Annotated in this window: 54 protein-coding genes and 9 pseudogenes (1 of these 63 running past the window's edge); 28 read left to right on the forward strand and 35 right to left on the reverse strand. The window is 46.1% G+C overall.

Annotated features, from left to right (window positions below):
* Nucleotides 1-316, forward strand: partial view of a deaminase gene (locus GA565_RS23970; protein ID WP_152201823.1) — the 3' portion only. It extends 128 nt beyond the left edge of the window; 316 of the gene's 444 nt are visible here — the last part of the coding sequence; the start codon falls outside the window, past its left edge; it ends in the stop codon at nt 314-316.
* Nucleotides 317-450: 134 nt separating this feature from the next.
* Here GA565_RS23970 and GA565_RS23975 read toward each other — a convergent pair whose 3' ends face one another.
* The 6 genes and pseudogenes from GA565_RS23975 to GA565_RS24000 all read right to left on the reverse strand — a co-directional run bounded on the left by GA565_RS23975 (nt 451) and on the right by GA565_RS24000 (nt 4,488).
* Nucleotides 451-897 carry a GNAT family N-acetyltransferase gene (locus GA565_RS23975; protein WP_152201825.1) on the reverse strand — a complete coding sequence of 149 codons (447 nt, stop codon included), beginning with the start codon at nt 895-897 and terminating at the stop codon, nt 451-453.
* A 185-nt stretch (nt 898-1,082) separates the two neighbouring features.
* Nucleotides 1,083-1,538 carry a GNAT family N-acetyltransferase gene (locus tag GA565_RS23980; RefSeq protein ID WP_152201827.1) on the reverse strand — a complete coding sequence of 152 codons (456 nt, stop codon included), beginning with the start codon at nt 1,536-1,538 and terminating at the stop codon, nt 1,083-1,085.
* 229 nt (nt 1,539-1,767) lie between these two features.
* Nucleotides 1,768-2,232, reverse strand: a pseudogene (locus GA565_RS23985) (LysR substrate-binding domain-containing protein); the annotation flags it as partial.
* Between the two features lie 140 nt (nt 2,233-2,372).
* Nucleotides 2,373-2,888: an SRPBCC domain-containing protein gene (locus tag GA565_RS23990; RefSeq protein WP_152201829.1), complete on the reverse strand. Its 516-nt coding sequence runs from the start codon at nt 2,886-2,888 to the stop codon at nt 2,373-2,375.
* A gap of 137 nt (nt 2,889-3,025) precedes the next feature.
* Nucleotides 3,026-3,931 carry a LysR family transcriptional regulator gene (locus tag GA565_RS23995; RefSeq protein ID WP_152201831.1) on the reverse strand — a complete coding sequence of 302 codons (906 nt, stop codon included), beginning with the start codon at nt 3,929-3,931 and terminating at the stop codon, nt 3,026-3,028.
* 407 nt (nt 3,932-4,338) lie between these two features.
* Nucleotides 4,339-4,488 carry a Hok/Gef family protein gene (locus GA565_RS24000; protein ID WP_152201833.1) on the reverse strand — a complete coding sequence of 50 codons (150 nt, stop codon included), beginning with the start codon at nt 4,486-4,488 and terminating at the stop codon, nt 4,339-4,341.
* Nucleotides 4,489-5,136: 648 nt separating this feature from the next.
* On the opposite strand from GA565_RS24000, the gene GA565_RS24005 reads away from it, so the two are divergent.
* A complete protein-coding gene (locus GA565_RS24005) occupies nt 5,137-5,487 on the forward strand; it encodes a LysE family translocator (protein ID WP_152201985.1) in 351 nt (116 codons plus the stop codon).
* Nucleotides 5,488-5,637: 150 nt separating this feature from the next.
* On the opposite strand, the gene cspA is transcribed toward GA565_RS24005, so the two are convergent.
* Together cspA and GA565_RS24015 are read right to left on the reverse strand one after the other, a co-directional pair.
* On the reverse strand, nt 5,638-5,850 hold the full coding sequence (gene cspA, locus GA565_RS24010; protein WP_152201834.1) for an RNA chaperone/antiterminator CspA: 213 nt from the start codon (nt 5,848-5,850) through the stop codon (nt 5,638-5,640).
* Between the two features lie 1,541 nt (nt 5,851-7,391).
* Nucleotides 7,392-7,940, reverse strand: a complete 549-nt coding sequence (locus GA565_RS24015) for a TetR/AcrR family transcriptional regulator (protein WP_152201836.1) — start codon at nt 7,938-7,940, stop codon at nt 7,392-7,394.
* Between the two features lie 131 nt (nt 7,941-8,071).
* On the opposite strand from GA565_RS24015, the gene GA565_RS24020 reads away from it, so the two are divergent.
* The 5 genes from GA565_RS24020 (at nt 8,072) to GA565_RS24040 (ending at nt 12,401) form a co-directional block, all read left to right on the forward strand.
* Nucleotides 8,072-9,163, forward strand: coding sequence for an alkene reductase (locus GA565_RS24020; RefSeq protein ID WP_152201838.1), 1,092 nt, complete (start codon nt 8,072-8,074; stop codon nt 9,161-9,163).
* Nucleotides 9,164-9,238: 75 nt separating this feature from the next.
* Nucleotides 9,239-10,021, forward strand: a complete 783-nt coding sequence (locus tag GA565_RS24025; protein WP_152201840.1) for an SDR family oxidoreductase — start codon at nt 9,239-9,241, stop codon at nt 10,019-10,021.
* A 132-nt stretch (nt 10,022-10,153) separates the two neighbouring features.
* Nucleotides 10,154-10,972 (forward strand): oxidoreductase, encoded by an 819-nt coding sequence (locus tag GA565_RS24030; protein ID WP_152201841.1) that lies wholly within the window; start codon nt 10,154-10,156, stop codon nt 10,970-10,972.
* A 3-nt stretch (nt 10,973-10,975) separates the two neighbouring features.
* Nucleotides 10,976-11,392 (forward strand): hypothetical protein, encoded by a 417-nt coding sequence (locus tag GA565_RS24035; RefSeq protein WP_152201843.1) that lies wholly within the window; start codon nt 10,976-10,978, stop codon nt 11,390-11,392.
* Nucleotides 11,382-12,401 carry an NADP-dependent oxidoreductase gene (locus GA565_RS24040; RefSeq protein WP_152201844.1) on the forward strand — a complete coding sequence of 340 codons (1,020 nt, stop codon included), beginning with the start codon at nt 11,382-11,384 and terminating at the stop codon, nt 12,399-12,401. The genes GA565_RS24035 and GA565_RS24040 overlap by 11 nt, the downstream gene beginning before the upstream one ends.
* 175 nt (nt 12,402-12,576) lie before the next feature.
* On the opposite strand, the pseudogene GA565_RS24045 reads toward GA565_RS24040, so the two are convergent.
* Nucleotides 12,577-13,631, reverse strand: a pseudogene (locus GA565_RS24045) (IS3 family transposase).
* Between the two features lie 346 nt (nt 13,632-13,977).
* On the opposite strand from GA565_RS24045, the gene GA565_RS24050 reads away from it, so the two are divergent.
* Nucleotides 13,978-14,628: a hypothetical protein gene (locus GA565_RS24050; RefSeq protein WP_152201846.1), complete on the forward strand. Its 651-nt coding sequence runs from the start codon at nt 13,978-13,980 to the stop codon at nt 14,626-14,628.
* 30 nt (nt 14,629-14,658) lie between these two features.
* On the opposite strand, the gene GA565_RS24055 is transcribed toward GA565_RS24050, so the two are convergent.
* The 9 genes and pseudogenes from GA565_RS24055 to GA565_RS24090 all read right to left on the reverse strand — a co-directional run bounded on the left by GA565_RS24055 (nt 14,659) and on the right by GA565_RS24090 (nt 19,635).
* Nucleotides 14,659-15,291 (reverse strand): RES family NAD+ phosphorylase, encoded by a 633-nt coding sequence (locus GA565_RS24055; protein WP_152201847.1) that lies wholly within the window; start codon nt 15,289-15,291, stop codon nt 14,659-14,661.
* Between the two features lie 400 nt (nt 15,292-15,691).
* Nucleotides 15,692-16,526 (reverse strand): annotated as a pseudogene (locus GA565_RS24060) (DNA/RNA non-specific endonuclease).
* Between the two features lie 212 nt (nt 16,527-16,738).
* Nucleotides 16,739-17,002 (reverse strand): immunity protein, encoded by a 264-nt coding sequence (locus GA565_RS24065; protein WP_152201849.1) that lies wholly within the window; start codon nt 17,000-17,002, stop codon nt 16,739-16,741.
* A pseudogene (locus GA565_RS24070) lies at nt 17,002-17,358 on the reverse strand (klebicin D activity protein); the annotation flags it as partial. The gene GA565_RS24065 and the pseudogene GA565_RS24070, both read right to left, overlap by 1 nt.
* Before the next feature lie 379 nt (nt 17,359-17,737).
* Nucleotides 17,738-17,995: an immunity protein gene (locus GA565_RS24075; protein WP_152201987.1), complete on the reverse strand. Its 258-nt coding sequence runs from the start codon at nt 17,993-17,995 to the stop codon at nt 17,738-17,740.
* Between the two features lie 4 nt (nt 17,996-17,999).
* Nucleotides 18,000-18,284, reverse strand: coding sequence for a pyocin (locus GA565_RS24860; protein WP_226951065.1), 285 nt, complete (start codon nt 18,282-18,284; stop codon nt 18,000-18,002).
* Nucleotides 18,285-18,287: 3 nt separating this feature from the next.
* Nucleotides 18,288-18,638: an S-type pyocin domain-containing protein gene (locus GA565_RS24865; protein ID WP_226951076.1), complete on the reverse strand. Its 351-nt coding sequence runs from the start codon at nt 18,636-18,638 to the stop codon at nt 18,288-18,290.
* A gap of 23 nt (nt 18,639-18,661) precedes the next feature.
* Entirely contained in the window at nt 18,662-19,300 is a 639-nt protein-coding gene (locus GA565_RS24085) for a hypothetical protein (protein WP_152201851.1), read from the reverse strand.
* A gap of 2 nt (nt 19,301-19,302) precedes the next feature.
* A complete protein-coding gene (locus tag GA565_RS24090) occupies nt 19,303-19,635 on the reverse strand; it encodes a PadR family transcriptional regulator (RefSeq protein ID WP_152201852.1) in 333 nt (110 codons plus the stop codon).
* Between the two features lie 442 nt (nt 19,636-20,077).
* Between GA565_RS24090 and GA565_RS24095 the strand changes: the two genes are divergently transcribed.
* The 3 genes and pseudogenes from GA565_RS24095 to GA565_RS24105 all read left to right on the forward strand — a co-directional run bounded on the left by GA565_RS24095 (nt 20,078) and on the right by GA565_RS24105 (nt 20,782).
* Complete coding sequence (locus tag GA565_RS24095) at nt 20,078-20,374, forward strand: putative quinol monooxygenase (protein WP_152201853.1); 297 nt, start codon at nt 20,078-20,080, stop codon at nt 20,372-20,374.
* Nucleotides 20,375-20,410: 36 nt separating this feature from the next.
* A pseudogene (locus GA565_RS25000) lies at nt 20,411-20,581 on the forward strand (YbhB/YbcL family Raf kinase inhibitor-like protein); the annotation flags it as partial.
* 15 nt (nt 20,582-20,596) lie between these two features.
* Nucleotides 20,597-20,782, forward strand: a complete 186-nt coding sequence (locus GA565_RS24105; RefSeq protein WP_152201855.1) for a tautomerase family protein — start codon at nt 20,597-20,599, stop codon at nt 20,780-20,782.
* 62 nt (nt 20,783-20,844) lie between these two features.
* Here GA565_RS24105 and GA565_RS24110 read toward each other — a convergent pair whose 3' ends face one another.
* From GA565_RS24110 to GA565_RS24135, 6 genes are all read right to left on the reverse strand, one after another.
* Nucleotides 20,845-22,146 carry a cytochrome c gene (locus GA565_RS24110; RefSeq protein WP_152201857.1) on the reverse strand — a complete coding sequence of 434 codons (1,302 nt, stop codon included), beginning with the start codon at nt 22,144-22,146 and terminating at the stop codon, nt 20,845-20,847.
* Between the two features lie 10 nt (nt 22,147-22,156).
* Entirely contained in the window at nt 22,157-23,926 is a 1,770-nt protein-coding gene (locus GA565_RS24115) for a GMC family oxidoreductase (protein ID WP_152201859.1), read from the reverse strand.
* A 30-nt stretch (nt 23,927-23,956) separates the two neighbouring features.
* Nucleotides 23,957-24,679, reverse strand: a complete 723-nt coding sequence (locus GA565_RS24120) for a gluconate 2-dehydrogenase subunit 3 family protein (RefSeq protein WP_152201860.1) — start codon at nt 24,677-24,679, stop codon at nt 23,957-23,959.
* A 382-nt stretch (nt 24,680-25,061) separates the two neighbouring features.
* Complete coding sequence (locus GA565_RS24125) at nt 25,062-26,321, reverse strand: glycerate kinase (protein WP_152201862.1); 1,260 nt, start codon at nt 26,319-26,321, stop codon at nt 25,062-25,064.
* Between the two features lie 2 nt (nt 26,322-26,323).
* On the reverse strand, nt 26,324-27,412 hold the full coding sequence (locus GA565_RS24130; RefSeq protein WP_152201864.1) for a tartrate dehydrogenase: 1,089 nt from the start codon (nt 27,410-27,412) through the stop codon (nt 26,324-26,326).
* 18 nt (nt 27,413-27,430) lie between these two features.
* Complete coding sequence (locus GA565_RS24135) at nt 27,431-28,738, reverse strand: MFS transporter (RefSeq protein WP_152201865.1); 1,308 nt, start codon at nt 28,736-28,738, stop codon at nt 27,431-27,433.
* Nucleotides 28,739-28,863: 125 nt separating this feature from the next.
* Between GA565_RS24135 and GA565_RS24140 the strand changes: the two genes are divergently transcribed.
* Nucleotides 28,864-29,772: a LysR family transcriptional regulator gene (locus GA565_RS24140; protein WP_152201867.1), complete on the forward strand. Its 909-nt coding sequence runs from the start codon at nt 28,864-28,866 to the stop codon at nt 29,770-29,772.
* Between the two features lie 74 nt (nt 29,773-29,846).
* On the opposite strand, the gene GA565_RS24145 is transcribed toward GA565_RS24140, so the two are convergent.
* Nucleotides 29,847-32,246, reverse strand: coding sequence for a pyrroloquinoline quinone-dependent dehydrogenase (locus GA565_RS24145; protein ID WP_152201869.1), 2,400 nt, complete (start codon nt 32,244-32,246; stop codon nt 29,847-29,849).
* Nucleotides 32,247-32,699: 453 nt separating this feature from the next.
* Between GA565_RS24145 and GA565_RS24150 the strand changes: the two are divergent.
* Nucleotides 32,700-32,906, forward strand: a pseudogene (locus GA565_RS24150) (IS110 family transposase); the annotation flags it as partial.
* A gap of 1,114 nt (nt 32,907-34,020) precedes the next feature.
* Here GA565_RS24150 and GA565_RS24155 read toward each other — a convergent pair.
* A complete protein-coding gene (locus tag GA565_RS24155) occupies nt 34,021-34,320 on the reverse strand; it encodes a hypothetical protein (RefSeq protein WP_152201871.1) in 300 nt (99 codons plus the stop codon).
* 2,166 nt (nt 34,321-36,486) lie between these two features.
* Between GA565_RS24155 and GA565_RS24700 the strand changes: the two genes are divergently transcribed.
* The 9 genes from GA565_RS24700 (at nt 36,487) to GA565_RS24195 (ending at nt 43,770) form a co-directional block, all read left to right on the forward strand.
* Nucleotides 36,487-36,639 (forward strand): hypothetical protein, encoded by a 153-nt coding sequence (locus GA565_RS24700; protein ID WP_158086949.1) that lies wholly within the window; start codon nt 36,487-36,489, stop codon nt 36,637-36,639.
* A 65-nt stretch (nt 36,640-36,704) separates the two neighbouring features.
* Entirely contained in the window at nt 36,705-37,946 is a 1,242-nt protein-coding gene (locus GA565_RS24160) for a YcaO-like family protein (RefSeq protein ID WP_152201873.1), read from the forward strand.
* Nucleotides 37,939-38,628 carry a TfuA-like protein gene (locus GA565_RS24165; protein WP_193312015.1) on the forward strand — a complete coding sequence of 230 codons (690 nt, stop codon included), beginning with the start codon at nt 37,939-37,941 and terminating at the stop codon, nt 38,626-38,628. Before GA565_RS24160 ends, GA565_RS24165 begins: the two co-directional genes overlap by 8 nt.
* The gene (locus GA565_RS24170) at nt 38,609-39,376 is read left to right on the forward strand and encodes an HEXXH motif-containing putative peptide modification protein (RefSeq protein ID WP_152201876.1); all 768 of its coding nucleotides are present in this window, start codon (nt 38,609-38,611) and stop codon (nt 39,374-39,376) included. Before GA565_RS24165 ends, GA565_RS24170 begins: the two co-directional genes overlap by 20 nt.
* Nucleotides 39,369-39,632 carry a MoaD/ThiS family protein gene (locus GA565_RS24175; protein WP_152201877.1) on the forward strand — a complete coding sequence of 88 codons (264 nt, stop codon included), beginning with the start codon at nt 39,369-39,371 and terminating at the stop codon, nt 39,630-39,632. The genes GA565_RS24170 and GA565_RS24175 overlap by 8 nt, the downstream gene beginning before the upstream one ends.
* Nucleotide 39,633: 1 nt before the next feature.
* Nucleotides 39,634-40,749, forward strand: a complete 1,116-nt coding sequence (locus GA565_RS24180; RefSeq protein WP_152201879.1) for a HesA/MoeB/ThiF family protein — start codon at nt 39,634-39,636, stop codon at nt 40,747-40,749.
* Nucleotides 40,739-42,028, forward strand: a complete 1,290-nt coding sequence (locus GA565_RS24185) for an MFS transporter (RefSeq protein WP_152201881.1) — start codon at nt 40,739-40,741, stop codon at nt 42,026-42,028. Before GA565_RS24180 ends, GA565_RS24185 begins: the two co-directional genes overlap by 11 nt.
* A 1-nt stretch (nt 42,029) precedes the next feature.
* Nucleotides 42,030-42,995 (forward strand): JmjC domain-containing protein, encoded by a 966-nt coding sequence (locus tag GA565_RS24190; protein WP_152201883.1) that lies wholly within the window; start codon nt 42,030-42,032, stop codon nt 42,993-42,995.
* Nucleotides 42,970-43,770 (forward strand): class I SAM-dependent methyltransferase, encoded by an 801-nt coding sequence (locus tag GA565_RS24195; RefSeq protein ID WP_152201885.1) that lies wholly within the window; start codon nt 42,970-42,972, stop codon nt 43,768-43,770. Before GA565_RS24190 ends, GA565_RS24195 begins: the two co-directional genes overlap by 26 nt.
* Nucleotides 43,771-43,792: 22 nt before the next feature.
* On the opposite strand, the pseudogene GA565_RS24200 reads toward GA565_RS24195, so the two are convergent.
* Both GA565_RS24200 and GA565_RS24205 read right to left on the reverse strand, forming a co-directional pair.
* Nucleotides 43,793-44,032 (reverse strand): annotated as a pseudogene (locus tag GA565_RS24200) (Tn3 family transposase); the annotation flags it as partial.
* A 78-nt stretch (nt 44,033-44,110) separates the two neighbouring features.
* Nucleotides 44,111-45,209: pseudogene (locus tag GA565_RS24205) on the reverse strand (IS3 family transposase).
* Nucleotides 45,210-45,278: 69 nt separating this feature from the next.
* Here GA565_RS24205 and GA565_RS24210 point away from each other — a divergent pair.
* From GA565_RS24210 to GA565_RS24220, 3 genes and pseudogenes are all read left to right on the forward strand, one after another.
* Nucleotides 45,279-45,476: pseudogene (locus GA565_RS24210) on the forward strand (XRE family transcriptional regulator); the annotation flags it as partial.
* Nucleotides 45,476-45,637 carry a hypothetical protein gene (locus GA565_RS24705; RefSeq protein WP_193312016.1) on the forward strand — a complete coding sequence of 54 codons (162 nt, stop codon included), beginning with the start codon at nt 45,476-45,478 and terminating at the stop codon, nt 45,635-45,637. The pseudogene GA565_RS24210 and the gene GA565_RS24705, both read left to right, overlap by 1 nt.
* A 1,009-nt stretch (nt 45,638-46,646) precedes the next feature.
* Entirely contained in the window at nt 46,647-47,273 is a 627-nt protein-coding gene (locus GA565_RS24220) for a helix-turn-helix domain-containing protein (protein WP_152201886.1), read from the forward strand.
* A 28-nt stretch (nt 47,274-47,301) separates the two neighbouring features.
* Here the strand turns inward: GA565_RS24220 and GA565_RS24225 are convergent, their stop codons facing one another.
* Together GA565_RS24225 and GA565_RS24230 are read right to left on the reverse strand one after the other, a co-directional pair.
* The gene (locus GA565_RS24225; RefSeq protein WP_226951066.1) at nt 47,302-48,009 is read right to left on the reverse strand and encodes an RES family NAD+ phosphorylase; all 708 of its coding nucleotides are present in this window, start codon (nt 48,007-48,009) and stop codon (nt 47,302-47,304) included.
* Between the two features lie 634 nt (nt 48,010-48,643).
* Nucleotides 48,644-49,690 (reverse strand): tyrosine-type recombinase/integrase, encoded by a 1,047-nt coding sequence (locus GA565_RS24230; RefSeq protein WP_152201888.1) that lies wholly within the window; start codon nt 49,688-49,690, stop codon nt 48,644-48,646.
* Nucleotides 49,691-51,012: 1,322 nt separating this feature from the next.
* Here GA565_RS24230 and GA565_RS24710 point away from each other — a divergent pair.
* Nucleotides 51,013-51,153, forward strand: coding sequence for a hypothetical protein (locus GA565_RS24710; protein ID WP_193312017.1), 141 nt, complete (start codon nt 51,013-51,015; stop codon nt 51,151-51,153).
* Here GA565_RS24710 and GA565_RS24235 read toward each other — a convergent pair.
* On the reverse strand, nt 51,140-52,090 hold the full coding sequence (locus GA565_RS24235; protein WP_152201889.1) for an alpha/beta hydrolase: 951 nt from the start codon (nt 52,088-52,090) through the stop codon (nt 51,140-51,142). The genes GA565_RS24710 and GA565_RS24235 overlap by 14 nt on opposite strands.
* Before the next feature lie 164 nt (nt 52,091-52,254).
* Here GA565_RS24235 and GA565_RS24240 point away from each other — a divergent pair, with 164 nt between their 5' ends.
* Complete coding sequence (locus tag GA565_RS24240; RefSeq protein WP_226951067.1) at nt 52,255-52,602, forward strand: MarR family winged helix-turn-helix transcriptional regulator; 348 nt, start codon at nt 52,255-52,257, stop codon at nt 52,600-52,602.
* 341 nt (nt 52,603-52,943) lie between these two features.
* Here GA565_RS24240 and GA565_RS24245 read toward each other — a convergent pair whose 3' ends face one another.
* Nucleotides 52,944-53,564: an NAD(P)-dependent oxidoreductase gene (locus tag GA565_RS24245; protein WP_152201893.1), complete on the reverse strand. Its 621-nt coding sequence runs from the start codon at nt 53,562-53,564 to the stop codon at nt 52,944-52,946.
* 23 nt (nt 53,565-53,587) lie between these two features.
* Complete coding sequence (locus GA565_RS24250) at nt 53,588-54,412, reverse strand: inositol monophosphatase family protein (protein WP_152201894.1); 825 nt, start codon at nt 54,410-54,412, stop codon at nt 53,588-53,590.
* A 75-nt stretch (nt 54,413-54,487) separates the two neighbouring features.
* Between GA565_RS24250 and GA565_RS24255 the strand changes: the two genes are divergently transcribed.
* Complete coding sequence (locus GA565_RS24255) at nt 54,488-55,111, forward strand: TetR/AcrR family transcriptional regulator (protein ID WP_152201896.1); 624 nt, start codon at nt 54,488-54,490, stop codon at nt 55,109-55,111.
* Between the two features lie 61 nt (nt 55,112-55,172).
* Here the strand turns inward: GA565_RS24255 and GA565_RS24260 are convergent, their stop codons facing one another.
* Nucleotides 55,173-55,913 (reverse strand): SDR family oxidoreductase, encoded by a 741-nt coding sequence (locus GA565_RS24260; protein ID WP_152201897.1) that lies wholly within the window; start codon nt 55,911-55,913, stop codon nt 55,173-55,175.
* Nucleotides 55,914-55,924: 11 nt separating this feature from the next.
* Nucleotides 55,925-57,064: an alkene reductase gene (locus GA565_RS24265; protein WP_152201899.1), complete on the reverse strand. Its 1,140-nt coding sequence runs from the start codon at nt 57,062-57,064 to the stop codon at nt 55,925-55,927.
* Nucleotides 57,065-57,223 lie beyond the last annotated feature (159 nt).

A 57,223-nucleotide genomic window follows, 5' to 3' on the forward strand; every position in this document is an offset into this window, starting at 1 on the left:
TACTCAATCTCCAGGCCACCATCATGCAGAGATAGAAGCCATCTCAAAACTTACGTTACCTATTGATGAATGTGAAATTTTTGTCACTCTTGAGCCCTGCTCCTTCCAAGGAAGAACCCCTTCCTGTGCTTTAACGCTTGCAGAGTTAAAGCCACGACATATCTACATTGCAATAGAAGACCCGCATCCCAGGAACAGAGGGGAAGGCATCAATATTTTAAAAAAATCAGGTATCAGTTTTACGCTGGGTATTGGAAAACAAGATGTAGAGGATTTTCTGTCGCAGTATTTGATTCATTCAACGAATGTAATCTAGCGACTTCGCAACCGATCAGTCTTGCGGAGAGGTTATCAGCACAAACTATCTACAGATGGGCAGCAGAGTGCCAGAGCGGACGTTATTTTTACCATTATGTGTCAATTAGTTGGTTGTAGGTCAATGGATTAAAATTATATGTCTTCAAGATACAGGCGGTGAGTCACTTTATCGACATCTGCTAGCGGAATAAAGCCAGCACGTTCATAGAAGGTGAATGCTGATGGAGGCGCGTTAGTATTGATAAAATCAAACCAGTGGCCAGAACCCTTTAGCAATGCCTTAAGCAGACTGATACCAACCTGCATTCTTCTCCATTCGACTCCGACATAGAGATGACGGAGTCGTCCGGCCCGAACTGAAGGCATGTAGGGGTCTTGGTTTAACCCACACACAGCAATGAGTGATCCGTCGGCATAAAAACCTAACAGGTTCTCACCTGGCTTATCAAATCGATTCTGCCCGTTCAGCCAGTTTTCTTCCAGTCTGCGTAGCATGTTAAATCCAGCAGCCATGCTCTCTACTTTTAACTCTAAAAAACCTTTATTATCAGGGGTCATGTTCGCGATGATAACATTCATGAGTCGTCCATTTGTATTCACCAGGGATAATTCAGCAACTCGCGAGACTTACTTGCTGCAACCAGACATTCGCTACTTGCTCAACGGCGACAGTGATGACTCCGGCAGGTAGCCTGGTGCCAAGAGTGGATATTTTAACGCTGTACGCATACTGCTGCTGAACCGAAGTTGCTCCCCCTTGAATGCTAGTGTGGTAATTTTTTCGAGAAACATACAGCTTCATCCCGGCCTTTGTAGGGGCCGTAATTCTCAATGCTTACATACCCATTCTTCCTATAAAAATTTACAGCCCTATGGTTAACGTGCCTGGTTTCAAGCCAAAGCTCGGTATATCCCATACTTTTCGCTGATGTTTCTAAAAAAGTGAGTAAAGCGTTACCGATACCAGGAGAGCTTCGGTCTGCAAACATTCTTTTAAGTTCGGCTATATCTTGCGTTAACGGCCGGATAGCACCGCAACCTATCGCTTCACCCTCTTTATTTCTTGCCAGTACCCACAGCGATCTGTCCTGATCCATTGAGTCTACTGTGAAATTATTTTTGCCACTATCACCGGTAATAGCGGCAAGTTCTGATGACAATTTCTCAACTAAAAATTGAGATTCTGTAGAAAATGGGTCTGATTTCTCAACTGTTATCATCGCGATAACCCTAGACAAATATTCTTCGAGATAGAATATACTGATGTTAAAGCATCACCCTGTCATTAATAATATGAATTCCGCAAATACAGCATGCCTGTATTCGATGATGTGCCACGACTTCTGCTTTTCACTCATCGCTGTTCTTTGCACTGCTATGGCAGTTCAGTGCCTAAAGCGGGCCTATTTTCATCATATTGTTTAATGTGAGGGGTGCGTGTTTAAAGAATTAAAACTTCTCAAGCATAAACGCCAGAAACGCACGTACAGCAGGGTTTGAACGACGGCTTTCATGCCAGACTGCCGAAATATTGTGCCGCTCTAACGTAAAGTCTGACAGAACGGGAATTAAGGCTTTTTTCCTCACTAAAGAAGCAGTCATAAAACTCGTGGCCATTCCTATCCCAGCACCGGCAGCCACTGCCGCTATGACTGCTTCGCTTGCATCGACGATAATATTCGATGAAGGCACGATTTCAATTTCCCGCACGCCAACCCGGATGGCAATATCAATACTTTCATCAACAATACTTATCACGCGATCGTTCAACCGTAAGTCAACCGCTACTTTGGGATGAAGTGCGCAGAACTCTGGGAGAACGGGGGCAATCATATGGAGGCCAATCGGAAACGATGTCGCTATTCGTAGCGTACCCGCAGGCTCCGCACGTGAACGTGCCGCATTAGGCTGTATTCGGGGAAAAATCGTGCTTGCGAACTGTTGATTACCACATCCGCAACCTGCCGTTTTTTGGGCAAATACACGGCAGTAAAAGGGATAGTAAATGTTGATGTAGTGGTTATTTTCAATAGACCACTACATACCTTAATTTTTTATCGAACGGTGCGGGTCGCGGCTTCAATCAGGCCATCCAGCCATTCCTGATGGCCGTTTAGCATTGGATTTGGGCGAGTTTTTGCCAGTTCCTTTGCAGGATTTCCGTTCTGAGTTTCCTGTGTCAGGATACGAATACGATGATCAGTCAGATCTTCTAATAGCCACGCATGATGTACATCGAGACGTTCAGGGGTATTCTCTTCACCTGCCCATCCATGCCAGGCTAGACGTGCTGGTTGGCCCTCCGTCGGTGAAACACACTCTACGACCTGTGATTCAACAGGAAATCCAAATGTGCTGAAGTAGAAGCGCACACGATTTTCCAAGACTGGTCCTTTATCATCATAAAAGCGCACATCTGCTGAGTTTTTATAATAGTCAGGCCACAGGAATGGCTGACTTAGAAAGGGCCAAACATCCCTGACACTTAGTCCTGAGATAATCATTTCATTTGAAACAAAGTTATCGGTAAAACCCGGAATATAATTTTCAGGCCAATTAATTACGTTCATATGTATCCCATTTTGATGATTGATTGCGCTGAACGTGTCGTTACGACCATACCATTCAACGTGATGTAAAAATTATCAACGCAAAAGAGATATAAGGCTAATCGTCATTAATTATTATGCTAATAAGTTATCTTATATCAGCCGGAGTGCTGGCTGACTTCAACACACAACGCGCGTATCCATTGATGAGCAGAGTCTCGATGAGTACGTTCATGCCACGCCATGCTTTTTGTAAAGCCGGGGACTTTCAGTGGCAGAGGGATAATGACGAGATCACTGTCAGCCGGGACCATACGATGGGGTACCACCGCAATCATATTGGTTAAGCGCAAAATATCGGGTATCACCAGAAAACTATTGACTGACATACCGACTCGTCGGGTCAGTCGTAATTCCGCAAGCACTTCATCTGTTACCCCCGTAAATTTCCCCTCCGTCGATACCAAGATGTGTTCCTGTTCGCAGAACTGCTCTAGCGTAATCTCCTGACCTGCAGCCAGTGGATGATGGCCAGAGGCTACGCAGACATAATGCTCTTCATAAAGCGCTCTTCCATGCAGATCATCGGGTGTTGTCTGCGGTGTTAGTAGGGCCATATCGACTTCTCCCCGAGACAACTGCTGATATATTCGCGCATTGTCTACAGGTCGCACGGCGACTTTGATAAGAGGCGCACGTTGTTTCAGCGCGGCCATCAACGGTATGATTACGGCCTTAAGCGCATAATCCGTTGCTACAATGGTATAAGTGAGTTCCGCTGTTATAGGTATAAAATTCAATGGCTTAAGTAATATAGCGATGTCTGTGAGGATCTGCTTTACCGGTGAAGCGAGTTCGCTGGCCCGTAACGTGGGTACCATGCCATGACGTGTTCGTACAAAAAGGGGGTCGTCAAAAAAATCTCGCAAGCGGGTAAGCATTCCGCTGACAGCCGGTTGAGTCAGAGAAAGGCGCTGAGCCGCCCGAGTTACGCTGCCTTCATCCAGTAACGCATCCAGAGCCTTTAAAAGATTAAGATCGAGGGACCTGATATCATTTTTCATAATGCCTTAGCCTATCAAGTATAACAATTCTGATAGAAGCTAGAGCCTCGTGAGAGAGCTGTCTAGAACGTTTGCATTTTTCTAGACAAATATTTGCTTTAACGTTGCTGCTGTCTAATTGAAGTTAAGAAAATAACGCCTTTACCTGGAGGGAGTTAGAATTTAATTGGATGAATGAGAGTTACGTGCTGGGAATATAGCCTTTTATTTATATATCTATGTGAAATAAACGATTTGTTTAAATCGTCTACACCGTCTCGACCACGCTGAACAAACCTTACCTTACGGGGGCTTTATGCATAAAAAAGCCAGCCCGAAGGCTGGCCGGTAAATCTGAACGGGTGCTTTTGGACCTATGCTAAACAACCTCCAACAGACGGGAGCGAACTCCCGTCTGTTGGGTTGTATTACCTCACGGATTCGTAGGCCAGTGAAGCCACAACCTCCATCTTGCCGTTTCTAACCTGGATTTCACAAAGTGATCCCCGATACATCCATGCGAGCGTTAAAACTGTCACGCACAGTATAAAAACGGTTAATACTGGTTTGTGTAGCATCTGTCCTCCTTGTCCTTGCTTTTCAGCATGTGAGGCGCTACCTTTATGTTGCTACGCATAAACGAGGGCCTCGGGTTGAATTAACTTCAATTCGGGGCTTCTTGCTTTCTGCTCTTTGCATAAATCTTAATCCATGCTCAGAACAGAAAGATCCTGAGCACCCGCGCGAAGTGTAACAGCCTTTTCGACGGCTTATGAGAATATTAATCATATAAATCAATTATTTAAATTAATAAAACATAGCCGGCACTTTTACTGAATTGCCAGGAAGAAGAAGCGAGCCTTTACGCTGACCTTTGCAAATATTCCCTTCCGGAATAAATGTCATTAACATATTAAATAAAGATTATTAGCTTGAAGACTGCTTTTTTAATAAATCAATACCGTTAAATTTTTATTCATCTGCATAGGAAAATATTTTAAATCATTGCCATTTCATATCAAACAGGTAGTGGCCAATCCTATACCACCGCTTTAACTCCGACTATGAAGCGCATTTCAGTAATTAAGTGATGTTATTTCACAGCATTTCCGCCACGGAATTTATAAAAAGGTTAATTATATTGAGCGTTTCGGCTGTCTCGTATCAACCGGGTAAATGCCTGGTAAGGGATAACCTGATTATATGCCGTTAACTATGTTTGCCGCATTCTTGGCCGTTTCCTGACTATTACGGGTGCTGGTTACCTTTTTTGGCTAGGTGTAGGAATACTTCGTAATCCCTCTGTTCCTGTAATAGATCGCGACGGTGAAGAGTTTGGGTCAAGGGTAAAGTGGGCGTTAAAGGGGTTTTGTATTAACGGTCTAAATCTGAAAGTATTTCTTTTGTTTCTCGCTCTGCTTCCTCAGTTTACCAATGTGAAGTCCGCGTGGCCTTTGCCGTTGCAAATGACCGCGCTGGGGCTTAGCTATGTGTTCAGTTGCGGTGTGATAGTTGGATACTGTTCAAGCGCAGCGCTTCAAACGTGTCCGCAGGCGGCTAAGATGGGAGTAGGTTAGAACCAATGCTGTTAAATTTTAAATCTCAGAGCATCTACCCAAAACCTTAAACGAAAAAACCCGCTCAAGGCGGGCTTTTTTATCACTAAGCTTAACTGCTCAGGCTCTGGCCATCATCGCTATCGTAAGTTTTAGTGAGGTTATCGGCAATTAAAGCGCGACAACATTGGCAGCTGAGGGGCCTTTAGCGCCGTTCTCAATCGAGAATTCCACTTTCTGGCCTTCGTCTAAGGTTTTGAAATCGCTGCTTTGGATGGCGGAAAAATGTACGAATACATCTTTGCTACCGTCTTGTGGAGAGATAAAACCGAAACCTTTACCAGCATCAAACCATTTTACTAAACCAGTCATTTTATTAGACATAGATACTTCCTTTCATTTTTTGAGCCACTTATCGTGACGAACGAGGCCTGTTTTGCAGAGTTTTACTTACTTGGCACTTAGGAGGAGGCTCATGAAGAAGGGTATCTATGGATAACGCTTGAACTGAGAACTGCTTTACTAAAACTGCTTTCATAAGGTCTGTGTTCCAAACCGATGGCATCATAGTAGACTTAGAATGATTTAATAAGCAAGTATTAATTATATAATAATTTTAATTAGCTAACTCACTGAGCCATTTGGCCCTTTCTGGAAGGAACATGGATGGTCTTAAGAATGGTCTGATAATGATTTGTGTGAGGCTAAAACGATAAAAGCCCCGACCATTTGCAGTCAGGGCTTTTATCTTTCTTCCAACTTCAAATTTAACATTAATGAACTTAATTGACTTACTACTATTAGTACTGCATTAGATGTACACGTTTATCTCAGATAATATTAGGCTATAACTAATAAAAAACCTCCTATCTATTTGCTGATTTAATACTCTGTTACTTTATGTTGACATCTGAACTATTGATGTCACAAACAGGTACATCTCCCCTCGCGATATATACTATTGATGCGTTGCCTTACATTCATTGCGATTTGATAAATCCAATCTAAAAAACATCGCAAAAAAACTTTAAGAACATGGCATTACTTCATCGCGTTCAATTTCACATTTTGCGATTTAATATATTTATTACATGGCTTTGAAGCATTGTCGCTTATGGAAAAACTGCCTTAAAGCGATTAACCAAAAAACAAACTTCGCCGCCTTCATCGCAAGTTTACTAATAACTAATGAACTTAACACTCTTTATAAACAGCAAGTGATTTTCTACTGCTGTTAAAAGCTAATTTAATGATTTTTTCTAAAGTGTCAACACTGTTTTTAATAACATGTTTTTATTTACAGTCTGTATAAATCTCCGGATTATAAGCTAACTTTACTATCTTTTTCATCGATGACTGATTATCAAGATAAATCCCATCGTAAGTTCTCTAATAGTTAAAAATTTATTAATACTATTACGAGAGTTTTCCCTGGCTACCCAGTACAGTCTCTGCAATTCAGACTAATCCTTTCATTCATCGTTGATATGCATATACATTTTACTTTGGGTAAAAAATTCCGAGTCAATTTAGTCATTGGAGGGGGGGGAGTAGGGGGGCGCATGCGTCATTAACGATGTATTCACAGACGAGTTCGATGACTGCCCATTTATTTAGACGAAAAAAACTCTGGGTTAGCAGAGATTTTTTCCATCAAAGGAGCAATATATCTTTTGCGTATCCATTAAGGACATTTTCTGTAAATGCTTATGAATTGTTATAACTCTGCATTTAAGTTGATCATAGCTAGCAAAAAGACTTAAACACCTCTAACTATAAATCATAACTTGTTTTGAAGATTATACGGCCCATAGCAATCTCTACCTTGGCTATTTGCCGTTAGTTCAGCTGCCCAATACACACTATTGATAACTCATCGGAAAATCTGAGAAAAATTTTATTAACTCCCTGGATGATTTGAAAAATCAATTTTCATTGACGTCCTGACTGAGAATGCGGGAACGGCAAACATCCAGAATTTCATCAGCCAGAGCGGAATTATCCGGGCAAGCACGGGACAGCACCAGGGCGCCAACAAGATGAGCAATGGTATCTATAAGGTCAGCGCGCGTTCCATCTTCATTTCCCAAAAGTGCCAGCTGACGTTCAATGCCAGCCGCAAATGTCGCCTTCATTGACTCAGACTGACGGGCTGTATCCGCGCCCAATGCCGACATCACGCAACCGTTCCCCATACCGTCGCGATGCTGGCGGGAGAGGTAGTATTCAATAAATTTTTCTCGGTTCACACCTGCCGTGCTTTCTGCAGAACGCGTAAAACCGCAACTCACAGCCTCCGCCATCAGATCAACCTTAGAACCAAAGTGCTTGTAGAACCCGCCGTGAGTTAATCCTGCTGCAGACATCAGTTCCGCGACGCCCACGCCGTCATAGCCACGTTCACGAAACAATACTGAAGCAGTTTCGACAATGCGCTTTCTGTTTTCACGGACCTGCTCTTTTGACACTTTCATCGTTTTTCAAATCCTCTTTTAAAAAAATCACGTCATTAGTATACATTGATGATGATCATAATCAAACGCATTGACTTTTTAGATTACTATCGACATCATTAGATTCTTACCTTCACTATCAGGAAAACTAAATGACCCACCAACCCTTATTTCAACCCTATGATCTTGGGACAATAACGCTTGCCAACCATATCGTGATGGCACCGCTGACGCGTAATCGTGCCGGAGCAGGTCTGGTTCCAGGCGAACTGGCTGCAACCTACTACGCCCAGCGAGCTACCGCTGGATTGCTGATTACCGAAGCCACGCAGATCTCCGCGCAGGCGCAGGGCTATCAGGATACGCCAGGGATCTACACGCAGGCGCAGATCGATGGTTGGCGCAAAGTGACAGATGCCGTGCATGCCAAAGGTGGGCGCATATTTGTACAGCTCTGGCACGTAGGACGTATCTCGCATGTCGATTTACAGCCCGGTGGCGCTGCTCCGGTCGCACCGTCTGCCATCCGTGCCGAGACTAAAACATTTGTGAACAACGGATTTGCTGATGTCTCTGAGCCACGCGCGCTCGAGCTGCAGGAAATAAAGGGGATTATCGACGATTTCAGAAAGGCCTCTGCCAATGCGATTGCCGCCGGGTTTGACGGCGTAGAGATCCACGGAGCGAATGGTTATCTGCTGGAACAGTTCCTTAAAGACGGTGCCAATCAGCGTACCGATGAGTACGGCGGCTCAGTCGAGAACCGCGCGCGCCTGCTGTTAGAAGTCACGGCGGCCGTTAAAGAGGAGATTGGTGCTGACCGCACCGGCGTGCGTATTTCACCCGTTTCGCCTGCTAATGCGATTTCGTGCAGTGATCCGCAGCCGCAATTTAACTACGTCGCTGATGAACTTAATGCATTGGGTATCGTGTACCTCCACGTGGTTGAAGGCGCTACGGGCGGCCCGCGTGATGCATCACCGTTCGATTACGGCTCCCTGCGCAGGCGTTTTAAAAACACCTACATCGGCAACAACGGCTATGACTTGGCGCTGGCGTCCGCTCAACTTGCAGAAGGAAAAGCCGATCTGTTCGCGTTCGGTCGCCCGTTCATTTCCAACCCAGATCTAGTCGAAAGGCTGAAAACAGGTGTGCCTCTGGCCTCACTAAGTCCTGAAACACTTTATGGCGGTGGCGCAGCGGGATATACCGATTACCCGTCACTTACTGAGACAAACAAGTAGAACCGCAGGTGTCGCGGTTATACATACGTCGCACTTTGCGAATTTTGTTTACACATTTATAAAGAAGATCAACTTATGACTAAAGCTTCAGTTCTCATTACAGGCGCCTCCACGGGTATTGGTGCTGTGTACGCCGAGCGGTTCGCCCGCCGTGGACACAACCTTGTTCTGGTTGCACGCGACAAAGCAAGGTTAGAGATACTTGCCGATCGTTTGCGACAGGAAAATGGCATTTCTGTCGAAGTTCTACCTGCCGACCTTACGCAATCGGTGGATTTAGAGGCGGTTGAAGCTCGTCTGCGTGAAGACTCGCAGATTGGCATTCTTATCAATAACGCGGGTATCGCGCAGTCTGGAAGTTTTACAGAGCAGTCTCCTGAATCGATAGAAAGCCTTATCGCGCTTAACGTCACCGCCCTGACTAGACTCGCCAATGCCGTGGCACCACGACTCGTGCAAGCGGGTGAGGGATCGATCGTCAACATCAGTTCCATCGTAGGCCTGGCCCCAGAATTTGCGATGACGGTTTACGGCGCAACCAAAGCCTTTGTGCTTTTCCTGTCTCAGGGAATGAATGTAGAGCTGTCATCTAAGGGCATTTATATCCAGGCGGTGCTCCCTGCCGGCACTTACACTGAAATTTGGGATCGTGCGGGTATCGATATCAGTAACTCGGCAAAATTCATGGAAGTGGGTGAGTTAGTGGATGCCGCACTGGTAGGTTTTGATCGCCGTGAACGGGTCACTATTCCTCCTTTACATAATGCTGCACGCTGGGACACCCTCGACGCCTCGCGTCAGGTTCTGCTTTCAGACATCAAACAAGATGAAGCTGCAGAGCGATATAAAGCACTTTAGTCAATGAGTGCCACTCTACAGAACGGTATTTTGGCTGTTCTGTAGAGCGTTAAATCTGACATCAATCCCTGACAATCCGTCATCTCATCAGCGATGAGACACCCCAAATAAATCATGAAGGCTGTATTCAGCATGACAAAAAAACGTGTAGCACTGATTACAGGCGCTTCTTCAGGTATCGGCGAAGCGTCTGCCCGTAAACTTTTAGCGGCGGGGTATAGGGTATATGGCACGAGCCGGCGTGGCTCCCTGGCGGGAAAGCATCCGTTTCCGCTATTGACGCTTGATGTGACGGACGACGCTTCTGTCAAGGCTGCCATTGATGAACTGATACGGCTTGAAGGGCGGATCGATGTTCTGGTGAATAACGCGGGGTTCGGGGTTGCGCCGGCGGCTGCGCAAGAAAGTTCGATTGAACAGGCCAAGCGAATTTTTGACACAAACTTTCTGGGTATAGTCAGGTTAACGCGGGCTGTTGTTCCTCATATGCGTCGTCAGGGAAGGGGGCGGATCATTAACATGGGTTCGATACTCGGGATCGTTCCGTTGCCGTATGTGGCTCTTTATGCAGCCAGTAAGCATGCGGTCGAAGGGTATACGGGAGCGCTGGATCAAGAGCTGCGCACGCAGGGCATCAGAGTTTGTGTCATCGAACCTGCGTACATAAAAACGCAGTTTGAAAACAATAATATAGAGCCGGACGCAAAGCTTGAAGAGTATGATCTTATTCGAGCTAAGCTGACGAAAGTGGTTAGCAAGGCAATGGCTGAGGCGGAAAGTCCAGAGGTGGTCGCTGAAGTGGTGGTTAAGGCCGCACAGACTTCACGCCCAAAGTTGCGTTACACGGCGGGAAGATTGGCAGGGAAATTGAATTTTATTCTCAGATTCGCGCCTGCCTCATTGCTGGATAAGGTGGTGCGCAAAAGTCTTCAGCTTGATGAGAAGGATTAAAAAATGACATTTTCTCAATTGGCTACTCTGGCCTCTGTGCTGTTATTCGTCCTGGCTGCTGTATGGATGTTTCTCCCGGAACAGCTCCTAACGCTGTGGGGAATTGCACCGACGCGTGGCTCAGAGGTGGTCAGTCGTCGTTCTGCCGCATTTTTTATGGGGCTGGGCATAATGTGTTTGTTGGCCAGGAATGCTGAACCCTCTCAGGCTCGATTTGCTCTAGCTACCGGTATCACTACCATTTCTTTGATTTTAGCGGCACTTGGGATCTTTGAGTGGGAGAAAGGGAATGTAAACGAGCAGATCCTGTTTGCGGTATTTATCGAAGTGTTGTTGGGGGTAGCCTTTTTAATGAGCAACAGACCCCCAAGAAAAATTTTATCGACAAACGCAGCGGAGCAAATAAACAATGAGTCATAAGACAATGAAAGCCTTCACGTTTAAACGCTACGGTAAATCTCCTGAACTGGGCTTCGATGACGTAGATTACCCCTCAGTCAATGCTGATGAAATTCTGGTTAAAGTCTACGCGGCGGGTCTGAACCCTATCGATAATATGATCCTAACCGGAATTTTTAAGCCGGTTATGCATTTCAAGCTCCCTGCAACATTGGGTAGCGACTTGTCTGGTGTTGTCATTGCAGTTGGAAGTGGTGTGACTCGTTTTACCCCGGGCGACGAAATCTTCGCTAGCATTTTTGACACGGGAACCGGATCTCTTGCCGAATTTGCCGTGGTACCTGAAAAAGCGGCAGCAATCAAACCTGCCAACCTGGATTTCGTGCAGGCTGCTTCTCTGCCGATGGTCAGCCTCACATCCTGGCAAGCATTGAAAGAACGGGCCAAAATCCAGATGGGCCAAAAAGTATTCATTCCGGCGGGTTCGGGCGGTATTGGTACCCTTGCGATTCAACTGGCGAAACACTTTGGTGCAACAGTGGGCACGACGACGAGCACAGCCAATGTCGGATGGATGCATCAACTTGGCGCAGATGAAGTGGTTGATTATAAAAAGCAACCATTCGAAAACGTGCTGAGTGGCTACGATATTGTTCTTGGGACTATCAGAGGCGATGCAATTGAAAAATCCACCCAAATTCTTAAGCCTGGCGGAAAGATTGTTTCTCTCGTCGGGCCGTTAGATGTCGCGTTTGCACGCGCACGAGGGTTGAACTTTTTTCTGCGCTTTGTCTTCGGGCTGATGAGTCGCAAGATTATGCGTCTTTCCAAAAAACGAGGCCTGACCTATTCATTTCTCTTTGTCCGTCCTGATGGCGATCAACTCAACCACATCGGCAAACTCATAGAAGCGGAACAAATCAAGCCAACGATTGACAAAGTGTTCCCCTTTTCAGAAGCAAAGAATGCGCTTGCCTACCTTGCAGAGGGGCATGCGAAAGGCAAAGTGGTCGTGAATATGCAGGAGTGATAACAAATGAGATTTGTATCGGTGGAAAAGTTTATTTGCCGGACTCAATCTCCACGAGTTTGACGATATATCTGATGACCTGCCCCCCCAGGATTAGATACAACGCTCAGTTAGCAATGGCGGATCCTGACCAGTTCCCCGTATGTGATCCAGCCATAATCAGGAATAACCGGCTTCATTCTGGCTGCATATTCTGGCAACCGGCAGATTTTTCGGCGAATTCGGAGGGGGTCATCCAGCCCAGTGCAGAATGGGGGCGACTCTGGTTATAGTGTATGCGCCAGGCCTCGATTTTGCTCCGGGCATCCTCCCGAGACATGAACCAGCTCTCGTTCAGGCATTCCTGCCGCAACCTGCCGTTGAAGGACTCCACCGTCCCGTTGTCCGTAGGTATCCCCGGGCGTGAGATGTCGAACCTTATCCCTCTTTTATGCACCCACCTGTCCAGCATTTTTCCTGCAAATTCATAACCATTTTCAGTTTTCAGCAACGGCGGTAAAGGACGACTGAGCGCTATACTGTTCAGCATTTCCGCCACTCTTTTTTACGCAAATTCTCCCCTCGCAGATCCCCATGCATTCGCGGGTGTAAAGATCGATAACCGTGAGTAGACGCAATGCATCAGAAACAACATCCATGCCCAGACGTGGTTCGGATATAAGCCCTGAAGCTGTGGCTGCCGCCGAGCAGATTTATTGCGGCGTGACCTTTTGAGGCGCAGCAACAGCCCCTGCTCACAGTAGAGGCGATAAATCCGTTTATGATTGTCGCGCCAGCCCTCACGCCGGAGCATCACGTGTACCCGGTGATATCCGTAGTGAATTCGCGTTTCGGTGATCTCACCTACACACAAGCGCATTGCACTGTCATCGGCAACAACAGAACAATACCTGAACGAGCTGCGGCTGAGCCGTAGCTCAAAACAGATTTGTCTTTCGCTGGCACCATATCGGGCCTGTAAATCCCTGACCCATTCCCGCAGGCGTGCCAGCGTCAGCTCTTTTTTGCCAGCACGTACTGCAACATGGCCTTGTCGAGGCTAAGGTCTGCAACCAGCCTCTTCAGTCGCAGATTTTCTTCTTCCAGTTGCCGCATATGGTTGAGTTTAGAAGGAGAAATTCCGCCGTATTTCTTACGCCACGTGTGAAATGTGGTATCAGCTATATCTAGCTTGCGGCAGACATCCGGCACGGACGTGCCCAGCTCGGCCTGCTTGAGGAAAAAAATAATCTGCTGTTAGGTGAATCTTGAGTTTTTCATCGGCACAACATCCGTTCAGGGGAGTGTTTATCATACCGGTACTCTGAATAGAGCAGGATTTTGGGGTAGGGTCAAAGGCGTTAAAGCCAACCTTAGTGGCAGCTAACAACTATTTCACTACTTCAAATCACTCATGATGGCATTTAGCCTACGACTTAAAACCTTTGTACTTCAATGTTGCTCGATATCTGTCATTGGGTGTTACCTCTTTCAATGGAGCAACTAGTACACAACTTGCACAAATTTAAGATTTCCTATAAAATAATTTCATTAAATCTTAAAGAAATGCTTTTTAATCAACCGGAGCGCTATCAACATGAAAACCGCAACTATGAAAATGAAAAGCCCGGCGGAAACAGGTCTCCTGGAAAAACGGCTTAAGAACATTCAAGCAAACATAGTTTCTTCACTGAAGCTCCTTTCGGTTGAAGAGCAACAGTCATTGTTGACCTTAACTGATGCCGATTTTTGGTCTGAGGCTCAACTTAAAGCGCGCACTCAGCAAATTATTGCCACACCAACACCGGAAAAAACTGAGCAGCAAGAGTTTGCAGAAAACCGGCTGGTATTCATGGAACATCTTCAAAAATACGGTGGAGTGCACAAATCATCTGTTGTTGAAAAGATAATTCATGCAAGTGTGCCTACAGTGATCAAGTACGGTGAAAATAATAAACTTATTGTGTTGAAGTGGGGCGCAGAAAACCTTTATCCCGTTTTTCAGTTTTCAACGGACGAAAGAAATAGTGAAAAAGGAATGTTGAAAGGTGTCCCTCAGTTACTGGCAGCTATGAAGCATAAAGTTAGTGCGGTGCGTAAATGTAACTTTTTCACACGGAAAGTTGAATTGCCGACTACTGGAGAGTTGGTGTCGGTTCTGACAATTCTACGCAGAGGAGCGACCCCAGAAGAAATGGACTATCTCATGATCCTTGCTGAGAATTTGGGAACTCAAAACGCTGTTTAAAAAAATGGGCCAGATGGCCCATTTGAGGTCTCAAACAACATGAATATTCAGCTGAGACTTGAGGATTTCTTTGGCCGTTTTACCATTGTGCGAGTATTCATTCAGCGGAGTTACGGACATGCTTTTGACCATACCGCCTCCATCTGTTTGATCCGACCAAAGAACCACACAAGGCTTCCCAGTGTGGCGTGACAGGTACTCCAACCCATCAGCATGTTTTGAAAGCTCATTCGCCAATTCCTGCGTAAACGAATAAACAGCCTTCGGCCCCATAAGGTCCCCTACTGTAATCCCAAGATGTGGGGCAAGTGAGGTTTCCTCGAACACACGAATTGGCCGCGCTGTTGTGATCTCCGCCATACAGTTCGTTGTAAAATCTGACTGCTCGATGAACTCGTCCTGTTGGAAAAATTCTTTGCATGCTGTGTGTGGGGAGTCAGCAATATACATAACTCCTTTTGCATGGTCAGATAACGAAAAACGGTTTACGGATGTCTGGCTAAAAAAGACTCCGTTCCCGCCAAAACTTTCTTCTTGTACCTTGTAATATCCATAATCTGTTGCGATTTCTTTTGTTACTTGCAACTCATCACGTTCTTCCGCGGACACAAGATCACTTATTCTTTCATTGAGGTTTCCCTCGAATAGGATGGAAATAGACATTTATGCCCCTTTTATTTCTATTTTTTTTATTTAGCATAAGATTCTCTCTTTCTGCCAGTTGAATGTTGTGGCTATGTGCTTGCCCATAACCACGGATTTGCACCATATGGTTCTCTAACGGTGCGGGAGCAATAATAACGAAAAGGTAGAAATATCAAAAAGAAATTATTTGATATTTATTTTTAAACAACTGTATCAAACGCCATTGTGATCTTGGTGGCTTCAGAACCGTGGCCTTCGAAATGATCACGCCGTGAGGACAGATATTATTTAGAGAATTGAGGGTGCTTTGTCGTGGTCAAGAAATACTGTCCACGGCTTCAGAGTTTTCCAGAATAATTATTCTGATTCACTTGGCTGGATAAATACCTCACATCGAATGTCTGCCTGAATGTATTTTTTACTGACACCCCATAGAGTCTTTAGCCAATGTTCCTTTCATTGCCTTGACCTCAGCGGCAATATCCAAGGGCAGGGAAGACCAAATATTCAGATGGTGATTGGTTTTTGCCTCAATCTGTTCGACAGTGACCTGATAATCACAAAAATTGGATGCCCTGGGAGCACTTTGGTCCATTAGAAACGCGGCGTATTTTCCCTTGTCCGGCCCAGAGCCAATGTCCAGTAACCGCTTGGGATCTGTATTGCAGGTGCAGCAGGTAAAACCGCTATAGCTGTCTCAAATAATGGGCCGGTCACTGAGTGAACGTCCGTGCCCTCGTCCTGATTGGCCAAAGCGCGTTCTTTATCTTCTAGCCGCGCCCATGGGCCTTGATTGAGTGCTGACTTTTGGGCGTGATATTAGATAAGTAGTTTAATGACTACCAATCAGCTGTACCGCCCAGGCTGGCCAAAGGTGCCTGATGGCCTCTGTCTACGGCGAGTTCACTGTTGGCGCCTGTATATGCGGCGGGAGATAGAGTATCTGATTCAGGCAAAGCAGGATCGCGTTTCCAGTTACGGAGGCGACTAGTTGCCTGACCGGTTTTTGTTATCGTATAGGCAACCCAGTTGGCAAACTTCGTATCAGGATTGTTGTTCAATGTATAAGCTTCGCGGGTAACAGTCTGAATACTGCCGCCTACAGGGCAGCCTATAGAACAATTGACGCTTATTGCCCCAGATACGACCTGCGGAGAAGTTTCATTTTGTACTTTTTTGATTTGTGTCGTACAGGAAAAAAGGAATAAAGGAGGTAAAAGCGACAACGACCGAAAGTGGCTGGATATAAGCATGTTAACTCCATTTAATATCTAAAATCCTTTAAATAGATATGTAATTACCCCCAAACAGTTGAGCATTGATCCGCTTATACGCTTTGTTGAATAGATCGGAATGCTGGTCGGAATTAGGAGCGGTTTCCCTTTCTAACCGCCAAAGAAAACGTCCAATAAACCCTCTTTTTCTGGACGTTGCTTAAAATGGACTTATCAGAAAGCGCTGGCGATTATGCGATACCGTATTTTTTCTCAGTTACAAATTTAGGTTCTTTCCAGTTCGGGCCTTTTTCAGGAAGGGGTTTTTCGTTTTCTAGCAACTTACCTTCACGCACAAGTCGCAGATACGTTTTCAATAAATGACCATCTGCGACAATCTCGAATTTATAATTAACATACATCCGATCAATGCTGGGGTAAGGAGTTCGCGGAGCAAAATGCAGAAGAACATCTTCCACACTCTCATTTTTATAGATACCTTCAAGATCTAACATCACTTGCCCTCCTCGGCTTGGCGATAAGCTTCTTCAGCTTCAGGTGTATACAACGGCTGAGTTTTCTCATTAATCTTATAGTCTTCTAGAGTGGCGGTATGTGCGTTATTCCAAACCTCAGACCGTTTTTTAGGGCGTTCGCCTTCTTTAACCCCTAGATTTCTATAACGCTCCAGCTCTCTGATTTCATATGTATAAAATCGTTTATCAATATCCGTTAATTGTAGTTCTCCTTTCAGGATTTTCTCCAGACGGTCGATCATAACCTTGTTATCAGGTGATTTGCCAAACCGTCCGGTATGTAGTTTCACCTTGCCCACTCCTGCACGATCAATAGTGGCACTTTTCCTGTCTAGGGTTAAACAGTATGAATACTGCCGCCTACAGGACAATTGACGCTTATTGGCCCAGATACGACCTGCGGAGAAGTTTCATTTTGTACTTTTTTGATTTGTGTCGTACAGGAAAAAAGGAATAAAGGAGGTAAAAGCGACAACGACCGAAAGTGGCTGGATATAAGCATGTTAACTCCATTTAATATCTCGAATCCTTCAAATAGATATGTAATTACCCCCAAATAGTTGAGCATTGATCCGCTTATACGCTTTGTTGATTAGATCGGAATGCTGGTCGGAATTAGGAGCGGTTCCCCTTTCTAACTGCCAAAGAAAACGTCCAACAAACCCTAGTTTGCTGGACGTTGCTTAAAATGGACTTATCAGAAAGCGCTGGCGATTATGCGATACCGTATTTTTTCTCAGTTACAAATTTAGGTTCTTTCCAGTTCGGGCCTTTTACTACTTTCCCATTTTGATCAGCTAGTACACCTTTTCTAAATAACTCATCGTATTTAGATGAAAGTTCTCCACTGGTAATTACATCATATCGGTTGTATGTAAATAACTTATCTAACTTTGGATAGTCAGACGTTGGCCCTAAAAATGTTAAAATATCTTCTACACTTTCATTTTTGATTATATCTTTTAAAGACATTGAATTATCCGTCCAAGGCATCTTTAATTTCCTGTTCATAATCGGCTTGTAGGGCCTCATCAGTATAAAGGCTCAGTTCTCTTTCGTTTATTATATGATCTTGTAGAGTTGCAGTATGGGTATTATGCCATAGTTCTTTTCGCCTCGAGACGCTTTGAGGAACTTCGCCATCTTTTATACCAAAATTCCGATAACGCTCTAGCTCTCTAATCTCATGGGTATAAAAGCGCTTGTCCGTATTGGTTACTGGTATCTCTCCCGCTAAGATTTTCTCCAGGCGGTCTATCATCACTTAATTACCATCTGAAGGGCTGAAACGTCCAGTATGCAACTTCACCTTATCTAAGCCAGCTCGGTCAATCTTTGCCGTTGTGCAGTCCACATTTAAAATGGGCCCTCCAGCTTTTTCCGTATCATATGCGCGGCCACTATATTGTCCTTTAGCATTTGTCTCTCCGTAAGGATTACTCACCATGACATAGACAGGCTCAACGCCGGTGCCTGAGGCATCCGGCTGCCAGTAGATAAAGTCCTGTAACCCTGCACCTATATATATCGGCAGGGTTGTCGTAACGATACTCTCCGCCTGCCTGAACGTGTTCCCCGTGTGTACGGGCGTGACAGGTGCCGGAGATCTGCAGATAGTCTGCTACGGGTTGAAAAATTTTAGCCCTGTCGGGCAACATTTTTCCACAGCAAACACATCATTTTGCTGCGTTTTCGGACGTGGATAAGCCTGGCAAGTAGCAATATCACACCAGTGATTTCGAAACCGTCGTATAATCCGAGCGAACTTTGAGAAAAATAGAAATCCCAAAGTAGATAAATGACCAGCGATAGAGAGGTGATATGGCAAGCAATCATCGGTGTGCATAGCCAATGATAGAGCTGAGTTCCGGTCATGTTTTTCATCTGGATCCACAGCAGACCTGCCCAGGCGACCATGCCGCTGGCACAGGCAAGAAATACTGCAGGTCCGCCTTTGTCGCTGGAGAGGCAGTTAAACACCGCCAACCCGATAGCCAGCATGATGCTGAGATCGAGAAACAGCGTGTTGCGCAATTTACGTGTCATCAGCACAGCTGCGAAATCGGCGGCGAGAAATTGTGGCGAGCCAAATCCCTGTGTTAATTCAGCGGCAGCCTTCTCAGCATCCTGTTCACTGGTGCAGGCCAGAGCTTCATAAAAATGTCCGCCTATCTCCTCGCAAATCTCCTCGGCATATTTGCGTTCGAAACGCAGCTCGAAAGAAAGCTCGTCGAGGTAATGACGTGCGGATTGGGGAAGATCGCTCATGTCAGACATGATTAAGGTCTCTGCAATATGGTCGACACAGCACCTGAATAGTTAGTCCAGGCGTTGCGTTGCTTGGCTAACTCACAAGTACCCGCATCGGTCAGCTGATAAACCTTGCGCTTACGTCCTTCTGGAGGGGTTTCCCACTCTGACAAAATCACCCCCTTATGCTCCATACGATGCAATAGGGGATATACGGTCCCTTCCTGAAAGGACAGCACGCCGCCGCTGAGCTGGCGTATTAGCTCAATCAATGAATAACCGTGGCGTGGACCGCGTTCCAGGGCGGCAAGGATCACCATTTCGACATGGCTTTTGAGATTGTCGTCTGCGCTGACCTTCATTGAAACTCTCTGTTACCTGTAGAGCATATAATCGTGACTATATCATCTTGACAATGTTTAGTCTTATACCTAGTTTATCTAGGTATTGGGTGTGCCCCTTAAACAAAAAACAGGAGAAAAATCATGTCCCAACTATCTCGAGTAGGGTTCATGCAAACGTCCAGCTTATATTACCGATGGTAGTCTTGCGGATTGCCAGTGTGCAGGGCAGGCTTATGCTGAAGCTTATCAGGCAGCGTCTCATTAGCGGCAGTAAATAATTGGAGATGATGGTCGCCTATCCAGAAGTGCAAAGCTGGGTTATTTGCCGTAGTGGACTCTCAGCCGGCGGCTGCATGCGTTTAATACAGATACCCCTGCTGGGTGGCAACTCGGGCTTACAAAATTTTCAACGAATGTCATTAATATGGTTGAACCCATCAGATATTAATAAGAGATCACCATGAGCCATAAGAATAAACTCGTTACTGCTAAGTTTATTGCCAGCGCGGGTCAGGCTGAGGCGTTATTTAACGTCATTAATGCCTGTAAGCATCCAAGCCGAAATGAAGAGGGTAATGTCTATTACGATATTTATCGCAACAGCGAAGACAGCAATATATTCCTTATTCACGAAGAGTGGAAAGGGGAAGCCGCCATCGAGTTCCATTTTGAACAGCCTCATTTCAAACAGCTCGTAAACAATACTAAACCGTTTTTGCAATCTGATCCGGAAATTCAGCTAGTCAATCTGCCATGAACGATTAATTAGGAATGTAGATTAGGCTATTCAGGACCTTGTCCCCCTAAAAACGCTGATATTCATCATTATAATTTCACCTTAATTGCAACAGATGTCGAGATGAACTCGCTTCCCAAGGGGCTAGATAAAAATATGCTTGCCGAACCTTTGAAAGGTCACGTATTAGGAGCTACTGGGATTGTTGCTCAATATAAAATAAATTAATTAGAGGAAAAAAATATGCCTGAAGTCGTAGTCAATCTTGCCGCAGGTCGTACCAAAGAACAGAAAGAAAAACTGATGAAGGGGATTTATGAGGTGGTAAAAGATACCCTAGGCGTTAAAGACGAATATATTGTGGTGTCACTCAATGAAACGCTAAGGGAGCATAAAACCCGTGGCGGAATAAGCTACGAAAAAATTTAATAACGGCATTCAAAAAAATGCCACCCTGATGACAGAGTGGCATTCAGTTTACTGCTTCAAATTTATTCGACGGCGGTAAGGTTTTTTCGTACCTTAGTGACATCCTTTTCACTCACTGACGGCGCGTTATTGCCCCAGCCGCTGCGGATAAAGGTTGCCAGCTCTGCCATCTGCTTGTCGCTCAGGCGTTGTTCAAATCCAGGCATAACTTGTACCGACGGTGCATTTTCGGTCGAGGGAGTCTGTGCGCCCTTGAGCATAATACTGATAAGACCGGTCGGGTTATCACTCAGCACAATATCTGCTCCGTTCAGACGCGGGAAAATATCCTGCGCGCCGTTGCCGTCCGTCAGGTGGCAGGCTTCGCAGTTGTTTAGGTAAAGCAGCTGGCCCGCAGTGAGATTTTTACCCTGATTTAGTGTTATTACTGTTTTCTGGGTTTCGCTGTTGCTGCCGGGTTTAAGGTTTGACGGTTCATTTGCGTTAGCCGGTAGCGACTTCAGATAGGTGGCAATCGCCTGTAAGTCACTGCCATCCATATGTTGCATGCTGTGCTCGACGACACCCGTCATCTCGCCGCCGACCGACGCGAAGTGATTGCGCCCGGTAGAGAGATAATCGGTGACGTCTTTAATCGACCAGCCCTCAAGATTGCGGATAGACGGCACCGGCCAGCCGTTGAGGTCACCACCTGAAAGGAACAGCTTATCGTTATCGTTGAGCGCCTTCTCTTGCATGCCGATGCCGCGCGGGGTGTGACAACTGCCACAGTGGCCCAGCGTTTCAACCAGATATTTTCCGCGATTAAGCTCGGTGGCATTGGTATCCGCGGCGGCTGCAAAAGGTTTAAACGGTTTATCCGAGGTGAAGGCAAAGTTCCAGAACTTCATGCCCCATCGTTGATTAAATGGGAAAGACATCGACGTTTCCGGCGCTTTAACAGCCACCGGCGCGACGCCTTTCATAAAGTAAATATACAGCGCGTGGATATCTTCGTCAGAAATGCCGCGATAGTCGGGGTAGGGCATTGCTGGATAAAGATTGCTGCCGTCGCCCCTTACGCCTTTTCGTAACGCGTCGGCAAACTGTTTCTCGCTGTATTCTCCAATACCAGCTTTTGGATCAGGTGTAATATTAGTGGAGTAGATCACGCCCATGGGACTCTTTATCGCCATCCCACCGGAAAACGGTTTGCCACCTGCAACAGTATGGCAGGCGGTACAGTCTCCGGCACGTGCCAAATAGTCCCCTTGTTTAATCAGCTCGGAGGTATTTTCGCCCTCTGCATGTGCCTGAGCGATGCCAAACATGCCCAGCATTGACATTATTGCGAAAGGCAAGAGCTTTATAATGCCTGATTTCATCGTCCTCTCCTCACGCCTGAACCAGTGGGCCGGGGTTATTGATATATTGCTCACGAATGGCTTTGGCAGACCAATAGGCTAGACCGGAAACAAGCGCTGTAGGGTTGGCATACTGATTTTGTGGAAAAGCGCTGGCTCCCATGACGAATACGTTGTGCACGTCCCAGGTTTGAAGATACCGATTTACCACTGAAGTTTTTGGATTGCTGCCCATAATCGCGCCACCGGCATTGTGGGTGTTCGAATAATTCGGTGAGCTGGCAAAATGACTGTCCATCTTGAGCATGCTGTCGGAGTAATAGTCTGGCTTTAGATGCTTAGCTATCCCCTCCATCTTGCCCTTCACATACTGCAGCATCCGCAGATCGTTCTGGACATAGTCATAAGTTACGCGCAGCAATGGCATGCCGTACTTGTCTTTATAGGTTGGATCCAAGTCCAGATAGTTAGTCTGTGTACCCATATTGGAGGCTTCGAGCTTTATCGCCATAGAATGGCCATAGCTCTCTTTCAGCCCTTTTTTCCAGCCGCGACCCCAGCTCGGTGAAGTATTTTTTACCGGAGCAGCCATCGGCGTTCCTGTCGGCTGAGAACTGTAGATTTTTGCTCCACCAATGAAGCCCAGCTCCGCCGTTTTGATATTGCCGGTACCAAAATCTGTAATAACAATGCCGGTTGGTCCAGCTGTAGCGAAAGGGTTAAATTCAAGGTTGTCAAAAAACAACGTGAAACCACCACCGTATTGATGGGTATAGTTACGCCCTACAACACCTTTTTCGGTTATTGGATCGTAAGGTTCGCCAATCCCAGAGTTTAACAACAGGCGGACATTGTTCAGCCCGAAGCTGGCCAGAATAACGATTTCTGCAGGCTGAAAAACTTCATTGCCGTGCTCGTCGACGTAAGTGACGCCAGTTGCGGTCTTGCCGTCTGCATGTTTTTCCACGCGGATCACATTGGCATGGGTCTTGTAGTCAAAGTTTTCAAACTGTTTTAAGCGGTCGAGGATAGCGGTTTGCGGCGAAGCCTTCGAGTAATTCAGACAGGAATAGAATTGGCAGAAGCCGCAGTAGTTGCAGGGCGCAATTTGCTGGCCATAAGGGTTTGTGTAGGCCTGTGAAACCGCCGCTGATGGGATCGAGTAAGGGTGATAGCCCATCTCCATCGCCGCTTTGCGGAACATGCTGCTGTTTAGGCTATCAATAAGCGGCGGGTTAGGGAAGGCGTTGGAGCGCGGGCCTTCAAAGGGATCGCCACCCGGAATAATTTGGCCGCGGACATTTCCTGCTTGACCCGAAGAGCCGCAAACTTGGTCGAAAAAGTCCAGATGCGGTTCAAGCTCATCCCATGAAATAGGGAAGTCATACAATCTCAGTTCTTTGTCGAGCTGCGACTTTTCGAAATTTTCACGCGCGTAGGTCGCCAACTGTAGATCGGTTGGCGTAGGACGAGTGATCATCGCCGTCCAGTGCAGGCCCGCACCTCCGACACCATCGCCGAGGCGGAAGGAGCCAAGTTCACGCATCGGCAGCGCGACTTCATTGAGATTATGGCGAGTGGTGAAGGCCGCTACCGCCGGACTTTGCATAATCTTGTGGCGTTTGGTGTATGCCAGTTCATCCGCCGGAATAGGGTAAGCAAATTCGGCGCTTGTACGATCTGCACCGCGCTCAAGTGCACGAACTTTTAATCCAGCTTTAGCCAGCTCAATGCTTTGGATAGCACCGGTCCAACCCAGACCAACGACGACCACGTCTACGGGTTCATTAGTGATTTTCATGAATTATCTACTCAAAAAGATAACAAAAGATCAGGCCACGTCACCATTGAGGGAAACGGGGCCGATGGGGTATTTGACGTTGTGGATTTTGACCCACGTCGGAAAGCTCGCACGCGCGCCCGGGAAATTAATCATTACCCATGACGCCATGCCTTTATTGCCACCGTATTTGGGATCGGACAAATAACCTTCTTTCGTGTTTTCGAGCAGGCGGATGAAAAAATATTGTGCAGTTAAATCGGGTTCCCCGAATTCTGAAAAATCCACTTTGTTACTTTCAAGCGAGACTAATACTGCGTCTTGCTGCATAGGTGTCAACGAGGGAAAATCTTTATTATATTTCAGGCGGGTATGTTGATTGGTTAGTGCGATGCCTTTTTGATAAAGTACTTGCAACGGAAACGGCAATTGATAGCCAAACAGTTTGCCTGCATGGCTGCTAAAAGGTCCGTTCATGTACCAGTCTTCTCCCTTGCCATAGGGGGTCAGCATCTGATTATCAATGAAGACTGGGACGTGTGTTTCTAATGCGCCAGGGCCTTCTTCATCCTGCGGGATAAGACGATCACAGGCCGCTACGACAAACTGCCATTGTTCTTTTGAGAAAAACTTGGGTTGATAGGCGTTCAACTCATCAATCGGGGAGTTGACAGCGGCAAAAACGCTACTGATGCCACATTTCATCCCAAGTGATGCAATGCCAATGAGAGAGCCAATGATGAATGGGCGTCTCCCGATACCGCTTTGTTTCATTATTATTTACCAATCAGCCGTGCTTTATAATTATCAAGTTGCAGGTATTTATTTGACCTGTTGCTTTGATGGTTCTTTGCACATCTATCGTGCATCCATCCTTGGCTCAACGTGGTTTATTTCCCTGAAAATGATGAGAACCGAGCGGTTCTATATCGAATGCGTTGAGTGTATGAAAATGTTTTATTAACTCGTCTTTCTTGTTGCGGTTTTGTAAGCGCACGTAGTATGACGGGTTGAAATTAGTGTTCAATGTCGTTTGATTATATAAAATATGTATATAATCAGGGGTGCAGTATTGTAGGTGTCTTTTTTCTTGAAAAAAAAAGCACCGACCCATAAAAGTTGAAAACTTCTATGGGTTGGTGCCAAAGTACTTCCCTTAACTGATAAGTATTGCTCGAATATCATTCACATTGGTTAACGTTGGGCCGGTCGTCACCAGATCCCCTGTAGCATGGAAAAAGCTATAACTGTCGTGCTTCGCCAGATAGTCAGGGGCATGTAGGCCGACTTCGCTGCCACGGCTTATCGTATCGGGATAGATAATCGCTCCAGCTGCGTCTTCCGTGCCGTCTATCCCGTCAGTATCCCCTGCGATAGCCCAGATGCCCTCTTGCGCTTCCAACGCACAGGCGAGGCTTAGTAAAAATTCTGTGTTACGCCCCCCTTTGCCTGCGAAGCCCGTCACGGTAACTGTTGTTTCCCCTCCGGAGAGTAATACCGCCGGTTTTTTCACAGGATGACCATACAATTTTACCGACCGTGCAATACCTGCCATCACTATACCCAGCTCACGACTTTCCCCCTCAAGCGCATCGCCTAGAATCAACGGCATAATGCCGTGTCTGCGTGCGGCCTCTGCCGCGGCTTTAAGCGCCATCGCCGGTGTTGCAATAAGCCGCGAATCGGATTGGGCCGCCGGTGAAAGATACGCTTCCTGCTTTGCCAACAAGGCATTTCTAATCTCTGGAGAGACCGGTATGTTATAGCGCATGAGGACGGCTAGTGCCTGCTCGGGGGTGCTGGTATCCGCGACAGTCGGGCCAGAAGCGACATCAGAAGGATTATCGCCAGGCACATCGCTTATAATTAATGACACTACGCGTGCAGGCGCCGCCATCGATGCCAGTTTCCCCCCTTTAATGGCTGATAAATGACGCCGGACCAAATTCATCTCACGAATATTTGCTCCGCTGAGTAGCAGTGATTGGGTGATTTTCTGTTTATCGGCCAAATTCAGTCCGCTGATGGGCAACGCCATCAATGCCGAGCCGCCTCCTGATATCAATGCCAGCACTAAATCGTCAGACGTTAAGTGTCGAACGGCTTCGGCAATCATCATCGCCGCGACCTCACTCATAGAATCGGAAACAGGATGCGCTGCCTCAAGAATGCGTATGCGACCAGCCGGGACTGCATGACCGTAGCGTGTCACAACCACACCAGATAAATCGACGTCTGGCCAGGCAGCATCTACCGCCGCCGCCATCGCTGCCGACGCCTTGCCTGCGCCAATGACCACACAACGACCGCGTGGTTTTTCTGGCATGGAGAGGGGGACGACAGGCCCCGGGAGGGCACTGTCGATGGCGGCGTGAAAGATATCCTGCAGTACAACTGCAGCATCTTTATTGTCCATAATTAAACAGTCTCAGTAACCGGAGTCGTGCTTTCGATAAACGCAACGACGGCGCGTGTTACGTCCGCAGTGTTGGCTTTGCCGCCCACGTCTGGCGTAAGGAAACCCTTCGAACACGCGTGTTCTATACCTTGCATAATACGGTCTGCTGCTTCTTTTTCACCAAGGTGTTCAAGCATTTGTGCTGCGGTCCAGAAGGTAGCAATTGGGTTGGCGATGCCTTTGCCGGTAATGTCGAACGCCGAACCATGAATAGGCTCAAACATTGACGGGAAACGGCGTTCAGGGTCGATGTTAGCGGTTGGAGCCACACCCAGACTACCCGCCAGTGCACCGGCCAAATCGGAAAGGATATCGGCATGCAAGTTCGTGGCGACGATGGTATCCAGCGTTTTTGGATGAAGAGTCATGCGGTGGGTCATCGCATCAACCAGCATTTTGTCCCATTTAACATCTGGAAACTCGAGTGCCACTTCTGCGGCTATTTCATCCCACATCACCATGCCATGCCGCTGGGCGTTAGACTTGGTCACTACGGTCAGGAATTTACGCGGACGAGACTGCGCCAATTTGAATGCGTAACGCATGATGCGTGTCACGCCAACGCGAGTGAAAATTGCCACTTCAGTTCCCACCTCTTCTGGCAGGCCTCTGTGTGCACGGCCGCCGTTGCCCGAATATTCACCTTCAGAGTTCTCACGCACAATTACCCAATCTAAATCACCAGGACCGCAGTTGCGCAGCGGCGGCGTGATGCCGGGCAGAATTTTGGTTGGACGCACGTTGGCGTACTGATCAAATCCCTGACAAATCGGCAGGCGTAAACCCCACAGCGTGATATGGTCAGGTACATCAGGTGCACCTACTGCGCCGAAGAAAACGGCATCAAATTTTTTCAGCTGATCGAGACCGTTTTCAGGCATCATCACACCATTGGCTTTGTAATAGTCTGAACCCCAGTCAAAAGTTTTAATATCAAACTTGAGCTGTTTGTTTTGACGTTCCAAGGCGCGAAGCACCTCAATGCCCGCAGAGATAACTTCTGGACCGATACCATCGGCTGGAATGGCTGCTATTGAATATTGACGCATGTTCTATCTCCAAAATTTTTAGTGTGATTTAGGGTGAGGAAGGGTTATATCGCTTTGTGTTTTAGTCCGTGCAGCGAGTATTAAGACGACGATTGCAGAAATGAGCAGCAGGCCACCTACGAAATAAAGCCCATAGGTAAACGACCCGGTATATTCCTTGATAATCCCGATCATCATCGGGCCAACAAAACCACCGAGATTACCAATGGAGTTGATGGCGGCGATACCTGCGGCGGCCGCAGGACCGCTTAGAAACAGTGTTGGCATGCTCCAAAGAGGTGGTTTTGATGCGCTAATTCCTATGTTAACTAAGGTCAGCGCGAGGATTACCGTTAGCATCGTGCTGGCATTTCCCGCGAAGAACAGCCCAACGGCGGCCAGAATGCAGGCACTGATGACGTGCCAGTTCCTTTCACCGGCGCGGTCAGAGTGACGGGCCCACAGCACCATTGCAATGACACCAAACACTGCCGGTACGGCGTTAAGAAAGCCGATTTCCAGAGAGGAAACGCCTAAGGTATGGATGATTTGTGGTGACCAGATACCCAACGTATATAAACCCGCAGAGGTACCGAAATAAACCAGCGCGAGGGCAAGTACACGCTTATCGGCCAAGCCACGCCATGCACTTTGATGTTTGACGCCAGACCTATTAACTTGCTCTGCATGCATGGTGTTTTGCAGCCATTCACGCTCTTCATCGTCAAGCCACCGAGCCTTTTCTGGCCGATCGGTTAGGTAGAAAAGAACGACGACACCTAATATTAGCGCCGGAATTGCTTCAATAAAGAACATCCATTGCCAACCTGCATAGCCCATCATGCCGTGCATTTCCAGCAGTGCCCCGGACAATGGCGATCCGAGAACCGTTGAAAGGGGGGCGGCAGCCATAAATATGGCAGTAACCTGAGCACGACGGGTTGCAGGAAACCAATAGCTCAGATAAAGGATGATGCCCGGGAAGAATCCTGCTTCTGCGACACCAAGCAAAAATCTCAGCACATAGAAACTAGTGGTCCCCTGAACGAATGCCATACAGCCGGAGACAAGCCCCCAAGTGATCATGACGCGGGCAATCCATATCCTGGCACCGACTTTGTGCAGAATAAGATTGGAGGGAACTTCAAAAAGAAAATAACCTATAAAAAATATTCCTGCGCCTAAGCCGAATACAGTAGGTGAAAATCCGAGGTCTTTATTCATGGTCAGTGCGGCGAAGCCGATATTGACCCTATCTATAAAAGCAATGAAATACAGGAGCATGATAAAGGGCACGATACGTAATGTGACTTTACGCATCACCCTTTTTTCTAAGTGATTATTCATATGAGGTTATCCTCTATAGAGTGTAGGGTATGTTATTATTTTGTAATCACAGTCTCAGTATGCCGAGTTAAGCGGCGTTATCATCAGGGCTGATTTATATAAATTAGTGATACAATCGAGGGTGTATGGAGTTAAATCAGCTGAGGTGTTTTATTGCTGTTGCGCAGGAGTTACATTTTGGCCGAGCTGCCCAAAAAATGGACATGATGCCTGCTTCTTTTGGCCGTTTTATAAGGCTTCTTGAGGAGGAGTTGGGATTGAGATTGCTGAATCGTTCCACGCGTAATGTCTCTCTGACCAAAGAAGGCGTGATGTTTCTCGAAGAAGCAGTGAAAATAGTTTCATTGGCCGATCAGTTATCGAAAAAATTTAAAATGATTGGCCAAAAAATAAAGCATCCGTTGAGAATTGGTGCAATGGACAGCGCCGCTTCAGGATTGTTGCCGAAACTTTTAAATATATATCGGCAATCACATCCCGATGCAGATATTCATTTGCAGGAAGATAAAAGTATTAATCTTATTCCGCGTCTGAAGTCAGGATGGCTGGATGCGATATTTGTCCGGCCGCCCGAGAAATATGATTCAGCTATCGAATTTAAATTGATTACCCACGAAAATTGCGCGCTTGCTGTCCCTTTAAACCACCGCTTGGCAGAAAAAGAGAGTGTGTCGGTTTATGATTTTAACGATGAAGCAATGATTTTACCCGAACGAAGATTGCGTCCCCACAGCCATGACCTCACGATGACTATTTTCCGAGCCGAGGGTTTTCAGCCAAAAATATCCCAATATGCTGATGAGAAGCACACGATTGTTAATCTGGTCTCTGCTGGACTGGGGATTGCTATCGTTCCTGCTTATTTGAAAGGTCAGAGCTTTCCAGGTGTGAAATACATTAATTTAGAAGTAGCTGAGAAAGTGGGGGGGCTCCCACTTAGCGTGGCTTGGATGAAGGGAAACACTGATGGTAATCTTGAGGATTTACTCGCACTACTCGATAAGAATCATCAACTACTGGTGAAAGATTTATAATTGAGGAGCAATTAAGAACGCGTAGATTACTTTGCGTATTTGAATCGCCCCTCAGATTGTTTAGCTACAACGAATTAAGATTTCTCGGGCAGGGCATAGGCAATGACATAGTCGCCTTCCGGGGTCATCATACCGTGATGACCGCCCGCCATGATAATCACAAACTGGCGTCCGTTCACCTCGTATGTCATCGGTGTCGCCTGTCCGCCTGCTGGCAGTGAGTCCTTCCACAATGTATTACCGGTTTTCACATCAATTGCACGCAGATAATCATCGGTTGTTGCGCCAATGAAAGCCAGTCCACTGGTGGTGGTCAACACACCACCATTGTTCGGCAGACCAATTTCAATCGGTAGCATGGAATGCAGGCCCCATGGTCCATTTTTCTCCGCCGTACCTAGAGGACGATCCCACAGTGTTTTGCCCGTGCCGAGATCGATAGCCTTAATCATTCCGAAGGGCGGCTGTTTGCAGATAACGCCGATGTTGGAGACCCAACCGGTATTGACGTCCTGCCCATATGGCAAGCCTGCTTGCGGGCGGTTACGGCCTGGAGGAGGATTTTTATAGCGCGAATCACCCATCCAGAATACGCCGAGAGCGTCATCTACAGCGCGTGGTACCAGCTTAGAGTAGCTAGGTAAGTCGTTATAGTTCTCTATAATTACACCGTTATGTACGTCAACTGAGATGCTGCCCCAGTCAGAACCACCGTTATTACCAGGATATTCAATCCAGGGTTTATTGGCGCTCGGCGGGGTAAAAATGCCCTGATAGTTGGCGGCGCGGTATTGAATACGGCACACCAATTGGTCTATAGGCGATATCCCCCACATCATTTTTTCGGTCAAATTCGGTTTCTGCGTGTGGCTATACAGTGAACGCCGCTGAGTTGGCGCGCGCTCTGCGGGCTCAACGCCGCCCTGTGGTACCGATTGGTCGTCAACCTTATGCAGTGGCTCGCCGGTACGACGGTCAAGCACCCACAGGTCGCCCTGCTTGGTGGTGACAATCAGCGCGGGTACTGGACCTTTAGCAGTAGGGAAGTCGACCAGGCTCGGCTGGGCCGGCGTGTCGTAATCCCACACATCATTTTTAACAAACTGATAAACCCAGCGCGGCTTTCCTGTAGTAACGTCCAGAGCGGTAATGCCCGAACTGTATTTACGCTCTTCAGGCATACGCGTGGAGCTGTAATAGTCACCAGCCGAGTTGGCCATCGGCAAATAGATAAGCCCCAACTTCTCGTCACCCACTGCTGTCGACCACATGTTTGGTGTGCCAAGAGAATAGGTTTTGCCTTCGGCAGGAATGGTCTTGATCTCCGGCTGTTCCATGTCCCAGGCAAAGCGCATCTGGCCAGTCACAGCGTCGTAACCACGTACGACCCCTGAAGGTGCAGAACGAAGCTGTCCGTCCATGACCTGCTGACCGGATACTACAATACCGCGAACGATAGTCGGCGCTGCGGTGATCGAGACGATGCCCGCAGGCCAATTACCCAACCCTTGCATTAAATCGACAAAGCCGTGATTGCCGAAGTCCTCGCAAAGTTGACCGGTATGAGCATCAACCGCCACAATTTTGGCGTCTAAAGTACCGACAATAATACGTGCGGCGCACATTTTACCTGCCTGCGCCTGTGGATTGGCATAATACGACACCCCGCGGCAGGCTGAGTTAGGCGGAGAAAATTCTGCAGGGGTCTTTGGGTCGAACATCCAAATCTGTTTTCCGCTGGCCGCATTAACGGCGAAAATTTTATGTCTAATGGTACACCCGTAAACTGTATCGCCAACCTTGATAGGCGTCAGCTCATTGCCAAAATTAGGACTGTGATCCTCGCCGGTACGGTAGGTCCAGACGCGATGTAGTTGACTCACATTTGCTGGCGTAATCTGCGACAGTGCTGAGAAACGCTGTGCGCCGTGGCCACCGCCGTAGGTCGGCCAATCTTGCGAAGCAGGTTTAGTTACCTCGTCAAAATAGCTGCCAGGTTGTGTGGTTGCCGTTTCGACGGAGTAAGGCTTTTGCGCCAACGGCACGGCAACACCCAAGCCGGCGACGGTAAACACGAAAAGCGCCACGCCGTAACGCCGATAGGCTTTTTTATCTTCCGAACTGCGGGCAGGCATGAGTAATACAGCAAACAGCAAGAACAGTAATGGCAGATCCAGACGCGGTACTAACGCCCAACCATTGAGCCCTGATTCCCACAGTGCCCATACGAGAGTGGCGATAAAACTCAAAATATACAGATAGATGCCTGAACTCCGCCGCAATAACGTCAGCAGTCCGGATAGCAACCAAACTCCCCCGATAATCAGATAATAGGGACTGCCATGCAGCCTAACCAGTTTGAATCCAAGTGACGCGAGTACTGCACCTGCGATGATCAGTAGAACCCCAAACCCCAGCATGCCCAATTTATGAATAGGTGAATGCCTTACACTTCCTTCGTTAGATGAATTCATTGATAAACTCAATTTTATGAAATGTTATCGAGATTGTCCGGCTGGCCAGCACAGGCATTTTTACGGTTTGTTAACCGTTACGTCATTGTGTATTAGCTTTCTAAACTATACCTATTCAATCTAGGTATGGTGGTGAAATGTGTCAAGCACCTGTTAGCTTATCGATGAGGGGAAAGCACCCAGCAATGACTGTAAATAAGAAATCTAAACGCTAATACAACCGGATTATTCCTTCGTTTGTTGGCGTTCTTAATCTGTCAGTGTCCAGTTTAAAATCCCACCCACTACCTGATTATGGTGACAGAAATCAAACGGTGGCGAGGCAGCGGGGAGCTGGTCAAATAACAGCGTTGATTAAAATAGTGAGTAGGAATGAATTAAGCTGACCCTGACCCAAAATCCTTTTCCATTCAGAAACAGAATTCCGGCATGATACACACTCCCCTGAAGAGGCAATGTGCCAAGTTTGTAAGACAGACCTTTGTCGAATGGATTGCTCAGAGGGTTTATTCATCATACTGGACCAGACTTTATTACTATAGCCAGCGAGAAAAAGGTAAGTCGCATCAGTCAGCCATCCGGGCTCTGGCGTTTAAATGGATGAGGAGTATTTACCGCAGCTGGAAGACCAGAACCCGCTACGACGAAGCACGACACTAGACCATAAAAAGCTTGTCGAATGTCTCATGGCGCGAAGCGTACGTCGGTTTTGAGCAGCAATTTCTCGAAATGTCTGGGCTTTCATTTGCAATTCGGACTAAGGCCTCACAAGACTTTTATATTGGCTCATCTATCAATAATCATGAACTGATAGCCTTATGAGAGCTCCTGCCTGCCAGCCTTGCTAACCAGATACGCTCACACTGTAGTTTCTTTCAAATAGCAGGGACATCACGACCAGGTACTTGGTCGCTGCTACTTCCAGCTTCAGTAGGCCTAAGTCCGCCCACTATTGCTGTTATTACAGCGCCCGCGGGCGTAACAACCGCAATTCGGCCTAAGGACACAGCACCGGGCCACACTGCCCCGGCAATAAACCAGCCAGTTCAATGGTTGTGGTCAAGACGCTGCTAAGCTGCATCATTCCTGAAGCAGGCGGAGCTGGGTAGTTCGATGCTGGAGGTCTATGAAAAATCGTATGAGGGCTGGATTGTATGATTATTAAGATAGAAACCATTAGCCAACCGGTGTAGGTAAATCTCCTTGCGTAGGTAATGGCAGCCTTGAACCAGGATATTGGCAACGCGTGAGCGCTGCCAGGGGAATGTTAACCGTTGAAAAATGGGCAAGCAGTCGAGTGCGCCCTTGATACCTGAAATATTCTCAGTGGATTTCATCTTATTGAATGTTTAACGACTTCTTAATTTATTTATTAGTACTTCTAATATTAAAAAATAAGCATGCATGTGCCTGATGCCATGTGACTATTTTGAGGTATATTGTTAAACATAGACTGGGTACGGTTGAAAACTTTACACTCAGTGCCAGAGGATGCAAGAGATAAATACATTCTTGTGTCAATAGGGATAATAAATAACGTCAAAAGTGGATACATGTAAAGCATGTAATTCCTAATTACTTTGTACTGTTGATTCTTATATAACACCAATTAATATTATTATTATCGTACACTTTCGTTAGCCAAGTTGTAGACATCACTGGGCTCTCGTTTGCTGATGGCCAGTACGACAATAATAAAGCGCCCTAAATAACCTGGCAGATAGGGCGAACCCTGGCTGTAGTGAAAGTTGAAAATTTCTAGCAAAGACAGTGTTTACTTAAATAAATAATTTTCAAGAATTTGAATCATGATTATAAAAGCAAAAAAACCTGAAACAATAAGCGCCCATAAAGATGCCAATTTACTTTTTTTGCGCGATTTTTTAATGTAATTATCAAGTGTCTTGGCCTTGTCTTCTGTGGCGCTACGGCGCTCCAGATCATACCATTTTCCTAGTATTTTCATTGTGTTATAGTGGTCGTATTTCCTGTGGGCAAGATATGCATTCATCCAAAAGGCAAGAATAAGCAAGATATATCCGTATTTAAACAAAAAAGCATAGATTATTTCCATTATCTTTCGCTCTTAATAAGTTTGAGTTGTTGTGATTACAGGAGGTGTTATATTCCACCCCAAGGGTTGGTCAAATTTATAAACAACAGGAATATAAGTTAATCAATATGCATTACCGCGAGCGATCCCTATGTTTTTTAATGATTAATTTGAGTGGTTTTATATAATAAAAAATATATATACTTGGATTTATTAGAGAATGAATTATATGTCATCGTTGTTATTAAGTGAGTTGTTTTGATTCACATCCCAGATTTCAAATGTATTGATTATGTTTATTCAGGTGAGCCGACACCGTGTACTCCGACGCGTTGCGAGCTCATGCCGCCAGAATGTATGACTGGATTAGCCGCGGCGATCTGAATGTCAAGATAGGCAGAACCTATCAATTAGTTGAAGCTATGCATCCACATACGGACATTGAGAGTCGGACCCCGTAGCAGAGTACTGGGGACCGTCTGCGATTCCCCCTTCATATAACATCAGCATATTAGTCATGGGTGCTGAATCATGCATAACGCTCTATTTCGATCACCTCAAACCTTCAGGATATCTGTGTCAAGGGGAACGCCTGGTCATGGATTGCAAGGTATGTGCGGCATCTTATGTGGCAAAACGGGCTGGTCGGCGACCGGCCAGCGTCGATAGATGATCGGGTGTTGTTAAACGAAGAACTGGGAGCAGTGTTGCCAAGGCTTGCTGAACGGCTGAACGGCTGAACGGCTGAACCAGGATGAAATTTCGACCATTCTTTTAAAAACGAACGATCTCCTGTCGTACCTTTATGCCTAGAAAGACATCGGAAACATAGAACGCGTCAAAACGTGGGCCGAAAAAGTTATCCAAACCGACGAGAGGCTATTGGAACTGCTTTTGCGCTTAAGAGGGCACGTCATCAGCAGTGATAAAGGCCTTTATCTGAGTCTGGAGCTCACTAAGCTGAGTGAGTTTATTGGCGAGGAGGAGGTTATTAAACAACGGCTTGATCGCATAGAGTCTGAAGGACAAAATTCTGACTTCATCAAGAAAATCAGGGCTGCTCAGGAGCATGCTCGATTTTAATGCCCCTGCTGGTTGGTTTTTTTATTACCAGCCGGTCTCCACACCCTGCTTTTTCAGTTGGTGGCGGGTTGGCTTATCCGCCCTATACCAAACTATGCAGGTTCAGTACTTTAAATAATATCCTGCAATATCTGGCCAAAACCTTTCTCTGTATATATTACGGACATCCTCCATCAGGCGCGCATCTACATAGCGCTTCTAATACTCCATATTATATATTTCCACATCTGCCGTTTCTGTGGTTTCTTATTAGTTTCAATTAATAGAAATAAAATTATGGGCGAGGAGTATTAAAGTTGATGACTTTAATATCTTTTGGATATACCAAAAATTCACGTAATGTCGCGCCATCTGTGCTTGTTTAATCTCTTGCTAGCTCAGAAGCAAGTTCTGGAAACGTTCAGGTTTCCATATCAAATTAACTAGGGTAAATGTGATTGCGAAAATATTTATTTGACACTTTCTCTGATAGTTCCAAAATATCCAAGTGAAAAATTAATATTTGTATGTTGTAGTCAGTTAGACTTATGGTGATTAGAATTATCGGAATGTTCAATGTGGTACTGATGTCGGTAATTTCCCTGCAATTCGTCACCAGACGATTGCCATGGAATAGAATCAAGTGAGCATTGATGTTAAGCATCAAGCTAATAAAGTCTAATCTTAGGAATTATTATTCAAGTATGAAAGAGAATGTATCAACCCCCTAAAGGCATTCCTTTTACTATGAAATATAATGAGAAACTTTAAAATCCTCCATAATTAGTTATCGCTTATTTATAAAAGTCACAGAACTCAAATAGAAAATTCCTATTGAACTGCTGTTGTAGACATTGAATTTTATATTAATTTTCATGCAAAAATTAAACCCTACTCTTATCAGTGGGATGGGGTTATTTCTAAAAGAATTTAATTAAAAAAATATAAGTTAAATTCTGCTAAATGTTTTGATTCGTGATCGCATTCAAATTTAAAGGTAATTATTAATGTAATCGTGAATTGATATTTTACTTTTTAGCAATAAACAAACTACTCTCGATGAGGGCCAAGCAATGGCTCTGGTTTATAATATTATTATTAATCGAAATTAATGAGGTTTAAATTATGAATGAGACTTCGAACTCTCTGAACCTGAATATCTCTGAAGATATTTCCTCTGAACTTGTGGAGTTTTTTGAGCAACAAGCCGCGGTTGGCATTGGTGGTGGCTTAGGAGGCCATAACGCAAACAACGATCTGATTACCTACGACGATTAATTAATATTGAGCAAAATATACTGCTCTGTTGAATATTACAGAGCAGTTTTAATACAGGAGATGGTATGTACAAACTCAGTTCAAGTATGAGGATTCGTACTGCGGAAGAGTCTCTGGTGCTTGCGCGACAAGTAGCCAGAACAATGGGGGTGACAAGGGTAACAGATATCACCTGGCTCGATAAAATTGGTATGCCTGTGTATGCAGGAATTAGACCTTATGCTGCCCGTGGGTCGCTGAATGTACACAATGGAAAAGGGCTTCTGGCCAGTGAAGCAAAAATTGGCGCGTTCATGGAGTCTATAGAGTTCTCTCTGGCAGAAGGTAAAAAGCATCAACACCGCATCAAAAAATGCCAGCTCAAGGATGTTCAGGCTTCTCTACCGCCAGGCCTGCCATTCTCCGCCTTTGGTACGAAAATGGGTATAACTTTCTCGCAGGATGAAGAAGTTAACTGCGTTGAAGCCACCGATATCATCAGCGGATTAACCGCATTAATTCCCGCAGAGCTCATTTTTCACCCAGTTAATCTCGAAGGTCAGCGCTCGTTTTATGGTGGTACAACAACAAATGGTCTTTGCTTAGGGAATTCCCTGATAGAGGCCGTAGTTCACGGAGTATGCGAAGTCCTTGAGCGTGATGTTAAATCGTTTGACAGCCTTTATCATCACTCAGCTCTTGTGGATATTTCAACAGAGCCAGAAGTGGTTAGACTGCTGCGTCAGAAAGTCGAGGCTGCCGGTTTGCTGTTAGCGCTGCGTAAAACAACCAATATCTGGAAATTGCCATTCTACTCTGCCTTTGTTCTCGAGCCTGATATCGACAGTCCGATTTCTGTCGCGGATGGCTATGGTTTGCATCCCGATGCAGAAATTGCAGCAACCCGGGCGATAACTGAGGCAGCACAGAGCCGGCTAACCCATATTCACGGCGGACGGGATGATATTGTTAAAAGAATTAACTTTTATCAGGCTAATTCGAAGTTAAATGAACAAGAAATTGTCAGTGACCTTCGAAGAACGATACTGAGCAGTGATCGTATAACTTCCTTCCTCGATGAAGAAGAGTTCTTTTCTCCACCGGATACTCTGGATGCTCTTTGGCTGGGTATTAAAACCCGAATGGCGGATCAGGACATACATCATTGTTTTGTATACGAACTCAGTCCACCAGGTTTTCCATTCAGTGTGGCGCGTGTGGTTGTGCCATATGCTGAGTTTATCGAAAGCGAGATGCAGAGAGTTGGACCACGCTTCTTGGAAGCTTTCCGTCGCAAAAAGCTACGTTTTGGGTGTAAAGATGCATAACGATACTCTATTCCTTTATATCGGCCCCACATCTTACAACCTAGAGCTGAGTGACTTTATCCCGCCTAGCACCCAGGTGTTACCTCCGGTAAGACGTGGAGACATTCAACAGCTTATCGAACAGGAGTTACCGTCTATCATTGTTATCGTGGATGGAACCTATCACGACTTTCCCGCTGTGTCCCATGTCGAGATCAAAAATGCGCTGAGTCTCGGCTGGCAGGTCTGGGGACTGAGCTCAATGGGGGCCATCAGGGCCGCAGAGATGCACGCATTGGGAATGCAGGGCTATGGTTCTGTTTTTCAGCAGTTCGTTGAGAATGAAGATTTACCGGACGATTATGTTGCCTTGGTGCATAGCACAGAAACACCTTGGTTTCCGGTAAGCGAACCTCTTGTCCACTTGGAATCATTGCTAAATGATGCTGTCGATTTATCAATTCTAACGCCTGAAATATGCCGTCAGATAATGGAAGAACTGACGAATATGTGGTTTGGCGATCGTACAGTCAGCTACCTGAAAAAAAGATCTCACGTTCTGATGAATGGTCAAAATCAGGCTCTTTGCGACCTGTTCAGCCAGATGGATAAATATCGGCTAAAAAGTCGTGATGTAGTGAGTTTTTTCCGTGAACAGCCATTTCTGACCACCAGGAGTTCCCATGAATACCCCGTCAATTAGCCTTATCGACAAAATATGTGGCGTGCCAATGATCTCTGGCTCCTTTAATGCACAAATTCTGATTACTTTAACAGCGCATTATCGTCATATTGCGCTGAATGCTTTTACGCGGATTGCTGATTACCTCAGTCCGGATGTAATTGAAGCCCCAGTGCAACACAGGAATGCTGCACTGGGAATTGAATATCCGGAATATGCCATGCTTTCTGCGCAAGAAGAACTCGCGGTTAACGAAGCCATCAGAGCGATTATTACCATTGTCCCCGAATGGGAGATCTACTTCTCATTGCCGGTCAATTACAGAAAACTCAGTGCGGGGAAAAATATGGTCAGTCTGACCAATCATCATATCCCGCAAGTGATTTTTTTAGGTGATAAAGCTTTCAAGAGTGAACACTGGCTAGCCGAAGTCCTGATCCATGAAAATGCACATGTCTGGTTGGGGATGCTTTGTGAAATGAACCATTTTTATGAGGCTACCCAGGAAAAATATTACACGTTGCCCTCCGGAACCAAAAACAAAGATGCCCGAGGGGTCATTTTTGCTTCGCATTTTGCCGCCTGCACGCTTGTGTATTACAGGAGAAAGAAAACCAACGGTTGCATTTCTTCAGAGGAAGCTGAACGACTTTTCTTTCTGGAGAAATACTACGCAGGATGCATGACTCAGTTAATGGAAATGAAGGAGTTGACCGAGACAGGCAAGGGCATCGTAAGGATGATGGGGGAGGAAATACATTATGGCTAAATTAATTCTGCCGAGGCAGTTGATGCAGTACACCACGCTGACAGATGAATTTGTCTGTACGGCTCTGACGCTCGGGCAAGCTCTGGAGTCTCTTGTGCAAAGCTATCCCATGCTGAAAACCCAGATCTTTAACAACGACAGCACGGTAAGAAATTTCGTAAACATCTTTGTTAATGACGAGATGATTGACGATTTAACAATGCCGGTGCAGGAAAACTCGCGAATTCAAATCATTGCCGCTGTAGCTGGAGGCTAAAATGCAACACTCATTATCTACTGATGAAAAGGAATACTACTTAAGGCATTTCTCATTGCCCGGTTTTAACGAACAGACGCAGTTGAAGCTGAAAGCTGCCCGGGTCCTCGTTATTGGGAGCGGTGGTCTTGGCGCTCCTTGTCTACAGTACCTCGCCGGTGCCGGTATTGGCCATATTGGGATTGCCGATCACGATACGATTAGCTGTAGTAACCTCCCACGTCAGGTGCTGTTCAGTCATAGAAATATCGGGGAGAGTAAAGCAGAAAAGGCTGGTGAACGTATCAGCGCGCTGAACCCCTTTATTTCCATTGAGATTTTTCCGGAAAAAGTCAGCAGGGAGAATGCTAGAACTCTTGTCCGGCGGTTCGACATTGTTGTTGATTGCACGGATAATTTTGATGCGAAATATCTGCTCAATGACATCTGTGGCGAACTAAAAACCCCTTTGGTCTATGCCTCTATTTTTCAGTACGAAGGACAGCTGGCGGTTTTCCATTATCCTGGAAAGGATCAGGAAGTGCTTAGCTATCGAGATCTATTTCCCGAGCCACCGCAAGCCGAATTACGAGAAAACTGCAGTGATGCTGGCGTTCTTGGTGTATTACCCGGCGTTCTCGGTACTTTGCAGGCTGGAGAGGTCCTGAAACTGGTCACAGGCCTAGGTGAGGTTCTCAGTGACAGAGTCATGACATGGGATGCTCTTAATAACCGCACCTCCCAGCTGCGGTTAAAGCCTCGCCGGAATATCACGTCTGCGGTAAAAAACAATCCACCAGAGTCTTCTGAGAATATTGATTTATCCCTTTTACTGGAGATGAAGATACGCCGGCCTGAAATGCTGTTATTGGATGTCAGGGAGTCAGCAGAGCGGGAATTTGTTTCTATAGGAGGTTTGCACATCCCTTTACGGGAGCTCCCGGATCATATTGATATGCTTCCTCGCGATCACCCCATCGTTTGTTACTGTAAATCTGGTAGCCGCAGCCTCCGGGCGGCATTGTTTCTCCAGGACCAGGGTTTCAGCGAGGCTTTTAGCCTGAAAGGCGGGGTAATGAGGCTCACACAGGCTGAAAAACTACGATTACAGAACATGGATGCTTTACATGATGACTGATCGCTTTCAAAGCCTCGGACCCGTTTTTTTTCTGCTGCAGACCGGTACCTCTCTCAGCCAGATTGCCGGGCATATCTTTCGCCTAGCTCTGGCATGGTGGTGTCTGCAGGAAACTAATTCTGCTGTTGCATTTTCATCACTGATTGCTTTTTCAGTGGCTGCGGAGGTATATCTCAAGCCATTTCTTGCCTCACTTGGCGATCAGTTCAACAGGGTTAAATTCATATTCATCTGCCAGATAATCATTCTGGCGATAATGTCGCTGTTCTGCCTTGCCGGCGTTGGCGGGGAGTTTCATCTGGCTGCTGTAACCGTGGGTCTTATCAGTATGAGTGCGGTCATTGCAGTCAGAGAACCCACGATTATGGGGCTTATTCCGGATCTGGTTGGAGAAGGATATGTATCCAAGGCAATTTCCCGTCGCTCAGCCATCAACTCGGTAATTATGCTGACGGGACCTGTAATTGCAGCAACACTGATATCTTTTGTCAGTATTGGGTTTGCACTGTTTACTGCAGCCCTTCTTCAGAGCTCGTCAGCACTGACATTTCTTCGACTTATGGGAAAAGGATCTCTGACCGCATCGGCAATCTGTGAGCATGAAAGCTGGTTCAGTAAAACGCGTGGCGGATTCATGGCTATGTATCGTGTAAAGCCAGAACTGCATATTGCTATTATTTCTGCCTTGATCAATTTCACTATGTTTCCCTTTTTTTCTGTCACGATTCCTTACTGGATCAGTACTGAACTTCATCTGAGCGCTTCTTATCTAGGGGCATATGAATTTTCGTTTGCTCTCGGCCTGCTCACAGGCAGTCTGTACCTTAATACTCTGCTGCAGAGCTGCATTGGACGGTTTTGGAATGTTGTTACAGGGTTTCTACTCTTGGGTTGTAGTGTCATCGGTACTGTGCTGGCACCGACTATCTACCTTTCAATAGGACTCGCATTTTTTAGTGGTCTGGCATTTATTTTTATCAATGTGAACCTGAGTACCCTACGTGCCACGGCTACTCCTGGGAACTACCGGACACGGATGAGTGCGATGGCTGCATTCCTCTCAAGCCTTGCAAATCCCTTCGGTGTCATTATTGCAGGCTGGTATATGCACTGGCTCGGAGTCATTCCTTTCGCAGTTCTGTCTGGTATAGCAGTGATCCTAGTGGCGCCCATACTGTTATGGTCATGGCATCTTAAAAACGCCCTGTCGCTGGAAGAAGTGGAGATGCAGGGCTATTACGCAAAAACTTATCCAGACGCATTCACCGAGAGAGGTTGATATGACTCGAACTCCAGCACCTCCGACCCTGTCGTCTCTTCTGGGGGCTGATAATTACAGGGATTTACTGTCTCATTATTCACAAAAGACTCTTTACCGAACGCGGTTAGCCGAAACCGCTGCAGGAAGCATTTTGACCCTTGGCGATCTGCAGGACATTCTGAACACACGCCGATTGTCCTTCCCCCGTTGTCGCCTTGTCCAGGATGGAAAACCCTTAAATCCCGCAGGTTATCACGAGGAAGGGCCCACAGCTCTTGGTCAGCGCATCGTAAAAATTGCGCCCGAACGAGTTATGGAAGCGGTAAGTTCTGGTGTAACTCTGGCCATCGATTTCATCGAGGATTTATCTGCACAGGTTGGTCATCTTGCCGGTGCTATAGCCACGGAATTTCAGGAGCGAACAGGAGCTACTGCATTCTTCAGTACCGGAAGCAGCAAGGGATTTACTACTCACTGGGATAATAGTGAGACGCTGATTTTTCAGCTCAGCGGCAAAAAAAAATGGAATATATGGACACCCACGTTCAACTCTCCGGTCAGTGACAATAAACACGAATTGCCTCCCCCATTTTCGCCCCCCTCAGAAAGCCTGACACTGGAAGAAAATGACTTCCTGTACCTGCCCAGGGGCTACTGGCATGCCCCCGAGCCCTGCGGTAGCCATTCATTGCACATCTCATTTGCATTTCGGCCACGAAACGGCATCGATTTCACCAAATATCTTCTCCAGAAATTGGGAGCAGAACTCAAATTTCGGGAGGATATTGATAAGTCTATTTCTGGTATGGCGCTTCAGGAATACGTTGACACATTGTATGAAACGCTTGAAAAGATAATGACACCCGAAAACCTCATATCGTTTCTGACTGAAAGTAGTCATCGGAAATTTATATCCACTCCGTTTTGTATTGAACAAATGATTGATTGCGGATTAAAACATGAAACAACGCATACTGATAAATAATGACAGTATAAGTGGTACTGTGCAGGCCTATAATACGATACACAGCAGTGTGAGTGATGGCACTCTGTTTCAGTCTTGTCTGAAACATGTCTTGGGAAAAGATTTTGTACAAAATGAGGGTCAGTTTTCTTTTGTTGGACATAATGCACTTAGATGGATAATTCAGAAGTTAAAGTTGAATAAAAATATTTGTATGGCCGCTGAAATAGGATGTGGTAGCGGTGCATTTTCAAAGTTATTATCTGACGCCTTAAACTGTTCTTTGACTGCAACAGATATAAGCCCCGTTGCAATTAACATGGCTAAAAATAATCATTTTGATAAAAAAATTAATTTTGATGTGGCGGATTTCAACCATCTGCCTTACAACAGCAATAGCCTGGATATTCTTGTTGGTCTGGATTGCGTTCAGCACGCTAGTAACTATAATCAACTCAGCAAAGAACTTTCAAGAGTTATGAAATCTGGTGGACGGATGGCCTTCACTAACTGGATGAAAACATATCCAGCTAGCAAGCTTGTAAAGGTCGATCCATTATGCGTAGCATTGACTGAAAGCGGTTTTGTTATTGACGGTTTTTATAATTTTGATGAAGAATTAAAGAGACAGTTTAAATTTTATGATTTAATATATTTAAATAGAGCATTATTCCAGAAGGTGATGGGGGAGTCTCTTTATACTTCACTTATGAATGAAGCGTGCCACCTTTATCAGTTTAATGGGACTGTTTCTCACTATGCTTTTTCTGTTCATAAAATAATTTATCCCGTATAGGAATAAATTAAGTTTACTATTTTCGCCAGAAAACCGAAGCACCGGCATCAGCCAGGCGCGGCGAAAACTGGTATCCCAGCAGCCAGAAAAGGCCAAAGACAAGATCGCTGGCACCTGCTGTATCTGTCATAATTTCGGTTGGATTCAGCCCGGTCTCCTGTTCCAGAAGACCTTCCAGCACAAAGATAGAGTCCCTCAGCGTCCCCGGTATAACGATGCCATGAAAGCCGGAATACTGATCGGACACAAAGTTGTACTTTAAGTATCCCAGCTTTAGTTCCACACACTTTTTGAGATTTCCGGTTTCTTGACCTCCCCCCAATATCCGTACCAGGCTAAATCAGAGATCCGGACCTTTTTGGTGATTTCGGACAAATTCTGCTGGAGTCAGGTTATTTAACGAGGAATGCGGGCGAAAATGATTATATTCCTGCCGCCAGTGTTCGATTTTCCCCTGCGCATCTTCCAGGGACAGGAACCAGTGTACGTTCAGACATTCATCCCTCAGGCTGCCATTAAATGACTCGATAAAAGCATTATCAGTAGGCTTTCCCGGGCGCGAGAAGTCCATCGTCACCTGGTTTTCATATGCCCACCGGTCCATCGATTTCGAGATAAACTCACTGCCGTTGTCTGTCTGTAGCCTTTGAGGAATACGTCCCAGAGACTGTTTTAATCGGTCCATGACAGCCACCACATCATCGCCACGCAACCCCTGGCCGACCTCGATCGCCAGACATTCCCGACTAAAATTATCCACTATAGTTAGCGCCCTGATCCTACGCCCATAGAACAGATTATCAGCAACGAAATCCATGCTCCAGCACTGATCTACAGCGAGTACCTGAGGCTGTCCCTTCCTGTGTCTGGCGGTCACATGCCGCCGTGGACGCTTCGAACGCAGATTGAGCCCCTCAAGGCAGTAAATACGGTGTGTTTTTTACGGTTAACCAGCCAGCCTTCACGACGCAGAAGAATATGAATGCGCTCGTAGCCATAACGGATCCGTGTTTCAGCAATTTCCCGTATCCGATGAGTAATTGCCCGATCATCGCGATGGCTACGATAGTTGTATACAGTGCGACTTTGCATCATCAGCCTGCACCCTCTGCGTACGCCGATACGGTACGCCGCCAGCAGATATTCCACAGCATCGCGCTTCTGCAGCGGCCTCAGAGCTTTTTTCGGATGACATCCTGCAGCATCTCCTTGTCCAGACTCAGATCAGCCACCAGTCGCTTGAGGCGCTGATTCTCTTCCTCAAGCTGTCGAAGACGGCGTAATTCTGCGACGCCCATGCCCCCGAATCTCTTCTTCCAATTGTAAAATGTTGCCTCAGAAATCCCCATCTTTCTGCAGACTTCCTCGACCCGAGTGCCTGTTTCAGCCTGTTTGAGTGCAAATGCAATCTGTTCTTCGGTATAACGCGTCTTTTTCATAACGAATGACCTCTTTTTGGCGGAAAAGAAGGACCGAAAACTCTACTTTACAGCGGTACTGAATGAAGGGGGAAGATCACCGTGTCTAATATTGAGGCTGGGCGGAACGTAGGGTTTGAGACAGTTGTTCGGGTTGCTATGGTTCTTGGGCGTGTTAAAGAACTGAATGAACTCTTTAAACCAAAGATAGAGAGTCTGGACGATATCCTGCGCTATGAAGAGAGCGCCAGCCGCCAACGTATAAAAAAGAAGAATCACAATGCCTAATGCTGTTGATGTTTATTATCAATATTGAAAATGCGCGTGAGGTAGGTGCTAACTTTGTTGCTATAGCCAAGGATTTGTATCCGGAGCAAATAACTCCGCAAACATTAAGTATTCTTCAGCAGCGGATCAACACCAATATACTTTTGCTTGCTCGTCGCTGATTAAGGATTTTACTCGAGGCTGATTTATTTGCTAGGTACTGCATCCAGATGCCCGATCATAGAAAATGTTGTTGTCTCGGTTGGTACAAATAGGTAAATCGACTTCATCAACATTACAATAAATACTCCAGTAAACGTTGCATCTTGAAAATGGATTAGGCAGCATTCGGACAATACCTTTCGCAGCTTGAACCTGAAGGGTTCTTAACTGTTGATTATGTTTTAAGATTGAATAACCCATTGTAAATTATTGATATATCATGGTGCGCATAATATTGATTATGTTAAATTGTATGTGTTGATTCATTAGTTCATTGCTGTCGTATTAGCTAACCTGCCAAGTTCGATGTTTCATATCTATACTTGTTTTTAGTACAAAGTAGCTGACCTGCTCCCCGATATTAGTAATGTCTTAATATGAGGACATCCCCATTTTCACTTCATAATTTTTCTTTCTAGAATCTCCTTCATAGTTAGCCTTCGTATAAAAATCGAAATATGCATCCCATGGGATACTTTATTGTTCTGTACTGTGTTTATAGTATCCCAAGAGGCACATATAACTACACTTTATGATGTTGCAGAAATGCTTAAGGTAGCAAGGTCCGAAGCAGGCCTGTCGCAGGCAAACTGGCCGAAATAGCAGGGGTTTCACGTGTGACCGTTGTGCGCATGGAAACACTGGTGAAAGGTGATATGAGTGTTTCCATTCTTGTCCTCCTTTTAGAGGCAGCGGGATATGACTTACGTACAGTCAAAATGGTTCATATACGAACTCAGGATGACATTCTTTTGGAACAGCGGAATGGTCAAGCATCAAGAAGTTAGATGTGCAGGTGCGAGGGAAGAAGGTGGCAACGTTATTCAGGGAACGAGATGAGTATGTACTTCAATACTTACAGGAAACCCAGAGTAATGACTTCAAGTTATGTACGGATAGTGAGTGAATTTTGATCTTTACAGTTAGCATTAGCTGCTGTATTATAACTGTAAATCAAGGGGGGGGGTTATGACAGCACATGCTCAACGTACTGGCACCAAACATGCTTCGAGTCTAAATACGATCCTTCATGGTCGTATTGAGAACTTAATCAGCAAAGTAGTAGAAGAAATGGGGACTGAGTTTTCATTAGGTACTGCTTTGCAGCTTGATGATTCTGAGCTTATGCATCAAGTCTTCCTGCACTATTTAGCAGGTTCTTCTCGCGCAGATAAGCGTGAAAGAATGAAAATACAACGTCGTGCCGAAGGTGCTTTAGCATTTTATCAAATGCTTGATCGAATGGGCGGAACACTAAGGGCTAGTGAGGTCGCTGATTTATTGGGTGTTTCAAGGCAGACCGTTAATAATTATGTCAAGTCAGGTAAGCTTTTGGCCGTGAAACCTGCGAAAGAAAATCTATTCCCGGTATTTCAGTTTAATGGGAATCAGGTACTCCCTCACTTTGAGGATATACTTAATGCATTACCTGAAAATCTTAGTCCTGTAACAAAGACCTCATTCTTTACCTCAATGGCTTTTTTTGAAGATAGTTCAAAGTCTGTTATCGAGCTTCTTAGAGAGGGGCTGGCTAATGAAAGGCAATTGAGCAATATTCTTTCCCAGGCAAAATCGTTGGGTAAACAGGCCGGTTAAGGTGGCAGTAAAAGCTGCCACCTTTTTATCAGTCAGGGTTGTTTGGTGTAATCTTAAAATCGAGTGTTTCTGTAATTATTTCAACTCCTTCAATATCGTTGTATCCCCACCCAGCAGGAAAACAAGCAGTATCACGGTCCTTGAATTTACTTACAGGCACCATTTCAATTGTGGCAAGAGGATTATCAGCCCCATCGTTCCACCACCAAGCCGTACATGTTCCAACGGGAAGATGTCTTGAACGGTAAGTCACACCATCAAAACCTTTTTTCCCATTAGAAGCCCAATTCACAATCTGACGCGTTGTGGTTTGGTTATCACCTGTAACTTTATCTACTGTAATATGTAATAAAGGTAACAGGCGGTCCATGTCTACGGTCTTTGTTTCTCGGGTAGTTTCCAGTGTGCAAATATTTGCCCGTGATAGCTCATCTTCCCCAATACTGAATTTATTTGGTGTCTTTTGGTATTGACGCCCATAAGATTCAGCAATTGCAGTGACTGAATGATCTGCAGTGTAGCAAACACCGGTCCGACCTGAAGCATCATTGTAGCGCCCCATATCATCCTCTTCCCGAGGTTTACCATAATGCACCCCTGACTTTTGTGACTCGCGTTGCCAACGCGATTGTTTAGTCATCGGGCCACGGATGCATACAGGAATACGACCTTTGCCATGAAGAGCGTTTAGCTGTTCATCCAAATGCCCTCCTTCTTCATTGTTGTAGTAAGCCACTCAACACCTCTTTTATTAAAAACATTTATCATATGAACACCGATATGGTTGTCATGATAGAGAGTCCAGACCGTGCTTGCCCAGCCTGATATATGCCTAAAAGGCTGAAATATAATATGATAAACTGAGGCTTCTTCCCTACAAATATTGCAGGATTGGTATGTTTATTGTACGTAACATGTTAATTAATTTAATTAGTGCGATATGGTTCCCATTAATAATTACATACTACAGTATGAACATGTTCATATGGATTATACGAATAACACCATGAATTAGCTTTTGTTGAGCAACATATCATTAATGCACTATGCAAAACTAAAGCTGGTAGTTTACTCAATAGCTTTGCTCGTAGGCATTCTATCTCTAATACCACGTTTTACAGCTGGCAATAGGATTATGTAGATATAAAGATATTAGATGCTGAGTAATTGAAGTTGATAAAGTATTATGGGATTTGTTCAATATGCGAGCTAAAAATGCACTATGGCTGGTTTAAAATATAAACTTTGACGTTTGATTTTAATTATTAAAACTGTATTTTATAATGGTTAGCCTTGGTGGGTTGAAATATTTTTTTAAACATGATTTAGCTTTTTGGAATTGTTTACGAGTGGTTAATCTACTAGAGCAATTAAATTTTTCTACCTTTTCCCATATTATGCTCCATTAAATCCACCATAGCGCCTTTATGTGCCTCCACGTTTCTAAGATAGCGCATCAGTGTTTCTGGTTTTTTCCAGGTTCCTTCCTGCATTATTTGTGCTACTGCATATCCATTTTTGGCCATGTCCTGAGCTGCACCTACACGCGCACTGTGACCGGTCCAACCGCTATATCGCCCTTTATTGGCTTTGGAATAGAGTGAAGAACCGGCCGTTTTCCATGCTTGAGCAAAAATGGTCTCAATCGCGGGTGTGCTTATTGGGTTTACGGAAATGACAGTGGCCTGATTAGAGCGATGCACTGGGCAGAATAAAAATGCTTCTGATTCTGCCTGTAATCCGGCCATATTTATCCACTCTGTTAGGCGCCGGCTTGATGCAGCACTCAATGCTTTGACGAGTCCACCGGTCTGCACCACTGTTTTTGTCCAGGACACGTTAAGAATAATACGTCCATCTTCGGCACGGGATATGTCTGACACGCGTAAACGCGCCAACTCGCTGATGCGCAGCAGCGTACTGTACGCCACATGTAGAAAAGCCAGGTTTCGAACATCACGAAGTTGTATTGAATCTGACCATGTCTGATCCAGGACGAGCAAATCTGTTAGGCAAAATGGCAGTGCTTGTCCCGTACGCTCGCCTGCGACCACTGCTGACCTGTTAATTTTACGCAAGGTACGAAAAACAAGCGGTGAGGCATTAGGAGGAATAATTCCAGCGTGACGGTGTAACATTGAAATGAGAGAGGCGTGTGTTGCAATGGTGGTCGACGCACGGCCGCTTGCCTGCAAAAACGACAAGTAATCGCGCAAATCCGCAGATGACATGGGTAAAAAGCTTCGGGCATGTTCTTGCGACCAGCGCGCAGAGATCCGCATCACGCTAAGCAGTTGTCGCCAAGTGTTAGGTGAAAAGGCGTCCTTGTCTTGAACAAACTCGCGCAACCTCGCTGAAAGATCGGGTTGCAGCGCATTTATCATCGGAAATTCGCCAGACGTCGAAGGTATCGTCATTTTTCGCTCACTATTTACCCGAAAAACCTTGAGGTTGCGCTACGTAAAATCTGTAACTTCATGTGGGGATTAGTGCTGTAGAAATGACACAGCGCTGTCAAAATCAAACACTCTATTCCATGGATCGCGTGCGATCCCCTGCGACGATTTTACCTCAAGCGCCCTATGATATCCTAACTTTATATAAGTCCCATTATATAAAGTTAGAATATCATAGGCTGGCTATATCTTTTTTTGGAGAAATCATTGAACAGGTTTATGTAAATAGATGGAAAATAATGTCATCCAGATGATGGAGACATAATGTTGTTTGACAGTAAATTTGCCCCCATTCGGATTAACTATTTTGAATTACAAACTACCCTGTTAGCATTGGCGTTTAGTCATTAAGCTATGATAGGGATGTATGAGCAGAAAAAAGGATATCATTTTTGATTTGGATGGTACATTGACTGACTCCTTACCTGGGACTCAGTTAAGTATTTAAATATTTTGGATTTATTTGAGGGCGTTCACGGAACCTCAGCTGAGGGTAAATTGGATATTAAAGGTGACCTTCTCGAAAGTATATTAATAATGTATTAATTATCATCCTGTAATTCAGTGTTTATTGGTGATAGAGGAATAATGTATTATCTGCTATCAAAAGCAATATTTTAGTGATTGGTGCTCAATAAAGTTATGCGGACAAAAATGAGCTGGGAGATGCCGGGGTCTATTATTTACGTGCGCAGCTATTAGAGTTTTTAATTACCCATTGGAAATGCTTTTAGCCCTTTTTATTATCGATTAAAATAAGACAATATCAGTGCCTGATATGTCTGCTTAGGAGTAAATTATCAATTTTTACTCTAATCAATGTTATGGTTTAATTGTAATGTGTTGTTATTTATCATAATATTTATTTTCCTTGGCTCTTTTGTGAAGCAATGCCCGTGATGTCTTTTTTGAATATGGCTACCAAATGATGCAATATTATTAACTTCAGATAACAGTTGTTATCTCAGCGGTTGTGAAATTTCTTTATAGTGGTTTATCTCGATTTAAATAAATCTCGTCCACGCGTATTATCCCCCTGCTTACTCATTTAAAAAAATCATCTCGTTCAAACGTTTTAGCACCGGAACAGTGGATATAATGGTTTATGTCAATTTATGGTATTGGGTGATTGCTCAGGTAATAATCATCAAGTATTATAATCAATAATTGGACGCATTTTTCGTCTGAAATTACGTGCAAACGACGGAAATGCCCTACTCACGTTATCTACAAACATGCTCGCATTCCACGACGGCATGCTTACATTAAATGCGAATGAAACTATGGCTGTGTCGACGGGCCGCTTCCCACTGAAGCAGCCTTTCAACGACAGCAAAAACTCCGACTCCTCGGCATGGCTGCCAGCCGAGGCCATCCGTCGCGCAACTCGACAACGAGCTGCTCATCGCGCTAACGGTGCGTGACTGTCAACTGACGCGTGAAAAAATGGTCGAGATGGTCCACCGCCTGATCGACGTACTCCGGGACGTCGTACATCTGATAATGGCGCGCGCCTGCGATTTCAATGACCGGCTGCGCGGCTCGAGCCAACCCAGCGAGTCGGTAACCGTCTTCAAACGAGCCGGTTGTCTCCGCCGAGTTTCCTGCAACGATAACTTGCACCGGCTGTGTGAGAAGGATTCCCGCCAGATGGAAAGCATCGAAGCCAAGAATTAACGCATCACTCAAGTAATGGCGGCGATTAGTGGAGTTCGCGTGTTGTCCGCGCTCGGTTCGGTAGTATGTGATAGCCTGCAGCATATCGATGTCCACTATACCCGCTGCCTTGGCCTCGGCCAACGTATCAGGGATCCATTGATGCAGTACCGGTGCGGCGCCGCTGGCTTCGTCTATCGCTTGCGCGGCTACGGTGTCCAAGAGACGGTTGTGGCCGTCATCAGCTGCAAGCATTTTTCGAAAAGCATTGCCGATATCAATAGGTACCACGACCCCCAAGGCCTTTACGCGATGGTCTATCATCGTTCCGGCTGCTGCGTAGCCGCCGCCGGCGCAAACACCCAGCATGCCAATACGCCCATCGTCAACCTGGTCCTGCCTAATCAGGAAATCGACAGCAGCGCGCAGATCGGCGATACGGTCCGTCGGACTTTCCAGATCACGTGGCTGGCCGGAACTCGCCCCTTGATAGGTGGGATCGAATGTGAGGACGATGAACCCCCGCGCTGCCAGTGCGCGCGCATAGTTTGCGGCGATCTGTTCCTTGACGCTGCTACCCGGTCCTGTGATGACAAGTGCAGGATAGCGCTTCATGGGATCCCCAAGGGGAGGCATGTACAGGTCGGCGGCGAGGGTAAAAGTGTCACGCGCAAATGTGGTGGATGTGCATTGGATAGTGTTCATGGTGGTGTTTCCCAAGTAAAATAATACTGAAGATAATATAGTACAATATGGAACTAGAATATGTATAAACAATCTCAATTATGTACTATAAGTAAATGTGGGCGGAATGGATGAGCGATGCTGCAAACATCTGGGCTTTGAACCACCGTGTACTTGGTCTCGTTATGAACGAATGCGCTGAACAACTTGCGTCGCTCGGGCTGGAAACGAAGGAATTTTTTGTACTTGGAGAAATTGAGCCGTGCCGCTATCCGGCCGAACTTGCCAAACGTTTGATGTTGCCAAAGGCCAGCGTGACCGTTTATTTGCGCAACCTGGTTGCAAAAAAATTCGTTCAACGCGAGATAGATGAGGGAGACCTGCGCCGACACCGGTTAGTGCTAACCTCAGAAGGCCGACGCGCACTCGACGCAGCAACGGTGGCACTGTCTTCAAGCTTCGAGAAGCGCCTGACGCGACTGCAAGAGCAGGAACGGGCTGAACTAGAGCGTCTACTTTCAAAACTTGTGTGACGCAAGCCCGCTGTTGGCTGAGTGGATAATTGGGTCAACCCGAAGTTGCAGCGGCTCGCGTTTTCAAACGGCTATGCTCTTATTCGATGCGTTTGCAGGTTCAAAGTAAACGACCTCTCAGCACCGTTTGTACGTAGCCACCTCACTCTGCAAAAGGCGTTGTTGTTATTTTTTGGATGGGAACTACTGCGGACACTGTGAGCAGTTCAAACAATCGTAAAAGGCACCCGTGAGAGAGAGGGGGTCGGCTCGAGCAGATACTCTTTATGCTCGACTGGTTTCGCTAGCCTGAACTGTGACGGCAAGTACAGGCCGTATTGAATAACGTTGATGGGTTTGTATTACTCTTGTAAAACTATCGCAGCCTCATGGATATAACTTCCACTCACCACAGTTTGAAGAATAAATGAGGCGAGATCGGCACGCGATATTCTTCCTGTAATACCCGGCCTCAAATCAATACCTGAACGATAATTTTTACTCGCATCGCCGTTCGTCAGCATCGGGGGCCGTATCAACGTCCAGTCGGTATGACTCGCTCTCACTAAATCTTCCATGTCATCCTTATCACGCATCTTTTCGCTTATTATGCTGCGTACAAAACGGATAAACAAAGAGGCGTTGTGTGTTTCCGATGCCCCATAAGCGCTCAAAGCAATAAGGCGTTTTACACCAACATTTTGCATCGCGGGTATAATTTTGCTGAGGCCATCAGTACAAATATTCTGAGCTTTGCCTTTACGGGCACCTAGCACGCTAATAACGGCATCTGCGTCTCGTATGACAGATTCTACGGTAACCGAATTATAAAGTTCACCGACGATGAGCTTCAGGCCAACGTGATTAACCTGCAGACTGTCTGGGGTGCGCACCAAGGCCGTAACAGAATGCCCCGAGGAGAGAGCTTGATTGACCAAATGGCGGCCGGTCGCGCCTGATGCGCCAAAAATAGCAAGTTTCATACGTATTCCTTAGCGTGATACTTTTAGGCAATTAAGGTGAGAACCGCCGCGGCTTGCTCTACAAGTGACGGGGTGCTGGCAAGAAAACTACGACTGCCCAAATGCCACGGTGCACCCTGCAGATCAGTGACTGTGCCACCGGCTTCAGATACCAATAATGCTCCGGCCAGTAAGCCAGACCGCACTTGGCTGTATTGCCAAAATATATCCTGACGGCCTGCAGCAACCTGAATGAGTTGTAACGTGGCTGGCACCGATACCTGGACCACCAACGCCGCTTTCAGCATGGCGATCACTGACATTCCCATGCGACGGTATGTGTCATCGCTCTCATTAGGCATTGCCTGGCCGGTGCCGACCATCGCGGCGTTTAAATGGGTCTTGGTTGACGTCTGCAGGCGGCGGTCATTAAGCCATGCACCGCCACCGCGCAAAGCAGTGTAAGTATCGCCACTCATCGGCAAATGCACCGCAGTCAGAACAATTTCATTGTCTCGAACCAACGTCACCGTTACACCCCAGTCCTGTAAACCATGTATAGAGTTTATCGCTCCCTCAACGGGGTCCGTAACCCACCATTCCCCCGCAGGTAACGTACCAGTACCCTCCTCATCTTCAACCCAATGAGCGTGAGGAAGGGCAACAGATAGTGACTCTCGTAAAATATCGAGTGAGATAACATCGATAGCAGTAATCTTCTTGGCAATATCTTCTCTGTCTTTAGGGCGATTGTCCGCGCTAAAGCTCTGTTTTAACGCCATGCCGGCTGACTGCACGGCTGAAGTGACAAGCCTCAATAAATGCGCGTCATTGGCTTTTTTTTCGGCTGAATGATTTAAAGATGTCATGGATACCTTCATCGGTTTACGAGGGGAAAGAATTACGCTTGACTCAGTGCGAAAATAATATGAGCATTAGCTCATATGAGCAACTCGCAATCTAAACCCGCCGCCACTCGTCGCTTAAACCCACGTAAAATGCCCTCTCAACCACGTTCCACGCATACGGTCGAGGCAATAATTGAGGGGGCAGCTCACATTCTCGAACAACATGGACTCGATGGGTACACAACAAATGCAATCGCCGCGCGTGCCGGGGTGAGTATTGGCTCTCTCTATCAATACTTTCCGACCAAGGATGCCGTGACCGTTGCGCTTATCGAACGGGAAATGGCGGAGTTGGTGCAAGAAGCAAAACAGGCGCTGCTACGGGATGATCGAGGAGAGGCGCTGCGCCAGCTGATAAGGGTCGCAGTTCGTTACCAATTACGAAGACCTGGACTGGCAATGTTGCTCGATTTTGAGGAACATCGTTTATCAGCAATGATGCCAAAGTCAGGGACCAGAGCGATTATGCATGCGGCATTAGTCGAATTTTTGAAGGCAGGAAATTTGTCAGGAAAGGTCTCAGCAGACATCGCTGCCTCTGAGACGATGGCCATCGTCAGTTCACTCACCGATGCCGCTGGCCGACATGGCGATAATCAACAAGATCAGCTGATTGACCGGATAGAGGCCACTTTGCTGGGTTACCTCAGCGTCGTTTAAGTTCAAGAACAAGGCCCGCTCTTAAAAAAGAGACGGGCCAGAGGAGATCATTCGCATAAAATCAGAACTCTTGACGAGTTGGGCGGAGAACTATCTCATTAATATCAACATCGGCAGGTTGCTCAATAGCAAAGGCAATTGCCCGAGCCACTGAAGCTGCAGGTATGGCCTGTTTGTAGAATTCCAGTACATTTTCAGACGCGGTTCCTGAGGTGGAATATTTAAGATCACTCTCCACCGCTCCAGGCTGAATCGAGGTCACACGCACCTTGTCTCCCACTTCTTGCCGCAGCCCTTCTGAAATGGCTCTTACTGCGAACTTGGTACCAGAATAGACGGTGCCTCCAGGTGCAAATACTTTAATGCCCGCCACCGAACTCAGGTTAATAATATGCCCGCTCTCTTGCGCCAGAAACCTCGGTAAAACGGCTGCGATACCGTAGAGCGTACCTTTCAAATTAACATCGATCATGGCATCCCATTCATCAGTGTTAACCTCAGACATAGGACGGATTGGCATCATGCCAGCATTGTTAATCAGCACGTCAAGCCGGCCAAAATCACTAATGACCGCTGAGACCACTGACTTTACCTGCTGCTTATCGGTAACATCGAGTGAGTAACCCCGTACATCGCCACCTGTGGAGGTAATATCCTCAACGACTTCGTCTATTTTTGACTTTCTGCGCGCGGCGATTGCGACCTTTGCACCGCGACTTGCCAACAGACGGGCAACTTCTGCACCAATCCCGGTATTACCCCCGGTGATCAAAATGACCTTATCTTTAATTCCGTTGTTCATTATATATCCTCTTATTTTTCTGAATGTAGCGCGTTGTAAACCGGATAATCAGTAAAGCCCTCTTCTGCTCCTCCATAAAGTTTGGCGGCATTAAGGTCGTTGAGTGGCCAGTTATTCGCAATGCGTTCTGGCAGGTCAGGATTGGCGATAAAAGGTCGACCAAATGCAATCAAATCAGCCAGGTTATCTTTTACCAATCGAGCGCCGCGCTCTGCCGTGTATCTGCCGGCATAGATAATGCGTCCACTGAATAGGGTGCGAATTTCGCGACGAAACGCTTCCGGTAGGTCAGGAGCATTCTCCCAGTCGGCTTCGGCAATAGACACATAGGCAACACCGGCGTTTTCAAGAATTTTTACGGCTTCGACGTATGTTTGGTGAGGGTCCTTTTCAACCAGACCAATGTAGACGCGGTCTTCATCTGTACTGGTGAACAAAGGCGTGAAACGTACCCCTAAACGTTCAGGCCCGATGGCATCACCGATCGCCTGTACGATTTCACGCAGGAATCGCAGACGATTATCGAGTGAACCGCCGTATTCATCTTTTCGTTGGTTCGCGTGTTCGGAGATAAACTGATTGACCAGATAGCCATTGGCGGCATGGATCTCGACACCGTCAAAACCGGCATTGATGGCATTTTTCGCCGCCTGAGCATACAGGCCCACTAGGTGTTTAATCTCTGAGAGCGCCAGTTCTCGGGGCTGGGAGGGGGCAACCAACGTTCCCGTTCCTGGTCCAGTTTCAATAAAAGCCTTGGCTTGTTCAGCCTGAATGGCCGACGGTGCTATTGGTGCGCCCTCATCGGGCTGTAGTGCTGAATGAGACACCCTCCCTACATGCCAGAGTTGAGCAAAAATAATTCCCTCTTCGGCATGTACTGCTTGAGTGACTTTTTTCCAGCCCTCGATCTGTTCCTGGCTGTAAATACCGGGTGTCCATGCATACCCCTGACCACGAGGTTCGATTTGTGTACCTTCAGTGATCATGAATCCCGCCCCAGCGCGTTGACGGTAATACTCGGCCATCAGTTCGGTGGGCACATTGCCTGGCTGCGCCGCTCTTTGACGTGTAAGAGGAGGGAAGACAAATCGATTCTTAAGGATATAAGGGCCAAGATTTGTCGGTTCGAACAGGGCTTTACTCTTCATAATGTTTTTCCATAAAGGGTGAAAGAGAGGGATGGCAAATGCAAACTCTGCCCTCCTCCTTAATTACATTAAATTATTAGACCGGTCGTATATTGAGTGAGTAAAAGTGGACCGGTCGTATATAAATTATTTACAAATCTGCCTATCAGTACGCCATAT

Origin of the sequence: Rouxiella sp. S1S-2 (assembly GCF_009208105.1) — a bacterium.
GTDB lineage: Bacteria > Pseudomonadota > Gammaproteobacteria > Enterobacterales > Enterobacteriaceae > Rouxiella.

Bases quoted from the DNA above. Each gene is read 5' to 3' on its own strand.
- GA565_RS23975 (WP_152201825.1), bottom strand. From the start codon at position 897: ATGAATGTTATCATCGCGAACATGACCCCTGATAATAAAGGTTTTTTA.
- GA565_RS23980 (WP_152201827.1), bottom strand. From the start codon at position 1,538: ATGATAACAGTTGAGAAATCAGACCCATTTTCTACAGAATCTCAATTT.
- GA565_RS23990 (WP_152201829.1), bottom strand. From the start codon at position 2,888: ATGAACGTAATTAATTGGCCTGAAAATTATATTCCGGGTTTTACCGAT.
- GA565_RS23995 (WP_152201831.1), bottom strand. From the start codon at position 3,931: ATGAAAAATGATATCAGGTCCCTCGATCTTAATCTTTTAAAGGCTCTG.
- GA565_RS24000 (WP_152201833.1), bottom strand. From the start codon at position 4,488: ATGCTACACAAACCAGTATTAACCGTTTTTATACTGTGCGTGACAGTT.
- cspA (WP_152201834.1), bottom strand. From the start codon at position 5,850: ATGTCTAATAAAATGACTGGTTTAGTAAAATGGTTTGATGCTGGTAAA.
- GA565_RS24015 (WP_152201836.1), bottom strand. From the start codon at position 7,940: ATGAAAGTGTCAAAAGAGCAGGTCCGTGAAAACAGAAAGCGCATTGTC.
- GA565_RS24020 (WP_152201838.1), top strand. From the start codon at position 8,072: ATGACCCACCAACCCTTATTTCAACCCTATGATCTTGGGACAATAACG.
- GA565_RS24025 (WP_152201840.1), top strand. From the start codon at position 9,239: ATGACTAAAGCTTCAGTTCTCATTACAGGCGCCTCCACGGGTATTGGT.
- GA565_RS24030 (WP_152201841.1), top strand. From the start codon at position 10,154: ATGACAAAAAAACGTGTAGCACTGATTACAGGCGCTTCTTCAGGTATC.
- GA565_RS24035 (WP_152201843.1), top strand. From the start codon at position 10,976: ATGACATTTTCTCAATTGGCTACTCTGGCCTCTGTGCTGTTATTCGTC.
- GA565_RS24040 (WP_152201844.1), top strand. From the start codon at position 11,382: ATGAGTCATAAGACAATGAAAGCCTTCACGTTTAAACGCTACGGTAAA.
- GA565_RS24050 (WP_152201846.1), top strand. From the start codon at position 13,978: ATGAAAACCGCAACTATGAAAATGAAAAGCCCGGCGGAAACAGGTCTC.
- GA565_RS24055 (WP_152201847.1), bottom strand. From the start codon at position 15,291: ATGTCTATTTCCATCCTATTCGAGGGAAACCTCAATGAAAGAATAAGT.
- GA565_RS24065 (WP_152201849.1), bottom strand. From the start codon at position 17,002: ATGTTAGATCTTGAAGGTATCTATAAAAATGAGAGTGTGGAAGATGTT.
- GA565_RS24075 (WP_152201987.1), bottom strand. From the start codon at position 17,995: ATGTCTTTAAAAGATATAATCAAAAATGAAAGTGTAGAAGATATTTTA.
- GA565_RS24860 (WP_226951065.1), bottom strand. From the start codon at position 18,284: ATGATAGACCGCCTGGAGAAAATCTTAGCGGGAGAGATACCAGTAACC.
- GA565_RS24085 (WP_152201851.1), bottom strand. From the start codon at position 19,300: ATGTCTGACATGAGCGATCTTCCCCAATCCGCACGTCATTACCTCGAC.
- GA565_RS24090 (WP_152201852.1), bottom strand. From the start codon at position 19,635: ATGAAGGTCAGCGCAGACGACAATCTCAAAAGCCATGTCGAAATGGTG.
- GA565_RS24095 (WP_152201853.1), top strand. From the start codon at position 20,078: ATGAGCCATAAGAATAAACTCGTTACTGCTAAGTTTATTGCCAGCGCG.
- GA565_RS24105 (WP_152201855.1), top strand. From the start codon at position 20,597: ATGCCTGAAGTCGTAGTCAATCTTGCCGCAGGTCGTACCAAAGAACAG.
- GA565_RS24110 (WP_152201857.1), bottom strand. From the start codon at position 22,146: ATGAAATCAGGCATTATAAAGCTCTTGCCTTTCGCAATAATGTCAATG.
- GA565_RS24115 (WP_152201859.1), bottom strand. From the start codon at position 23,926: ATGAAAATCACTAATGAACCCGTAGACGTGGTCGTCGTTGGTCTGGGT.
- GA565_RS24120 (WP_152201860.1), bottom strand. From the start codon at position 24,679: ATGAAACAAAGCGGTATCGGGAGACGCCCATTCATCATTGGCTCTCTC.
- GA565_RS24125 (WP_152201862.1), bottom strand. From the start codon at position 26,321: ATGGACAATAAAGATGCTGCAGTTGTACTGCAGGATATCTTTCACGCC.
- GA565_RS24130 (WP_152201864.1), bottom strand. From the start codon at position 27,412: ATGCGTCAATATTCAATAGCAGCCATTCCAGCCGATGGTATCGGTCCA.
- GA565_RS24135 (WP_152201865.1), bottom strand. From the start codon at position 28,738: ATGAATAATCACTTAGAAAAAAGGGTGATGCGTAAAGTCACATTACGT.
- GA565_RS24140 (WP_152201867.1), top strand. From the start codon at position 28,864: ATGGAGTTAAATCAGCTGAGGTGTTTTATTGCTGTTGCGCAGGAGTTA.
- GA565_RS24145 (WP_152201869.1), bottom strand. From the start codon at position 32,246: ATGAATTCATCTAACGAAGGAAGTGTAAGGCATTCACCTATTCATAAA.
- GA565_RS24155 (WP_152201871.1), bottom strand. From the start codon at position 34,320: ATGGAAATAATCTATGCTTTTTTGTTTAAATACGGATATATCTTGCTT.
- GA565_RS24700 (WP_158086949.1), top strand. From the start codon at position 36,487: ATGAATGAGACTTCGAACTCTCTGAACCTGAATATCTCTGAAGATATT.
- GA565_RS24160 (WP_152201873.1), top strand. From the start codon at position 36,705: ATGTACAAACTCAGTTCAAGTATGAGGATTCGTACTGCGGAAGAGTCT.
- GA565_RS24165 (WP_193312015.1), top strand. From the start codon at position 37,939: ATGCATAACGATACTCTATTCCTTTATATCGGCCCCACATCTTACAAC.
- GA565_RS24170 (WP_152201876.1), top strand. From the start codon at position 38,609: ATGAATACCCCGTCAATTAGCCTTATCGACAAAATATGTGGCGTGCCA.
- GA565_RS24175 (WP_152201877.1), top strand. From the start codon at position 39,369: ATGGCTAAATTAATTCTGCCGAGGCAGTTGATGCAGTACACCACGCTG.
- GA565_RS24180 (WP_152201879.1), top strand. From the start codon at position 39,634: ATGCAACACTCATTATCTACTGATGAAAAGGAATACTACTTAAGGCAT.
- GA565_RS24185 (WP_152201881.1), top strand. From the start codon at position 40,739: ATGATGACTGATCGCTTTCAAAGCCTCGGACCCGTTTTTTTTCTGCTG.
- GA565_RS24190 (WP_152201883.1), top strand. From the start codon at position 42,030: ATGACTCGAACTCCAGCACCTCCGACCCTGTCGTCTCTTCTGGGGGCT.
- GA565_RS24195 (WP_152201885.1), top strand. From the start codon at position 42,970: ATGAAACAACGCATACTGATAAATAATGACAGTATAAGTGGTACTGTG.
- GA565_RS24705 (WP_193312016.1), top strand. From the start codon at position 45,476: ATGCTGTTGATGTTTATTATCAATATTGAAAATGCGCGTGAGGTAGGT.
- GA565_RS24220 (WP_152201886.1), top strand. From the start codon at position 46,647: ATGACAGCACATGCTCAACGTACTGGCACCAAACATGCTTCGAGTCTA.
- GA565_RS24230 (WP_152201888.1), bottom strand. From the start codon at position 49,690: ATGACGATACCTTCGACGTCTGGCGAATTTCCGATGATAAATGCGCTG.
- GA565_RS24710 (WP_193312017.1), top strand. From the start codon at position 51,013: ATGGCTGTGTCGACGGGCCGCTTCCCACTGAAGCAGCCTTTCAACGAC.
- GA565_RS24235 (WP_152201889.1), bottom strand. From the start codon at position 52,090: ATGAACACTATCCAATGCACATCCACCACATTTGCGCGTGACACTTTT.
- GA565_RS24240 (WP_226951067.1), top strand. From the start codon at position 52,255: ATGAACGAATGCGCTGAACAACTTGCGTCGCTCGGGCTGGAAACGAAG.
- GA565_RS24245 (WP_152201893.1), bottom strand. From the start codon at position 53,564: ATGAAACTTGCTATTTTTGGCGCATCAGGCGCGACCGGCCGCCATTTG.
- GA565_RS24250 (WP_152201894.1), bottom strand. From the start codon at position 54,412: ATGACATCTTTAAATCATTCAGCCGAAAAAAAAGCCAATGACGCGCAT.
- GA565_RS24255 (WP_152201896.1), top strand. From the start codon at position 54,488: ATGAGCAACTCGCAATCTAAACCCGCCGCCACTCGTCGCTTAAACCCA.
- GA565_RS24260 (WP_152201897.1), bottom strand. From the start codon at position 55,913: ATGAACAACGGAATTAAAGATAAGGTCATTTTGATCACCGGGGGTAAT.
- GA565_RS24265 (WP_152201899.1), bottom strand. From the start codon at position 57,064: ATGAAGAGTAAAGCCCTGTTCGAACCGACAAATCTTGGCCCTTATATC.